Here is a 49,363-nt window from a genome sequence, read left to right as displayed (position 1 = left end):
AGTCATTTTTTCTGCGCAAAATTTAGATCACTTATTTAATATAATTGGTATTACTTATCCTACCTCTCAAGGAGAAAAGTTTATATTAAAGGTTAGTTACTAGCATAAAAAAGGTGCTCTCCTGAGAGACCACCTTAATAAGTTTGAAGTTAAATAAGCGCTTAGGTTAGCTTAATTTTCCACAACATTGTTTGTACTTCTTACCAGAGCCACATGGGCAAGGCTCATTACGCCCTACTTTTTTCTCTTGGTTATCAGCAGCGCTTGCAGACTCCACTTCTTTACCATCACTATTAACTTCAGCATGTTTGAATTCAACTTGTGCCTTTGCTTCAGCTTCACGGCGTTGTTGCTCAATGGCCTCTGCCTCTTCTCTACTTTGAACATGTACTTTAGACAAAATCGTCACAACATCTGTTTTAAGTGTTTCTAGCATTTCAATGAATAACTCGTAAGATTCACGTTTATATTCTTGTTTCGGATCTTTTTGAGCATAACCACGTAAATGAATACCTTGACGTAAATGATCCATGGCTGCTAAATGTTCTTTCCAAAGTGTGTCGATACATTGCAACATCACTGATTTTTCAAAACCAGCAATCACTTTTTCACCAACTTGCATTCTTTTATCTTGGTAAACTTTACGTGCATGTTCAACGATACGTTCACGTATCACTTCTTCTTGTAAATTAGCATCATCAACTAACCATTGTTGTACAGGTAGTTCAATTAAGAAATCTTGTTTTAGGCGGTTTTCTAAACCAACTAGATCCCATTGCTCTGTTAACGAGTGAACTGGTACATATTGATCAATACAAGTATTGAATACGTCATCCCAGAACTGATCAATGTTCTCAGTGATCGTTTCACTGTCCATCACACCATTTCGTTGCTCGTAAATGATCTTACGTTGTTCATTGGCAACATCATCGAAATCCAATAGCGATTTACGCATATCAAAGTTACGACCTTCAACTTTACGTTGTGCATTCTCAATGGCACGAGAAACCCAAGGATGCTCTATTGATTCACCATTTTCCATGCCTAACTTTTTCATCATGTTAGACACTTTGTCAGAAGCAAATATACGCATTAGAGGGTCTTGCATTGACAGGTAGAAACGACTTTCACCAGCATCACCTTGACGACCTGCACGACCACGTAATTGGTTATCTATACGTCGAGACTCATGGCGCTCTGTACCTATAATGTATAAACCGCCCGCCGCTAATACTTCAGCTTGCTCAGCTTTCCACACTTCTGTTTCTGCCGCTATTTGCTGTTCAGTTAAATTACCCAGCTTCTCTAAACGGTTTTGTAAATTACCACCTAAGACAATATCCGTACCACGACCCGCCATATTAGTCGCAATCGTCACCGATCCTAATGCACCCGCTTGTGCAATAATATCCGCTTCTTTTTCATGGAACTTAGCATTCAATACGCTATGTTTGATTTTCGCTTTTTTCATTAAATGAGACAGTATCTCAGAACTTTCAATCGACACAGTTCCCACTAACACAGGTTGGCGACGCTCTAGTCGTGACTTAATGTCTTCAATAATCGCGTTGTATTTTTCTTCTTCAGTTAGGTAAATCAAATCACCGCAATCTTTACGGGCCATTGGGCGATTTGTTGGGATTACGATAGTTTCCAAACCATAAATAGATTGGAATTCAAATGCTTCAGTATCAGCAGTACCCGTCATACCGCCTAGTTTGTCATATAAACGGAAGTAATTCTGGAAGGTAATTGACGCTAAAGTCTGATTCTCATTTTGAATTTTTACACCTTCTTTCGCTTCTACAGCTTGATGTAAACCTTCTGACCAACGACGACCAGGCATGGTACGCCCTGTGTGCTCATCAACAATAACCACTTCGCCTTTTTCATTAACGATATACTCAACATCTTTTTCAAATAAAGTATGTGCGCGAAGTGCGGCATTAACATGATGTAATAAGCTAATGCTAGACGCAGAGTACAAAGAAGTATTTTCTTCTAATAATCCACGCTCTTGTAAAATCTGTTCAACTTTCTCTTGGCCACGCTCAGTTAATAAAGCTTGTTTGCTTTTTTCATCAACGGTGAAATCGCCGTCACCAACATATTCATCAGTATCTTCTTTATCTTGTTTAGTTAATAAAGGAATGATGCTATTTAGCTTCGTATACAGTGTTGGGTCACCATCGGTAGGGCCAGAAATAATCAGTGGCGTTCTTGCTTCATCAATTAAGATTGAGTCAACCTCATCAACAATAGCAAAATTAAGATCACGCATTACACGTTGCGATGCTTCAAATGCCATGTTGTCACGCAAGTAATCAAAACCAAATTCATTGTTTGTACCGTAGGTGATGTCCGCTGCGTAAGCCGCTCGCTTTTCTTCACCTGACATACCCGAGAGGTTAATGCCAACTGATAAGCCTAAAAATTCGAATAATTTCGCGTTCCACTCGGCATCACGTCGTGCTAAGTAATCATTCACGGTAATGACATGGACCCCTTTACCGGTTAATGCATTTAAGTATGCAGGTAATGTTGCTGTTAATGTTTTACCTTCACCTGTGCGCATCTCTGCAATTTTATTTTCATTTAAAACCATGCCACCAATTAATTGCACATCAAAGTGACGCATACCAAAAACACGTTCTGAAGCACTACGTACAACAGCAAATGCTTCAACTAATACATCATCAACGGTTTCACCTTTAGCAATACGGTCTTTAAAGTAGACTGTTTTTGCTTTCAATTCTTCATCGGAAAGTGCTTTTATTTCAGGTTCAAGTTTATTGATTTCAACAACAACTTTACGAAGTTTTTTTAAGTAACGGTCGTTTCGACTGCCTATAATTTTTGTTATTACCGATGTGATCATTTGCTTTTCTCATTGTAAAATTGAATAAAAAATTGTGATTTATATTGCGATTTTTTCTTTTTAGCTCGCACTTCTATTTATATAGTTAATTGGATTAACTTGAGTACCGTTTTTTAGTACTTCGTAATGAACATGGGGTCCCGTAGAGCGCCCTGTTGTGCCCATTACAGCAATTTGTTGTCCTTTCTCTACCACTTCACCAACAGAGGCTATAAGTGATAATGCATGCGCGTAACGTGTCATTAAACCATTACCATGATTAACCACAATGACATAACCATAACCAGGACGAGCTTCAGATGTAATAACAACACCAGCAGCAGTCGCTAAAATTGGCATTCCTTTATGCCCTGCGATATCAACACCTTTATGAAAGCGTGACTTTCCAGTAAAAGGGTCTGTACGCACGCCGTATGGAGAAGATAATCGCGACCCTTCCATTGGTACTGGACGACCGGAAATATATAACTCATTTATTAAGTGGAGACTGTTATAAGTAATTTCAAGCTGTTCTAGTATATTTTCCGTTGTATTAAATTGAGACGCTAATGTTGAAATTTTATTATCAATAAGTGTGAAGCTTGAATTTACTAGGTCTGTGGAAGGTTGGTGGTCAAAGCTGTTATGATTTGCAGTGGCATCGTGAGTGACTTTTACTTGCTGAGTTTGAGGCACACGATTATCTGGTTGTACTTCCACTTGAGAAGCAGTATTCGACACGGCCACTTTAGCAGTCACTTCTTTCTCAGAAGATGTTATTTGTGCAGCGTTGTCACCTTTTGATTGAGGGTCAGCCTCTTCAGGTGTGTCTAGCGTATTTTCTTCTACTTGCGGCTTAACTTGCTGTTCATTATCCGATACAGAAGGATTTTCTGGTGCTTGATCAGGTGGTAAATCAAATTTAAACTCTTCTCTTGGAAAGGCAGATTTTTCTATTAACTGCTCACCCAAACTATTCAAATGAATATTTTGAATTTCTAGCTGACCAATTTTTTCAGCTAACACATTTAATTGCTGGCTTTTATAGGACTCAATAGAGTCTAAATATTGTTGTTTAACAGCTTCTCTTTGCTTTAAAGAAGTGATTTTTTCTTTAATAAGCTGTTGATGATAATAATATTGCAGTGACCAAGCACCAGTTATTAATACAGCAATTGCAATAACACATGCTAGAATTAAGTTAGATCTAGAGATAGAAAATTTATGTTTAGATTCTTTCCATCTATAAATAACCGTTATACTCATAAACCTACTTCACTATAACTAACAGGCTGCTATGACTACTCATAAAAAACAACCCAAACCCATTGCTTCATTGTTAGAAAAAAACAATTACCAACAAAGCACATCACTAATATCTAAAATGGATATAATACTACAAAGGGTTTTAAAACAACACAATATCAAGGGTTCTCGAATAGGAAATATTGAAAATGGGAGGGTGATTATAGAAAGTCCAACTGCAGCATGGTCTCAACGCTTAAATTTCATACGAAATGACTTATTAAGCGAACTGCGACAGCACCACTCTTCACTCACTAGCATTAAGTTTATAGTGAATCCAAAGCTCGCAAAACTAAGTCCTGATAAAATTAAAAAAAGTAAGCCGGTAAAAATTAGAGCTGAAAGAATGAGTAAAGATGTGGCGGCGTCCTTTTTAGCACTTGCCGATAACGCTGACCCAGAATTAAAAAAAGCGCTACAGTCCTTAGCGAAATATTCAAGCGATAAAAACTAAAAAACCACCTTGCTTTCACAAAGTGGTTTTTAATCAGTCATTAAGGCCCTTTAATTATGCAGGGATAAATGCTGGCTCAATGTATTGTACTGGAGACTCAGCAACAGGCTCTTCAAATGTTACGATTTCATACGCTTCTTGATCAGCTAACAATGCACACAGTAATTGGTTATTTAATGCGTGACCGGTCTTGTAAGCTTTTAAATGGCCAAGAATAGTAAAACCTGATAAGTATAAATCACCAATAGCATCAAGTACTTTATGCTTAACAAATTCATCATCGTAACGTAACCCTTCAGGGTTTAATACTCGAAACTCATCTAGGCCAATCGCATTATCTAAACTTGCACCTAATGCTAAATTATTAGACTGAAGGTATTCAACACTCTTCATAAAACCAAAAGTACGCGCACGGCTAATCTCTTTAACAAATAAATCGCCAGAGAATTGCATTTCAATGTGCTGGTTTTGACCTTCAAACACTGGGTGATCAAAATCAATTTTAAAGTCTAAGCTAAAACCATTATTTGATGGTTGCAGTTCAGCCCACTTACCGTCTTCTTTGTCTTCAACTCGAATGGCTTTTTTAACACGAATGAATTTTTTAGCAACGTTTTGCTCTTCAATTCCAGCAGATTGAAGCAGGAATATGAAAGGGCTTGAACTACCATCCATAATTGGAATCTCAGGTGCATCAACATCAATGATGATGTTATCAATACCTAGACCTGCTAAAGCAGCAGAAAGATGCTCAACGGTAGATATTTTTTCACCTTGTTCATTCACTAAACATGTACATAACAATGTTTCTTGTACTGCTTCAGCGTGTGCTTTAAAACTTACCACAGGATTAAGGTCGATTCGACGATAAACAATACCCGTGTTTGCAGGTGCAGGGTGAAACTCTATAGTTACTTTATTCCCTGAATGTAAACCAACGCCCGTTGATTTAACACTTTTTTTCAATGTTCTTTGCTTAATCATATGAATGACCTCTACTACGATAATATCTCGCCGTATTATAGCAGTTTGTGGATTGAATCACAAACTACTATAATTTAAGCTATAATTTTGATTCGCTTAAGACCTATCCTATTGACTTTAATAGTATAAAAGGATATCACCTAATTAAAGGCTAGATATATTTAGTTATCCGCTTGACGTCTTAAGAATGCAGGAATATCTAAATAGCTTTCAGCGTTTGTTTTCTTCTCTTCAGCAGCAGGCTCTACTTTTTTAACTTTTTCAACAGGCTCTGGCGCTGTTTCAGTTTCTTCTGAGCTAACTGCAATTGCAGCTTCTGCAACTGCCTTTTCTGTTGTTTCAGCAACCGCTTTTTTACCCGCTAAGGTAGGGTTTTTGATTACGTTTAGCTCAGATTTACGCTCGCCAATACCAGTTACAATAACTGTTACGTGTAGTTCACCTGTTTCAAGCTCAGGGTCAACTGTCACACCGATAATATTTTGAGAGTCTTCTGAAGCAAATTGTTTCAATGCATCACCAACTGTATGGTATTCATCAAAGCTAAAGTCAATACCAGCAACAATATGTACCAATACGCCGCGCGCATCAGAAAGATCAACATCTTCAAGCAACGGACATGAAATAGCTTGTTCTACCGCCTCTTCAGCACGGTTTTCACCAGCTGCAACACCAATACCCATTACCGCAGTTGTGCCTGCTTCTGTCATAACCGTTCTAACATCAGCAAAGTCAATGTTAATCGTACTTTCTTCGTTGTTAATAATTGAAGAGAAGCCAGATACCGCATCATAAAGTACACCATTTGCTGCACTCAATGCATCTAAGAAAGAGATGCCGCGAGGTAAAGATTTTTGTAGTTTATCATTCGGTATGATCAATAAAGAATCGATATTTTCAGATAAACGAGCAATACCCTGCGTTGCGTAATTCATACGCTTGCGCCCTTCAAATAAAGAAGGTTTTGAAACAACACCAATCGTCAGCGCCCCTTCTTCTTTTGCAATTTCAGCAACAACAGGACATGCACCAGTCCCCGTACCACCGCCCATACCAGCTGCGATAAATACAACATCGGCACCCGTTACGATTTCGCGAATACGTTCTTTATCTTCAAGAGCAGATTTATAACCAATTTCTGGGTTTGCTCCTGCACCTAAACCATTAGTAATATTCGTGCCTAATTGCAAACGAATATCAGCTCTTGATGAGCGTAATGCTTGAGCATCAGTATTCATTGCAATGAACTCGGCGCCACCTAGGCCTTTCTCAATCATATAGTTGATTGCGTTACCACCACCGCCACCAATACCAATAACTTTAATTATCGCTTGGGCTGAATGTTCTTCGTCATCGATTATTTCAAACATTTGATTTTCTTCCACTCTATTAACTTCTTGTGACATCGTTTGTTACCACCCGTTCCATGAAACTGATAACTAATATTCTTTTTTTATCCAGTTTTTTATTTTAGCAAATAAGCTTGCCAGACGATTTTCAACTTCAACTTCATCTGTCGTAAACTCATTGTTTTTATAACGTAATAAACCCACTGCTGTTGAATAAGCTGGAGAACTTACATCTTCAACTAAACCTTGTAAGTTTTCCGGTTTTCCAATTCTTACTTGAGCATGTCCAAAAACACTTTCAGCAACAGCTGAGAGTCCTTGAATTTGAGCTGCACCACCAGTTATCACTAAGCCAGCAGATAATTGATGCAGTATATGCTCTCCGCCTTCTAAGCTCTCTATTCTTTTTTTAACTAATGTTAACAACTCAGTATAACGCGGTTCAATAACATCAACTAATATAGAACGCTGAAGACTACGAGCAGCTCTTCCACCAACACTCGGAAGTTCTATTATTTCATCTTCTTGTACTAATTTTTTATTTAAGCAACCATAATTTACTTTAACAGCTTCAGCAGAAGCTGGCGGTGAACTAAATGCAATCGCAATATCGTTAGTCACAGAGCTACCAGCATAATCCAACACTAAACTATAATGTAATGAGCCAGCAATAAAGATTGATACATCCATCGTACCACTGCCCATATCAATCATACATACGCCAAGCTCTTTTTCATCTTCGCTTAGAATTGCTTCACTAGACGCTACGCTTGAAACAGTAAGTTGGTCAATACTTAAACCACAACGTTCAACGGCTTTTTCTAAATTTTTAACTAGATCACTGTGAGAAGTGATTAAGTGAACATCCGCTTTTAATTTAACACCTGATAATCCAATTGGATTTTTAATTCTACTTTGTGAATCAATAGCATATTCTTGAGGAACCACATGCAATAATCGCTGCTCATCACGTAGTTTGACTGATTGCGCATTATGTAAAACACTTTCAACATCAAAATCACTGACTTCATGAGCACCGATTACCCAAGTACCATCTTTATTCATCGACTCAATATGTGCACCAGAAACAGATAAATTAACTGATGATACAGTACAGTCAGCCATATCTTCAGCTTGTTTTAATGCAGTTGTAATTGAGTTAACAATTAAATCTAAGTTGGTAATGGAGCCTTTATCAACGCCTCTTGAAGGTGCAGTACCAACGCCGACTATGTTTACTGTTCCACTTGTTAATAGCTCACCGATTAAGACGACAACTTTACTGCTACCGATATCTAAACCAACTGTGTAATTGCTTTCCATTCGTTTTTCACCATTTCTCTGAAATAAGAGAGAATAATTTAATTACTTAAATATTAATCATATTAAATAACAAATCAATTTTATCACATTTAAATAAGTACTTTATTAATACTTAGCCCATCAAGACGCATCTTTTTTTGCTTTCTTCCAACCAATTGCTAACCCAGTATCGTAACGAAGATCGACATAATCAATCGTACTAAGTTCATATTTTTGTGCAATTCGCGGAAAAGCATTTAAAAATAGCTGAATTCGTTCTAATTTTTGTTCTTTACCGAGACGTAAACTAATACCATTTTTTAATACAAGTTGGGTTGCGTTACGTTTATCACTGTTTAACTCAGCAATACGGTACTGAGTAGGCTCTAATAACTGCTCTAATTGTAAGTAGGTATCTAATACACCCTCAGCACGATTATCTTCGCCGGATAAACGAATATAGTCTTCTTTATCCTCTGGTGTCACTTGAATAATTTCACCAAAACGATTAAGCGATGATGTTTCATTCCAAATCGCAACCACTGTTTGCTCAACAATATGGATTTTTAAAGTGTCAGGCCAATTTTTACGTATTGACGCAGAGTATACCCAAGGCCTGTCTTCTAATTGTTTTTGGATATCGGCAATTTCTAAGGTAAAGAAATTTAATTTATCCTTTTGTTTATTCAAAACCGACCTAACTACATCTTCAGTAACGTGTAATTTGTCTCCGGTTAACACCAATGCCGTTAATGGCAGTGAATTTTGATCCGTTAACCAATGTTTTAATTTAAAAAAACTACTTTGTAATGCATAAATTAAAATGACAAAAATAAAGAAGCCAATCCATTTGCTTGTGTTAACTTTTTTTAATTTTTGCCACATAAATTATAAAGTTTGCTCTAAAATATCTAACACTAGTTGATCAAAACTGATGCCCGCTTCTTTAGCTGCCTTGGGCACCAAACTTGTTTCTGTCATTCCTGGCACAGTGTTTACTTCTAATAGGAACCAGTTATTGTTTTTATCGCGCATAAAGTCAACTCGTCCCCAACCAACACAACCAATTGCTTTAAACGCTTCTTCAGCTAACTGGTTAAGTGTAGTCAGTTCATCTTCTGCTAAACCACAAGGACAAAGGTATTGAGTTTCTGTCGACTGATATTTTGCTTGATAATCATAAAACACATTGTTTGTTTTCATACTAATGGCAGGTAATGCTTTGCCATTTAATATCGACACGGTAAATTCATCGCCAGTGATCCATGATTCCAACAATACTTTGTGATCGAACTTAAATGCTTCATTCAATGCATCAACTAACTGCTCTGGTGTATCTGCTTTTGCCATTCCAATGCTAGAGCCTTCATGTACAGGCTTTACCATCACACAACCCGATAAGCGATTGAGTATATCGCTTACCGTAGTCGGATCAAAGTTATCTTTGATAATAATTTGATAATTGGCTGTAGGCAGTTGACAACTTTGCCAAATTTGCTTTGTTTTAGCTTTATCCATGCCGATTGCCGAGCTCGATACGTCACTGCCAGTGAAAGGAATATTTAAGGTATTTAAGAAGCCTTGAATAGTCCCATCTTCACCACCACGCCCATGTAAAACAATAAAGGCACGGTCAAAACCCAAAGATTTAATTTTTGAAATATCATCTATTTTAGGATCGATAGGATGTGCATCGACACCTTTTCTGATTAACGCGTCTAATACCGCTTTCCCTGACTTAAGAGAGACTTCACGTTCCGCACTATTACCACCAAGCAAAACTGCTACTTTACCAAAGTTTATTGCCATTATTTTTTGCTCGCCTGTTTCATTTTTTCAATATCTAATTTTAATTCAGCTAGTGTTTTTACCACAGCACCAATATTGCCCGCTCCTTGTGTCAGTACAAGGTCATCATCTTGAATAACATTAGCTAAGATGCCAGGTAACGCTTCAGGTGAAGGAACAAAAATAGGCTCTCTATCGCTTTGCTGACGAATGGTTCGACATAAAGAACGGCTATCAGCGCCTGCTATCGGTACTTCGCCAGCAGCATAAACTTCAAGTAATAATAATTGATCAACTTGTGATAACACATGAGCAAAGTCTTCATAAAGATCACGTGTGCGCGTATAACGATGCGGTTGATAAGCCATTACTAAGCGCTTTTCAGGCCAGCCTTCACGTGCAGCATTGATCGTTGCCTGTACTTCCGTTGGGTGATGGCCATAGTCATCGGCTAACATTGCCTTACCATTGCCTGTTTCAAACTCACCGTATTGCTCAAATCGACGACCAATACCTTCAAAACTTTCTAAAGCAGCTAAGATTGCGCTATCTGCAATATCATCTTCCATTGCCACAGCAATAGAGGCAGCAGCATTAAGTGCATTATGCTTACCAGGCAGATTTAAATGAATAATTAAATCAGGTTTATTGGCTCTATGCACAATAAACTCACTGCGACTCACTGTTTGTTTAAAGCTTGAAATACGCACATCTGCTTGCTCATGAAAACCGTAAGTAATACATTGGCGAGCAAAACGTGGAATTAAGCTTTCTACAACTTCATCATCTAAACAGACAACAGCAGTTCCGTAAAACGGTAAGTTATGAATAAATTGAACAAAGGTATCTTTTAATACTTCAAAGTCCCCTTGATAAGTATCCATGTGATCCGCTTCAATATTAGTGACAACAGACACCATTGGTTGTAGATGTAAGAAAGACGCATCACTCTCATCTGCTTCAGCGATTAAGTAGCGGCTTTGACCTAATTTAGCATTGGTACCAGCACTATTTAATAATCCACCAATAACAAAAGTAGGATCTAAATCAGCTTCTCTATAAATACTTGCAATTAAGCTGGTTGTCGTTGTTTTACCGTGTGTACCGGCCACTGCGACGCCGTGTCTATAACGCATCAATTCTGCTAACATTTCAGCACGACGTACCACAGGAATTCTTGCTTGCTGCGCAGCTAATAACTCAGGGTTTTCTGCACTAATCGCAGTAGAAACAACCACCACTGAAGCGCCATAAATATTTTCTTGGGTATGGCCAATAAAAACTTCCGCACCGATTGAACGAAGGTGTTTAACCACTCTGTTTTCGGCAATATCAGAGCCAGTTACTTTATAACCCTCATTGGCTAAAACCTCTGCAATACCACTCATACCGGCACCACCAATACCAACGAAATGAATCTGTTTTACACGACGCATTTCAGGGATCATTGTACGGATTTCAGCTAATTTAATTTTTGTCATCGGAATTCACTTATGCGTTATTTTTTTACTAAAGAATTACAAACTTCAGCGACTTTATCTGTTGCATCGGTTATTGCTACATTTTTACAGTTATGACTCATTTCACTGAGCAACTGCCTATTTTCACTTAATGTCCGCAAAGATTCACTTAATTTATCTACATTCAACTCATTTTGAGCAATTAACAAGGCAGCCTTAGCATCCACTAAACTCTGCGCATTTTTTGTTTGATGATCATCAACTGCATGCGGTAACGGCACAAAAATGGCTGGTAAGCCAACAGCAGCGACTTCCGCAACTGTTAATGCGCCTGCCCGACAAATAATAACATCTGCCCAATCATAAGCTGCTGCCATATCTTTAATAAAATCATGGACTTGATAATCAACATTTGTCTCTTTGTAAAGCCCTAATACTTGCTCAGAGTTACCTTTACCAGTTTGATGACAAATAGACACTTGAGTTTGATCAAAGTTCATTAACGCCTGTGGTATTGTCTCATTCAACACTTTTGCACCAAGACTACCGCCAATCACCAATATTTTCAAAGGCATAGCAATATCAGAAATCACCTTTTCATGCAATTCCAAAAGCTCTTTTCTAATAGGGTTACCCACTAAAACAGCCTTTTCGCCTGAAAAAGCACCGCTAAAGCCCATTAATACCTTTTTAGAAAAGCGTGAGAGTAATCGATTAGTCATTCCTGCTGCTGCATTCTGTTCATGTAATATCACAGGGACACCTAGCGTCCAAGCTGCGATACCACCAGGGCCACTTGCAAAGCCACCCATCCCTAACACTAAATCAACTTTTCTTTCTTTGATCACTTTACGTGCTTGAAAAATAGACTTTAAGATTTGAAAAGGCGCTTTCAGTAACCGCTTTAAACCATTACCTCGTACACCAACAACATCAATAAAATTAATTTCATAACCGTGTTCAGGGACTAAATTAGCTTCCATTCGTGAAGCAGTACCTAGCCAACTCACTTGCCATCCTTGCTGTCTTAATTTATCTGCTACAGCAATACCAGGAAAGACATGACCACCAGTCCCTCCGGCCATTACTAGCAAGGTTTTATTATTGTTCATTATTAGTCTCTCTTACTAAAGTTGGCTGTAAAGCTGCTTTAACTTTCTTTACTTTGTTCTTTTTACTTACCACTTTTTTGGGCTTTTTCCGTGTTTCGTAATCAATACGTAAAACTAAACCAACAGCAATAGCAATTGTTATTAAACTCGAACCGCCATAACTAATCAGCGGTAAGGTTAATCCTTTTGTTGGTGCAATTCCTGATGCGGCACCAATATTAACTGCGGTTTGAAAAGCAAACCAAATAGCGACACCGATAGCAACATAGCCGCCAAAAAGGTTGTTATTCTCTAAAGCACGCTTACCAATACTAAAGGCTTTATAGACTAAGATAAATTCTAAAATAATAACTAGACTTACCCCGATAAACCCTAACTCTTCCGCTAAAATAGCCATGATAAAGTCGGTATGCGCTTCTGGTAAATATTCTAATTTCTGGACAGAGTTACCTAACCCTTCCCCAAACCAACCACCACGGCCAAATGCCATCAGTGATTGTGTTAATTGATAACTACGCCCAAATGGGTCTGCCCATGGGTCTAAGAAACCAAAGACACGTGCCATTCGATATGGAGAGGTCACGATAAGTAAAATAATCATTGCCAGTAGGGAAATAGCAATACTCACGAATGAAATCATACGAGCATTAGCAATAAACAACATACCCATCATGATCACAACAATTACCACTGTTGAACCTAAATCGGGTTGTAACATCAGTAATAATGCTAATAAGGTCAATACCGCTAATGGTTTTATGAAGCCTTTAATCGTGTCAACCACCTCTTTATGACGACGTATTAAGTAGCTGGATACGAATAAAACAATGGCAAGTTTAGTAAATTCCGATGGTTGAATATTAAGAGGGCCTAACCTTAACCAACGAAGTGAACCATTTACCTCTGTACCAATTACAAGTACCGCTATTAAAGAGAATGTTGAAGCAAACAGTAATAATGGGGTGTATTGATGCCAACGATCAATGGGGATAGAAACAACAAATGCGAGAATAAATAAACACAAAATAAGGTAAATAAAATGACGTTTTAAAAACTGAAATGGATCATCAGATAATGCGATGCCTTCAGGCATAGAAGAGGAAGCAACAATCACTAACCCTATTCCCATTAGGGTAAACACTAGCGCCAAAAGTGAACGATCGTAAGGGCTACTTTGTGGGTTAAGAGAGCGTAGAAAAACCCCTAGCTTTTTCCCGAATTTGCTATCAATCACTTTTTTCATGTTAAACCTTAGTTTCTAGTGAATTCACTACATCAACAAAGTGATCGCCGCGGGCCATAAAATTCTTATACATATCTAAGCTCGCGCAAGCAGGTGTTAAGATAGCTAAATCACCTTCATGAGCATATTCATGAATATGTTTAACTGCTTGTTGTAAATTATCTACTACAACAGCTTTATTAGATTGGGCAGCAATCGCATCGGCATCTTGACCAAAACAGACAATTTGCCCTGCTACTTCTGAAAGTGCATCACTAAGTTCTGAGAAATCAGCACCTTTACCATCGCCACCTAAAATAACATGAACCTGCCCTGAAATTGTCTCAGATAAACCCAATAAGGCCGCTTGTGTTGCACCGACATTAGTAGCTTTAGAGTCGTTTATCCAACGTACACCTTGCACTTCCTTAACAAATTCACAGCGGTGTTTTAATCCTTTATATGTCTGCAGCGTTTTCAACATCGACGACATTGGCAACGCAACTTGCGAACCTAAAGCAAGGGCCGCTAAGGCATTCATCCAGTTATGCTTACCACTTAATTTTAATTGTGAGCAAGCAAGCAATGGTTGTCCTTCAAAACTTAAATAAGTTTGTTTATTTTGCTCAGTAAGACCGTATTGTTGCTGATCAAAGCCAAAACTAATTTGAGGCATCATTTGAGTAAACGTTAAGGAATCATCACGATTAATCAACGACATCTTAGTTTGTTGGTAAATCTTATGCTTTGCATCGGTATAAGCTTGATAACTTGGATAACGGTCCAAATGATCTTCACTGACATTTAAAATAGTTGCTACCGTTGCATTAAGTGATTCTGTGGTTTCTAATTGAAAACTAGATAACTCTAGAATATAGAGCGTTCGAGATGGGTCTAGCAAATCTAAAGCAGGCACGCCGATATTACCGCCTACTCCCACATTCACACCTGCTTCACTTGCCATTTCACCTAACAAGCTAGTCACCGTACTCTTACCATTAGAACCGGTAATAGTAACTAATTTAGTATCGGTGTATTGAGATGTATTTAACTCACGAGCAAATAGCTCTATATCCCCAATAACCTCAACTCCCTGCAACTTTGCTTGGGCAATTGCAGGTGTCGATAAAGCAATACCTGGACTCACCACCAAGGTATCAAATTGTAGCAAACGCTCAGCGACCAATGGGCCAATAATCAATTCAGTTTGTGAAGAAAGCTGTTCTTTACCTGGCGGCTCAGCTCGCGTATCAAAAACCGTAACATCAACCCCTTTTTTAGTGAAAAAGGTGACACAGGATAACCCTGTGACACCTAACCCAATAACAGCAATTTGCTTTGAATGCATGTTAACGCACCTTCAGTGTAACTAAGCCAATAAGTACTAATACAATAGTGATGATCCAAAATCGAACGATAACACGTGGTTCCGGCCAACCTTTTTTCTCATAGTGATGGTGAATAGGCGCCATTCTAAAGATACGTTGTTTACGCATTTTATAAGACCCTACTTGTAAGATAACTGACACGGTTTCAAGCACGAAGATACCACCCATGATCACTAACAAAAACTCTTGGCGTACTAGTACCGCAATCACACCTAAAATCGCGCCTAATGCCAGTGAACCCACATCGCCCATAAAGACCTGTGCAGGATAAGTATTAAACCATAAAAAGCCTAAGCCAGCCCCAGCAATGGTGCCACAAATAATAACTAACTCACTAGCCTGTGGAATATAAGGAATGAACAGATAATGTGAATAGTTAACATGACTTGTTAAGTAAGCAATTAAAGCAAAAGCAGAGGCAACCATTACCGTCGGCATAATCGCTAAGCCATCAAGACCATCGGTTAAATTCACCGCATTACTACTACCAACGAGTGTAAAATAAACAAGTGGAATAAACAGTAAACCAAGGTATGGCATATATTCTTTAAAGAAAGGAACCACTAACGTTAATTGTGCATCGCCTGATGCAGTCAAATACAAAACAACACCAATCGTTAATGCCGTCACTGATTGCCAAAAATATTTCCAACGGGCAATCAAACCATCCGGGTGTTTACGCACAACTTTTAAATAGTCATCCATAAAACCAATTGCACCAAAAGAAACTGTCGTAAATAACACAACCCATACATAAAGGTTGTCTAGTCTTGCCCATAAAACAGTACTCAACACAATTGCAGCCAGTATCAAAATACCGCCCATTGTTGGCGTCCCAGCTTTACTGAAATGAGACTCAGGGCCGTCATCACGAACCACTTGTCCAATTTGTTGACTTTGCAAATATCGTATTAGTTTAGGCCCAGCCCATAACGAAAATGCAAGCGCTGTTAATACAGCAAAAACCATTCTTACAGATAAGTAAGTCAATACATTAAAAAATGTAAAATGACTCGAAAGTAACTCTGCTAACCAGACTATCATTTTTAAAATCCTATTTTATAACGCAGTTAAACTGCCAAAGATGGGTAGTTTAAACACTGTATTTTTGTTTAATGAAAGTAACAATATCTTCCATTTTGGCACTACGTGAGCCCTTCACAAGAACCACAACATTGTTTTTTTGTGTCCGTAGAAAAGCATCTATCGCCACTTCAAGTTGGCCTTTCTCTGAAAAGTGTTCTGCATCAGCATTTTTAGAGGCGGCATTATACTCATGTGTTGCTAATTGACTCAAACTTCCAACCGTAAATAATTTATCTATTTCTTTATCTTTTGCATACGCTCCAATGGTTTTATGTTCTTGTTTTGCATATTCGCCTAATTCACCCATATCACCACAAACCAGTACTCGCGTTGAATGTGCATATTGTGATAATAAATCGATACCAGCCCTTACTGAGGCAGAGTTAGCGTTATAAGTATCGTCTATCACGGTTAATGTGTCAGAAATAACCGTCGAATTTACTCGACCAGCAACTTGTTGTAACGTTTCTAAACCTTGTTTGATGTCGTTTAATGAACAACCTAATGCAAAGGCCATTGAACTCGCAGCTAACGCATTACTGACATTGTGTTGACCGGGTATATTTAACTGTATTTGAGTTGATTGATCAGTAGCTGCTAACAGACCTTTTTTGATCGTTAACTTAAAACTGGCTTGGCCTAATGGGTTATTTACAATCTCAGTTGCAAAACAATCAACTTGTGGTGCATTGTTGATAGTCGAGTCAATTTGAGAGAAGGTAATAAATGGCTGTTTTTTATTGCTTAGCTTAGTAATAAAATCTTGTGCAAAATTAGCATCTAAATTAACCACAGCAATACCTGATTTATCTAGGCTATCCCAAATCTCAGATTTCGCTTTCGCAACCCCTTCTAATGAACCAAAACCTTCAAGATGCGCAGGCATTACATTATTTACCAAAGCCACATTAGGTTTTGCAAGCGTCGATGTATAGGCTATTTCGCCAATGTGGTTCGCACCAAGTTCTACTACTGCAAATGCATGCTGCTTTTGTAGACGCAGCAATGTTAAAGGTAAACCGATGTCGTTATTGAAGTTACCTGCTGTTGATAGAACCGTGTCTGCATCGCCACAGTATGCGGTTAAAATCGCAGTTAATAATTCTTTACAAGTGGTTTTACCGTTACTTCCTGTGATTGCAGCACATTTTAAGCCAGTTACTTGTTGTTTCACATAACTGCCTAATAAACCTAGTGCAATACGTGTATCTTCTACTTCAACAACAATCGAGTCTGCTGGTAGTGATATTTCACTACTTGCTTCAACTAGAACAACACTTGCGCCTTTATCTATAGCACTTTGTAATAATTGATGGGCATCGAAACTCGGCCCTTTTAACGCGATGAACAAATCCGATGGCTGAATAGTACGCGTATCGGTACTGACATTTTCAATAACGGTATTGGCACAGTTATTTAATGTTTGAAAGCCTTTCTTTAACACGCCATTAGTGGCCAAGCACAACTGCTCTACAGTGATTGCGATCATATTTACCTACTTTTATTGTTCCTGTGCGATCAATTCAGACAAGCATTCACGATCACTATAATGTACTTTTTTATCACCAAAAATTTGATAATCTTCATGGCCTTTTCCAGCAACAAGTATGATATCGCCATTGTTGGCGGTGGCGAGTAAATGCATAAGAGCTTGCTTACGATCATGTATAACTGTTGCAGTATCTGCTTGGGTTAACCCTTTTTTAATATCGTCGACAATGGCTTTAGCATCTTCTGTACGAGGGTTATCATCAACAATAATCACATGATCTGCACCCTGCTCGGCCGCTTTTGCCATTTCAGCTCGTTTACCTTTATCGCGATCACCGCCGCAACCAAAAACAGCAATAATCCGCCCTTGTTGCTCGTCTTTATGTTTTTGAAGTGCATTTAATGCATTAGATAAGGCATCAGGAGTATGGGCATAATCAACAACAAAGGTTAAATTTTGCTTTTCAAAAAAGTATTGCTCCATTCTTCCCGGTACAACCGTTAATTGTGCAAGCACGGTTTGAATTTGCGCGATTGAGTAACCATCTGCCAATAATGCACAACTTACAGCAGCAATATTAGACACATTAAAATCACCATAGAATGGCGCTTGAATCTGACCTTCACCCCAACTAGAGTTAAAATCAAATACAATGCCTTGCGCTAAATAAGCCACGTGTTCAATTTTAAAGTACTGTTTATTATTAGTAGCTTGCACACCATAAGCGATAGCATTGGGATACTGGCTTAACCATTCACGACCAACTGGATCATCAGCATTAATAATGCGATGTTTTAGAGGAAAGTTTTCAAACAATATTTTTTTAGCATCGGCATAAGCCTGCATAGTGCCGTGATAATCTAAATGGTCACGAGTCAAATTAGTAAAAATAGCAGTAGAAAAGGGAATCGCAGCAACGCGCCCTTGAATCAAACCATGCGATGACACTTCCATGATAGTGTATTGCGCACCTTGTTGCTGGTAGCTACTTAACTCTCTACAAACAGAAATAGCATCCAAGGTGGTATTAAGGCTGGCTTTTAATTGACCATATAGTCCATTGCCAATCGTGCCCATTTGCGCACTTTGTTGTTTTAACAACATATAACTATTAGCTAGCAAACTAGCGATGGTTGTTTTACCGTTTGTACCGGTAATAGCGGTCACTGGATGGCAATTATTACTTGGGAAATAAAAACGCATAGCGATATCACTAAGGTAGTGATGTAATTTATATACTTTGACAATAACCGTATTCTGTTGATGCTCTATTACACCATGCTGCTCTTGTTCAGTGGTTTCTGAAAGTACAGCAACAGCACCTGCAACAATAGCGTTTTGAATAAACTGGCGACCATCACTTAACGCCCCCTGCAAAGCGACAAATAGGTCGCCCGAGGTAACATTTCGGCTATCTAAGGTCATGCCCGAAATGGCAATATTTAAAGACGCAATGGTAGATTGCGCCTGAGGATCAAGTAACAGCTTGTATGAAGGTTTAGAAAGTAACCAAAGAAGTGTACAAGTAGCTATACTTTGATCTGCTCCTCGATCTATCATTTTGCCTCCAAATAGGTGTAACTTTGCTCTCCACCATCTGGTAATACATGTGTTAACAATAAAGTACTTTTCATCACCGCAGAGAAAACAGGTGCAGCAACATCACCCGCATAATAACGATCACCTTGCGGTTCATTAATCATCACAGCAATAGCGAATCTAGGTCTTGAAGCTGGCGCTAATCCTGCAAATACCGCGACATAATCGTCACCATAACCACCTGCAACGGCTTTTCGAGAGGTTCCGGTTTTACCAGCAATGCGATATCCCTCTACTTTTGCTTTACGTGCAGTACCGCCTTGCTCTGTTACCCCTTCCATCATCGCCACAACTTCACGTGCAATATTACTCGGAATAACCTGTTCGCCAGGTTGTTGAGTACCTTTAATAATAGAAAGAGGATATTGAACACCGCCACTGCCTAAAATAGCATAAGCTTTAGCTAGTTGAAGCGTGGTTGCGGTGATACCATAACCGAAAGACATAGTTGCTAATTCAAAATCAGACCAACGGTGACGGAAAGGTAAACGTCCTACACTTTCACCGATTAAACCAATACCCGTATCATTACCTAAACCAAAATCAGCAAAGGTTTGTTGCAATTGCTCTGGTTTTAAACGCAACGCTAATTTACTTACCCCTACATTACTTGATTTTTTAAGTATCTTAGCAAGACTCATTTTCCCGTAGTTATGGCTATCTCGTACACGTCGCCCACCAACATTCATCCAACCTGGAGAAGTATTCACTATCTCATCAACATCAGTTTTCTTATTAATAAGCGCACTTGCTACTACTAATGGCTTAACTGTAGAGCCTGGCTCAAATGTATCTGTGATTGCTCGGTTACGTAATTTATAAGCTTGGTATTGGTCACGGTCATTTGGATTAAAAGATGGATAGTTAGCCATCGCATAAATTTCACCGGTATTAATATCAATCACCACAATAGAACCTGAAGTTGCATTATTGATTTTAATTGAACGTTTAAGTTCGCTGTAGGCGACAGCTTGGATACGTTGATCAATCGTTAGCTGTAAATTACCCGCTAATTTTTTCTCTTTAAGAATTTCGATATTATCAATGACATTACCTAATCGGTCTTTACGTACTTTTTTGGCACCTGCTTGCCCTTCAAGATATGCATTGTAACTTTTCTCAATGCCTTCAATCCCTTGTGAATCTAAGTCTGTTAACCCAAGAATATTGGCATTGATCTCACCTGTAGGGTAAAAACGATGTGACTCTAACTGACTAGAAATACCTTTTAGTTTAAGCTGTTTGATGTATTGAACGACAGGATCATTAACTTGACGCTTTAGATAAGCAAATCGTGATTTTGGCTTTTGAATTGTTTTCGCCAGATCATCGATATTAATATCTAATACTGATGCTAATGCCGGCCATTTTTTAGACTCGTAGAAATATTTTTTAGTATGTTTTTCAATACCCGTTTTAGGATTAACTACAGCACTTGCTTCCCACTCTTCACGTGTAAATGCAAAGTGTTTTTTTACTTCTTTTGGATCAACCCAAATTGCAAATGCAGGTACACTAATCGCCAATTCTTCGCCATTACGATCTTCAATATTACCACGATGAGCAACTGAAGTTGTTACACGTAGGCTACGCTTATCAGCTTCATTAGTGAGGTAGTCAGGCTCTATCACTTGAATAAAAGCCAAGCGCGCAATTAACGCAACTGCGATCATGAAAATAGCACCGGCAACAAAAACGTAACGACCTGATGAATAGGTCAAGTACACCTTGTTTTTACGGGTTTGTGAGTTTCCTTTCGCCTTTGTTGCTGTCCGTTTTTTATTCATCGAATTTCCACTAATACACTATTTTCTTTAGTTGGTTGCGCCATCGATAATTTATTTCTGGCAACAAAACGTATTCTGCTATGCTCATCGAGCGTGTGCTCTTCAATTAACAAATTTCTCCACTCAATCATTAAGTTATCTTTCTGTTGTGAAAGTAACTCTTTTTGTGTGACTAAACTACGTGTTTCATGCGTCACATAAATGTTATATAAAGCACTGATTAATATTAATATTCCTAGAATAACTAGGACTATATTTTTACGTAAATCATGTAGAATCAGTAACAAAAAGTTATCTTGAGTGTTTGACACTTACTTCACCTCAGGCTGTCTTATCTTAATAGCTACACGTAGCACAGAGCTTCGTGATCGAGGGTTTAATTTAATTTCATTAGCAGTAGGTTTTAATGCTTTGCCAACTGATTTAAGGTTCTTACCGTCTTGCATTTGAGCATCAGTTAATGGCAAACCAGCTGGGTATTCAGGACCCTTTTCGTGTTTGCGAATGAAACGTTTTACAATGCGATCTTCTAAAGAGTGGAAACTAATCACTGATAACTGACCACCAATAGCCAAAATATCCAATGCGCCATCTAATACTTTATGAATCTCTTCAAGTTCACTATTTATGTAAATTCTGATGCCTTGGAAACTACGTGTAGCAGGATGTTTTTTCTGGTCGCGTCTAGGACACAGGCGCTCAATTAACTGCGCAAGTTGTAAAGTACGAGTAAAAGGAGTCTCTTCACGATCAGCAACAATGGCACGTGCGATTCGATAAGCGAACTTTTCTTCACCGAAGGTTTTTAACGCCCAGCCGATATCATCAACATCAGCTTTTGCTAACCAATCTGCAGCGCTAATACCTGAAGTAGGATCCATTCTCATATCTAATGGTCCATCACGCATAAAGCTAAAGCCACGTTCAGCATCGTCTAATTGCGGAGAAGACACCCCTAAATCTAATAAAACCCCATCTACTTTTCCAGCTAAGCCCATTTCTTTAATGTAATCAGCGAGCCCAGAAAAAGGACCGTGTACAATATCGAAACGACTATCTTCAAGTTTTAATGCTTCAGCAGTTGCGATGGCACGAGGGTCTCGGTCAATGGCAATTAAACGACCATTGGGACCTAATTTAGATAAGATATGACGAGAATGTCCGCCACGCCCAAAAGTACCATCAACATAGATACCATCTGGTTTAATTGCGAGCCCATCTACAGCTTCATCTAGTAATACGGTTATATGCTCACTCATTAAAACGAGAACTCCTTCAGAGAATCACTTAATTCCATGCCTAATGACATATCAGTTTGTAGATCTTGCTGTACTTGTTGATGCCACACTTGCTCATCCCAGATTTCGAATTTGTTCAACTGACCTACCAACATAATTTTTTTATCTAACTTTGCATGCTGACGAAGTGTAGGCGCAATCAAGGTACGCCCGGTTTTATCTAACTCACATTCGCTTGCATGGCCTAATATCAAACGCTGAATTCGACGTTCTTGTGGGTTAGTACTTGATAAACCACGTAATTTTTCTTCGATCAACAACCATTCATGCAAGGGATAAAGTAGTAAACAATTTTGCGATTGAAAATCAATGGTGCACACAAATTGGCCCTGACAATGCTCAGTCAGCCAATCACGATACCGAGTAGGAATCGCAATTCGTCCTTTTGTGTCTAAATTAATTGCATTTGCACCACGTAACATGAGCATTCAATTCCATTGATTTATGAGTTTAAAACCCACTTTTTTTAAAAAAATCCACAAATTGGCACTTTTCCCCACTTTTGACCACTAAGTCTAATAAATTACTGCATATTTGCAAGTAATGGATCTATCTAATTAGTGTTTAAGATCTTGCTTTGATTGGTAAGGTATTTTATTTATTGCGAAATTCGCTTAATAAAAAGGTGAAATTAACCTCAAAAGGCATCCAATTATTGTGTTGCGTGATATACTCCGCTGCTGAAAACAATTTAACTAATAAACTCGGAAGGAAATTCCCTTGCAAGACGAACAATTAAAAGCATTTATCATCAATCAACTTGAAGACATGAAAGCAAAAGAAATCGTAACAATTGATGTTGCAGATATCTCAGATGTAACAGATACACTTATTATTTGTACTGGAACATCTAAACGTCATGTCCGCTCAATCGCAGAGCAAACAGCTTTAGCAGCTAAAAATGCCGGTGAAGTACCACTAGGTGTTGAAGGATTAGAAGGTAGTGACTGGGTACTAATTGATTTAAGTAACGTCGTTGTGCATGTAATGCAAGACGAAACGCGTCAATTCTACCAACTAGAAAAACTATGGACTGAAACAGCATAATGAAAATTCAGCTAATTGCAGTAGGCACTAAAATGCCAGACTGGGTTGAAAAAGGTTACCAAGAATATGCACGTCGTTTCCCAAAAGAGATGCAACTTGAGTTAGTGGAAATTAACGCAGGTAAACGTGGCAAAAATGCGGACATTAAACGTATTTTAAAAAAAGAAGGTGAACTTACCCTAGAGGCCATTCCTAAAGGTAATAAAATTGTTACTTTAGAAGTAACTGGGAAATCTTGGACAACCGAACAATTAGCAAGTGAAATGACTAAGTGGCAGCATGATGGACGTAATATTAGTTTATTAATTGGTGGACCAGAAGGCCTTGCCCCTGAATGTATTAAGCTATCAGAGCAGCGTTGGTCTTTATCTGCACTAACTTTACCTCACCCTTTGGTTAGAATTATTGTTGCAGAAAGTTTGTATCGTGCGTTTACACTTACCATTAATCACCCTTACCATAGAGAATAATGGTGAAAAACAAACGTAATAGCATTCGTAACCACAGTGCAGAATCTGCACTCTTCATGCGCAGAACCATTTTTGTTTTTTTCATGATCTTGTTAGGGGTTGGTATTCTCGTCACTAACCTCTATTACTTACAAATAAAATCTTTCGACACTTACAAAACGCGATCTAATGCCAATAGAATCAGTGTACAAACTGTCCCTCCTAATCGAGGACTCATTTACGACCGTAATGGTGTTATCCTAGCCGAAAACAGGCCTGTTTATAGCCTACAGGTGATCGTTAATAAAACTAATGACCTTCAAAATGATTTAGAAAGATTAACTGATTTACTGAATCTAACTGAAGATGAGCTAACGGACTTCAAAAAAAATAACAACTACTCCCGTTCTTTCAAAGCCGTCACTATTCGTAACCAACTCACTCCTAAAGAAGTCGCGCTATTCACTGTTAATCAGCACCTCTTTAAGGGTTTCTCAATCAAAGCCAGCTTAAAACGCTATTACCCTTACGGTGACTCTTTTACTCATTTATTAGGCTATATTGCTAAAATAAATAGTCGTGATTTAGAAAAAATTAATGAAAAAGGTGAGCGTGCTAGATACCAAGGCACTAACTATATAGGTAAGCTAGGTATTGAAAAATATTATGAAGATATTTTACATGGTGAACCTGGACAGCGCCAAGTCGAAGTAGATAGTTGGGGAAAAGTAATACGTACATTAAGTTTTACTGCACCTACTCCAGGTAAAGACTTAACGCTAAATGTCGATGTTAATTTACAATTAAAAGCGCAAGAATTGCTAGGTGACTCACGTGGTAGCATCATATTAATGAATGCTAAAACAGGGGCTATTTTAAGTTTAGTATCTGCTCCAAGTTACGATCCCAATTTATTCGTGACAGGGATTAGCCAAAAACAATACCAAGCATTACTATCTTCAAAAGATCGCCCTCTCATCAATCGCTCTACACAAGGACGATACCCGCCTGCATCAACCATTAAACCGCAAATGGCATTACTGGCATTGAATGAAAAAGTGATCACAGAAGAAACAAAAATATTCGATCCAGGTTGGTGGATTGTACCTAATTCAAAACGACGCTTCCGTGATTGGAAACGTTGGGGACACGGCTTAGTTGATGTATTCCATGCAATAGAACAAAGTTGTGACACTTTTTTCTATGATGCGGCTTATAAGCTAGGTATCGACCGTATTAATCCATTCATGAAACTGTTTGGTTTTGGTGAATATAGTGGCTTAGATATTGCTGAAGAAACAAAAGCAATTATGCCTTCTCGTGACTGGAAACGTAGTCGCTTTAATCAGCCTTGGTATGATGGAGACACTATTTCCATTGGTATTGGCCAAGGTTACTGGACAGTTACACCTATTCAGTTAACTAAAGCAACCGCTATATTAGCCAGAAAAGGTCAAAATGTTGAGCCACATATACTACGCTCAATGACTTTAGGTGGCAAAACTGAAACACCAGAACATGACAATAAACAAATAGTTAACTTAGAAAAACAACGCTACTGGGAAATCGCCCTAGAAGCTATGCAAGGTGTTACCAGTAAAAAAAGAGGGACTGGGTTTAAAGCATTTGGTGATGCTGAATATACTGTGGCTGGTAAATCAGGAACAGCACAGGTGATTAACATTAAAGATGGCGAAAGATACGATGCCAGTAAAATCGATGAACGTCATCGTGACAATGCAATGTTTGTTGCTCTTGCTCCTTTTGAATCACCAGAGGTAGTTGTTTCTGTCGTATTAGAAAATGCAGGTGGTGGTAGTAGTAACGCAGCACCAATAGCACGTGCCTTACTTGACGAATACTTTAAAAAACCTGAAGAAACCACTTCAAATACAACACCAGGTTCATAATTATGGTTAGTACACAAGCTCAAAAAAGTATCTTTTATCGCCTGCATATTGACCCGTATCTATTGCTTGGCCTATTTGCACTAATGAGTATTAGTTTAACTGTTTTATACTCAGTTGATGGGATAGAGATGGTCTATCGCCAACTGACTCGCCTCGCGATCGCACTTGTCGTGATGATAGGCCTTGCACAGGTACCACCTGAATATTATCAGCGATGGACTCCCGCTATCTTTATTATCAGTGTTTTGCTGTTAGTTGCGGTACTGGCTTTTGGGCACACAGGGAAAGGGGCACAACGTTGGTTAGACCTTGGCTTTACCAAGTTTCAACCTTCCGAAATAATGAAACTGATTATGCCATTAATGGTTGCCTACTATGTTAGCCAACACACCTTACCAACACGGCTAAAGCAAGGGATCATCGCCTTATGTTTAGTGATCATACCGACCTTATTAATTGCTAAACAACCGGATCTTGGTACCTCGATTTTAGTCGCCTCCTCTGGTATTTTTGTGCTGTTTTTATCTGGTATCTCGTGGATTTATATCGGCCTTGCTGTAACCGCTGTTTTAGCCTTCATCCCTATTTTATGGTACTTCTTAATGCTTGATTATCAGCGCGGGCGAGTATTAACGTTACTTAACCCAGAAGCGGATCCCTTAGGCGCTGGGTACCATATCATTCAGTCTAAAATTGCCATTGGCTCTGGTGGTTTATTAGGCAAAGGCTGGATGCTCGGTACACAATCCCAATTGGAGTTTTTACCAGAACGACATACTGATTTTATCTTCTCTGTTTTCTCTGAAGAATTTGGGTTTGTAGGGGTGTTAGTATTATTAAGTATTTACATCTTACTCATTGGACGAGGCCTGTGGATAGCAAACCAAGCACAGGATGCATTCACCAAATTAATTGCTGGTAGTATTATTTTAACTTTCTTTGTTTATGTTTTTGTAAACATTGGCATGGTGAGTGGTTTACTACCCGTTGTAGGCGTGCCTTTACCTATCGTTAGCTTTGGTGGTACATCTATTGTAACCTTGCTTGCTGGATTTGGTATTTTAATGTCTATCCATACCCATAAACGCTTTAATATCAAACGGTAAAAATGAAATGAAAAAAATAGTTAACTTATGCCTCGTCAGTCTTTTTTTAACGGCTTGTAGTAGCAACAATACTGAGACTCCTACAGTAGACGACAGAAATGACGACCCAAATAAAGGCCGTTATCAATACAGTCAAGATCATGCACCTGCTGACATCCCTAATTTAGACGATGTTGAAGATGCAGTGCCTCGTTATGAACCCTACTCTCGCGGTGGCAACAAAGATTACCGTTTACGTGGTGTTGATTATAAAGTGTGGCGAGATATCACTGAATTAACCGAAAAAGGCGGAGCATCATGGTACGGCAATAAGTTCCATGGGCATTTAACTGCAAATGGTGAACGTTATGATATGTTTGAAATGACTGCAGCCCATAAAAACTTACCTTTACCAAGTTATGTTCAAGTAACTAACCTCGAGAATAACAAGAAAGTGATTGTACGCGTTAATGATCGAGGACCTTTCCATGAAGGACGTATTATTGATCTTTCCTACGCCGCTGCAAATAAATTAGGCATCTTAGCAGCGGGTACAGGACAAGTTGAAATCGAATTGATCCATTTCCCAAAAGAAGCAGAGGCAAACGCTTCAGCATCAGAAAAAGAGACAACAACTAGCACAACAAGCGAACACTTTAATATTCAATATTTGGTGACTTCAAGCGCAGATAAAGCGGTGCGACTATCAAAAGAGATCAAAGCAAAATATAAAGTCAGCACTTTCTTCGACCAAAAAGATAACCTTTATTTCTTACGCCTTGGGCCTGTTGGCAGTGAGTCAAAAGCCAAACAATTATTGGAGTCGTTAAAGGCTGATTATCCAAACGCATTTATTATTGATTTAGGCCACTAATACCAATCACACTAATTAACTGATCTATTTTACTTGCTAAAATAACTTATTTCTTCGTTGTAATTTTCGCAAATAGAACAACTATTTAACTCAAATTACGCCTTAAACTAAGTCATTTTTTCTGCGTAAAATTTAGATCACTTATTTAATATAATTGGTATAAGCAAAAAAGCCACTATTTTATCGAAAATAGTGGCTTTCCTATTACCCTATTACTTACCGTTATTTTTATTACACACCGGCAATTTTCATTTTATCAATTAAAATAGAGCCTGTTTTTAAACTACTGCGCGGATCAATATCTGTCCCTATCGCAGTGATCCCCATAAACATATCTTTAAGATTACCAGCAATGGTTATTTCATGAACAGGATAAGCAATCACACCATTCTCAACCCAGAAACCGGCAGCGCCTCTAGAATAATCACCATTCACCATGTTAACGCCTTGACCCATTAACTCAGTCACGAACAAACCTGTACCCATCTCTTTGAGTAATCCGGCTAAATCTAATCCTGTATCTTTAACAAACCAGTTATGAATACCACCAGCATGACCTGTGCTTTCTAAGCCCATTTTACGTGCTGCATAACCCGTTAAAAGGTAGGTTTGTAAGAAACCATTATCGATGATGTTACGTTGAATAGAGCGGCCACCTTCATTATCAAAAGGTGAACTGGCAATGCCCTTTTTAATATGTGGGTCTTCATTAATAGACAGCCATTCCGGAAATACTTGTGTGTCTATAGAGTCTAATAAAAAAGAAGACTTTTTATAAAGGCTTGCACCACTAATCGCACTTACTAAGTGCCCAAATAAACCACTGGCCATTTCAGGACAAAAAAGCACAGGGCTTTCTTGCGTTGCAATTTTACAAGCACCTAATCTTTCTACTGTGCGTTTAACCGCTTGTTCTGCAACCCACTTCGCAGAGAAAAGATCATTCATATCTCGCGCACTGCTGTAGCTATAATCGCGCTGCATTTCTTCATTTTCTTGTGCAATCAACACACAACTTAAACTATGACGGCTACTCGCATAACTTTCTAAAAAGCCGTTACTGTTACCATACACTTGTAAACTAGTATGGCTATTTACACCTGCACCGTCAGAGTTAACAATACGTTGATCTGAATTTAAGGCGATATCTTCACATTGCTTAGCAAGTTCTAATAGCTGGTCAGTACTTTTATTACTGGCATGGTAAAGATCTAAGTCTAATGGATTCGTTTCTAAATATTTTTTATCTAATAAACCTGCATAAGGGTCTTGGCTTGTATATTTTGCAATATCAACCGCCGCCTTAACACTCGCAGCAATTGCATCTTCACTTAAGTCAGCCGTTGATGCACTGCCTTTACGGTGATCAATATAAACGCTAATGCCCATTGCGCCATCATGATTAAACTCAATGTTTTCCACCTCACCTAAACGTGTGTTAACAGAAATACCTGCACTCTTACCTAATGCGACTTCAGCTTCGCTAACACCTAAGTCATTAGCAATATTAAGCGCCGTACTAACGGCATTTTCTAGTAACTGTTTCTGTTCAATCATGTTTTAGCACCACAATGTAAAAATTTAAGATAATAAATAATAACATGGATTAAGGTAAGCATGTCACGATGATGGTATGATGCACTCAAATTATTTAACCCTTAACTTGATAGACTTTAGCAATGAATAAAAAAGTAGAAGAAAATTTTGAAGAAGAAGAGATCAGTAAGTCACAAATAAAACGTGAAGCTGAAGCCTTAAAAGAGATAGGTCGACAATTAGTTGCCTTAAATGCAAAACAATTAGCACAAATTCCAGGAAGCGATACGCTAATGGAAGGTATTAAAGTAGCGCATAAAATTGCAAATAAAAACGAAGCATTACGTAGACAGCTACAATATATCGGCAAAGTACTTCGTACTGAAGATATGGAAAAAATAACGGCTAAGCTGGATATATTAAACGATAATAATCGTAAACGTACCCATGCAATCGCTCACCTAGAATTGCTCACAGAGCAATTAATTGAACTTGGCGATCCAAAAGTCAATGAAGTGTTAGGAACTTACCCGCAACTTGAACGTCAAAAGTTACGCCAGTTAATACGCCAAGCAAATAAAGAGAAAAAATTAGAAAAGCCGGCTAAAACAGCAAAAGAGCTATTTATCTACTTAAAGACTCACTGTTTATAAACTGTTAGTTTGTAAATTATTCATTTATAAGTTCTTAGTTTATAAATGAATAAATAGTTAACTTGATACAAAAAAGCCAGAATAATCATTATTCTGGCTTTTTTGTTGGTACTTATATTTTGCTATTAGTTAGTTCCACCCACCGTTAACTGATCAATCTTCAGTGAAGGTTGACCAACGCCGACCGGTAAGCTTTGCCCTTCTTTCCCACAAACACCAACACCTGGGTCTAAACACATATTATTAGCCACCATAGATATTTTTTGCATCGCATCAAAACCATTACCAATTAACGTCGCTCCTTTAATTGGGGCAGTAATTTTACCATCTTCAATCAAATAAGCTTCAGACGCTGAGAATACAAATTTACCTGAAGTAATATCCACTTGGCCACCACCAAAATTAGGTGCGTAGATACCCTTTTTAACGCTTTCTATTAATTCTTCATGTTGGTATTCACCATTTAGCATAAAGGTATTGGTCATACGTGGCATTGGTAGATGAGCATAAGATTCACGTCGGCCGTTACCTGTTGGACTCACGCCCATCAAACGTGCATTTAATTTATCTTGCATGTAACCTTTTAAGATACCATTTTCGATCAAGACATTGCGCTGTCCTTTGGTTCCTTCATCATCAATATTAACTGAGCCTCGGCGATCTGCAATGCTACCATCATCAATAACCGTACAATGTTTTGAAGCAACTTGTTGACCAATTTTCCCAGAAAAAGCAGATGAGCCTTTACGGTTAAAGTCACCTTCTAAACCATGACCAACCGCTTCATGCAATAATACACCTGGCCAACCTGCTCCAACGATAACAGGCATCGCACCAGCAGGTGCAGCAATAGCGTCAATATTAATCAGGGCTTGGCGGATCGCTTGGCGCGCATAATGAAATGCTTTTGCTTCGCCTTCTTGTGTATCAGTAAAATAATCGAGATCAAAACGACCACCACCACCAGCACTACCACGCTCACGCTTACCATTCTTTTCAACTAATACTGAACAACTAAAACGTACCAGCGGACGAATATCTGAAGCCAATGTGCCATCGTTAGCAGCGACTAGAATTTCTTCATAAACCGCATTTAAAGATACAGTGACTTCACTAACTGAAGGCTCTAAAGCACGTGCAAAAACATCAACCTCTTTTAATAAGGCGATTTTTTTATCGCGACTCATACTTAATAATGGGTCGCTACTACCATAGTAAATAGGCTGTGCACTAGGCACCGCTAATTTTATAGACTTTTCTTGACCTGAATTAGCAATACTTTTAGCAGCATTAGCAGCTTCAGCAATGGTTTTTTTAGAAATATGGTCAGAGTAAGCAAAACCTGTCTTTTCACCTGAAACAGCACGGATCCCAATGCCTTTTTCAATATTATAGCTTGCCTCTTTAACAATACCATCTTCTAATAACCAAGATTCATGTCGACTCGCTTGAAAATAAAAATCTGCGTAATCAATTTGAGCCCCTGAAATTTGGCTGAGCTGTGATTCGAGATCACTTATTTGCATATCTGCAGGAGTGAGAAAATTGTCTACAACTTGCTGAAAAGACATTAAAGATCCTTAATTTTATTAAACTTCTATTTATTTATGAAACGACTAGTAAACTTTTTATGTTGCTGAATTGGCATCTGCTTTCTGATTGTTAACACACTTTCTCTATCAAACTCAGCTTGCGCAAAACCTTGGCCTGTTTTCAACTGAGAAAGCACACTTCCCCATGGGTCAATAATCATGGAGTGTCCAAATGTATAACGTGTTGAAAAGTTATCATCATCGGCAAAATGCTCACCACCTTGATCAGCGGCAATCATAAAGCACTGTGTTTCTATCGCTCTTGCTTGTAACAATGCTTGCCAGTGTGCTTCACCTGTCACTTTGGTAAAGGCTGCTGGCAGTAAAATGATATCTGCTCCAGCCTCCCTTAATTGTTGAAATAAGCCAGGAAAACGAAGATCATAACAGATTGCCAGCCCCACTTTTGCAAAGCCACAATCAACTACTTTAATCTCTTGCCCTGCAACAAAGGTATCAGACTCTCGATACGCCCCTGTATTATCTGCAACATCGGCATCAAAGAGGTGAATTTTATTATAATGCTCAAGTAATTCACCCTGTGTAGAATACACTAAACTAGTGGTATGTACTTTACCTGGCTGCTTACTTTTAATAGGAAAGCTACCACAGACCAAAGTACAATTATACTTTTTCGCTAATTCAGCTAAGCGGGTTTGGTTTGGGCCATCCCCTAATGTTTCAGCAATAGCTAGGTATTGCTCTCTATCACCAAAACATAGCGCATTTTCAGGAAGCAAGACAAGTTGATTCACGCCACTTTCCTGTACAGGTAAAGCTGCTAGTTGAGACTCAATTTGAAGCAGATTATTATTAATATTTTCATTGCTCACAACCTGTATCGCAGTCAATATACAAGGGTCAGAATGACTTAATGATTGATTCATATACTCTCCAATGATTGATATAGCGCCAACAAACTAAAGTGCATTTTACTGCGTTTCTAACGCTTCTAATATTTCACTATTTTGTAACTTCACAGTACCACGTTGTCTATTTTCAATCTCGACTTTAGGATTGAGCACTGAGCCTTTAACAGAAAAATCAACTCTAACAATTGAATCTACCACAGGCTCTAAAATTTCAGTTAGCATTAATAACGCAGCGCCTGTTAATGGATTAATTGCAAACGTTGCTAACACCGGCAAGCTTGAGGTCACTGCGGGACTATAACTGAAACGATAATTAACATTTAAATTAGGTAAATCCACTAAGCCGCTACCAGCAATTTTACCTACCGATCCATCCAGAGCATAATCATCGCTTTTAAAAATACCATTTTTAATCTTGCCGGAAAGTGACATTTTATCAAAACTCAAGCCTTTCGAAAATACATTTCCAAACTCTGAATTTAGGCTACGCCAAATCCCATCCAAGCTTAACAAACTGAGCAAGCGAGCTCCTTTGTCATCAATCTCAGTGATATTGCCATCATTGAGTGATAATTTAAGCGAACCATTTAAAGAATCTAAATTGAATTGCCAAGGCGCACCCACCCAATCAAAAGCGCCTTCAACTTCTCCCTGTTCAAACACCATAGGGCTGCTATAACCTAAACGCTTCACCATACTGGTTTGGCTATTACCCTGCCCTTGCACAATCATATTGGTGCGAGATTGATTCCATACACCGGACATAGTGGTCATTTGGTCGTCACTACCAACCGATAAGTAGTCAATATTATAATGAACAGAACTTGGGTATACATGCATCTTTAAAGGCGATAAATTCATGTCAGCATAGTGACACTCAATACATTCTAAAAACACTTCAGGATATTTTTCCCTTAGGTTACTACTAATCTCATTCAGCCCTGTTTGCTCACCATTCCAAGCTTGTTGAAAACGCGAAAAGTTGAAAGAATCAAAATTAAGTTGATTAATGGCAACATCAAAACGATCCGGTATGCCCTGCCTGTATTCTGCCTTAACCCCTAAATCATCGGCTTGTACATTGATATGCCATTTGTTATTGGATTTATTAAGACTAGCGTTAAGGTTTACTAACGGCTGCTCAAATAATTTGGCATGTTTGACATTTAACTGCACGCTATCAATAGCGAATAAAGTATTGGTACTTTCAGCTTTGGATTTATTAAGTAAATTGTCTTTTATAATACTGACCCAAGGTGATAAGTTAAGTTGATGCTCGTTAATACGAATCACTTGTTTGCTTTTATCAATGTTTAATCCTGCATCTTTGCCTAAGCCTAAATATAAATACTTTAGTTTAGGCTTATCCTTGATATAGATAAGCTCACCATTAGACTTTAACTTATTATTAATGCTTGTGACCCATTGAATACCATTACGGTTGGCACTCGCGCTGACTTTAGTCGCCCACTTTTGAAATGCATTTTTATTAAAAGGAGCGGGTAAATCAACTTTCACTCCTTGCAATTGAGAGTCTAAACTTAGTGCAAACTGATAAGGCTTATCTTTAGGCTGCATGAAGTCTATTTTACCTTGCCATGCTAGCTCACCAGATAATTGTAAAGGCTGTAATGATTTGTATTGTTGACTCAATTTAGTCATATTCCAACGCCCATCTAAGTTGGCTTCAAGTTGGTATTTATCATTCAAATCTTGACTAGAAAATGAAACGTTAATCGGCTGTTTAAATAGTGTACCGGTTAAATGATTGGCCAGTAAATTACCATTGTTAAAACTAAACTCGCCCTGCACTTCTTCTAGAGGTAATAACTGCTCACCTAACACAATATCAATATCATTGCCTTTTAAGGTGAGTTTCCCTTTAGCTTGTGTCGGTGTATCCGCTTTAGAGAATGGGATATTCAAAGATAATGTGCCAGCCAAATTCCCTTTAATTTTAAAAAGATTGACTGCTTTTCCTATTGATTCTTGCAAGGGAGAATCAACTAAATAATCTGCAATTAAAGCAGCTTTATCATTCACCTCTCCTTCAATACTAAGTCGGCCGGTTTTATTTAAATGGTCGATATTCGCAGATAATTTATTAAGCTTTATATCGCCTAGTTGACCATTTTGACTACGCATAGAGATTGAGTCATTTTCAAAGTACACCAATAAATCAATATTATTTAACCCTTGCCACCCGGGGAAAAAGTCGTATTTTGCATCACTGACTGGAATAGATGCTTGGAAAATACCTTGATGCTGGCGGAATGGAAAATCACCGAGATGCCCACTCCACAAAATTTTAGCATCCTTGATCGCCCCTTTTTTTAAGGTGGGCTGTAAATACGTATAAACATTTTTACCTAGCAGTTTCATTGGATAATAATGCTCTGCAGCTGAGGCATCATCTAAAGAAATAATGCTATACAGTGTTAACAAGGGAGATAATGCCTGTTGTGTCTTGGTTGCCTGCAGTGTATTAGGTGGTTGCTTAGGGAAAAGAATAGAAAAAGCACTACTGCTGTCCACTTCATCAGTTTCTATCACTAGATTATCGCTACTTAATTCAAGCCCTTGTGAGTCAACTTGCCATTGCAAATTGATAGCAGCCTGTTTTAGCGGGATCGCACGATTGAACTGACCATTAAAATTCAGAGATTGTTCAGCAATTTGAATATCTGCTTCGCCTTTTTTATTGTTTCCCATTAAAGTGATATCAGCATCATTAATAGCCGGTAAATAGCCGACGGATTGGCTATTTAAATCATTAATTTTTAGACTAAAACTTAACTCATCTTGTTGATCAACCTTTACACCAAACTGAGTGACTTGCCCACCCAACTCTAAGGCGATCACCTTCTGCATATCTGGTTCTGTGAGATCTGAAAATAGTAATCCCAAAGGAACAAGGTCACTGACATTCACACCAGTTAAATCAAAATGTCCAGAGCGCGACTGCACACCTGCGCCTGTGAGTTTAATATCATTATTCGCTATTAAGTTATCTGACAGCGTTAAATCATAACTATCAAACAACCAATGTTTCTGTTGATATGAAAGTTGCAAATACCCATCGCTTAATTGCCAATGATGACCTTGATCTAACATCGACCAAGCCAGCTCAGAATCTTTAAAAGCCAACTGCATTGCCTTAGGCCCATTAAAATCAAAGGTCCCCCACAACTTAAAGGAGACAAGCGCTTTGCTTAACTTAGCTAATGGGTTTATGTTGGGGGTTAAGAAAGGTGATGCATCAACCTTGTCAGCATTAACAAACAAGGTTCCTAATAGTTGCTCGTTACTACTCTTCTCATCCCCTGTTAAATTAATGATAAAACTTAAATTATTATTTTTTTGGAGCGTATTTGCTAACTTAGCCTGGCCAATACCTTGATGTTGTGTCCCTTTATTAACCCAACTTAATGTTTCAATTAACACGGCTTTTTGATGGTTGAGTTGGTCTGTAAAGCGGAGACGACTATCAGCAATTTTGAAGGAACTTAAACGTGATAAAAAAATATTTTTAAGGGAATCCAAGGTGATTTCAGACTGGGTTTGAGGCTCTGGACCAAGCGTGCCATGAAGTATTGCATTGGGGTCTGCAGGCATTGATTTGAGAAGTAAATCCGCGCCTTTAATGGAGATATCATTAAAAACAATACGCTGTTGTTGGATGCTTGCGAAAAAATCGAAATGTAAAAATAAATCATCAATGCTAAGTTGAAAAGGTAATACGTTGGAATCAGTGAAGGTCACCTCATTCAAGGTGATCACTAATCCAGAAAAATCGATACCTGCCGATATCTTTTGCGCATCAACATTCAGCCCATGCTCTTGTGCAATCCATTCAACCAGCACGCCTTTATAATTATCAACATTCGAAATAGTAAAGCGTGCAATAGTCACTAACATAGCAACCATAATCAAAATGATTGCTATCAGTAATGATAAACGCTTTAACCATTTGGCAGTAAAATGTATCAAATATAAAAGCCCATTTAATTACCTGCTAAGAAGATAACAGCCCCATTAAAAATTAATGATTCATAAATTGATTACTTACATCATCACCACGTCAAATTGCTCTGGCCCATATAAAGGCTCAGAATGTATTTCAACACGTTTTTGCATAAATACAATCAACTCACCCAAATTATAAGACTCATCACCTCTTAGTGCTTCAGCAACCGCAACAGAGGCATATACAGCGAAACGCTCTGCTGAGTAGGCTCTATCAACTCTTAATATTTCACGCAAAATCTCATAACAGACTGTTTCAACCGTTTTAACATATCCACGCCCGTTACACGTTTGGCATTCACCACAAAATATATGCTCTAAACTTTCATGGGTACGTTTACGGGTCATTTCAATTAACCCCAACGGAGAAAAGTCATTGATGTGTGTTTTAACACGATCTTTAGATAAAGCCTGCTCTAAACTATTAAAAACGCGACGTTTATGATCAAGTGACTTCATATCAATAAAGTCGAGAATAATAATACCCCCTAAATTACGCAGTCTTAATTGACGAGCAATAGCAAGGGTTGCTTCAATATTGGTATTGAAAATCGTTTCTTCTAAGTTACGATGGCCAACAAAGGCACCGGTATTAATATCAACCGTTGTCATTGCTTCTGTTTGATCAATGATCAAGTAGCCACCTGACTTTAATTCCACTTTACGATTAAGGGCACGGTGTACTTCATTTTCAACGTCAAATAAGTCAAAAATCGGGCTATCACCACCATAATATTCAACTTTGCCTTGTAGCTCAGGAATCAGATCTTCGCTAAAAGTTGAAATTTCTTTATAGCTAAGCTTAGAGTCAATACGTACGCGGTCGATTTCACTGCCCACAAAGTCGCGTAAAATACGAAATGCTAAGCCTAAATCTTGATAAAGCATTTTATTTTTAGATTGAGTACGTTGTTTACGCGTTAGCACTTTACGCCAAACACGCTGTAAAAATGCAGCATCATTACGTAACTCTGATTCAGGTGCCCCTTCAGCTGCGGTACGAATAATAAAACCGCCTAAGTCATCAACACAATCTTGAGTTATTTTCTTGAGGCGAGCTCTTTCTTCGGCACTTTCAATACGCTGAGAAACACCAACGTGCTTACTTTCAGGCATAAAAACAAGATAACGCGACGGTAAGGTAATATCCGTGGTTAAACGCGCTCCTTTGGTCCCAATCGGATCTTTCACCACCTGTACAATAATATGTTGGCCAGGTCTTACTAAAGTAGAAATATCTGCTACTTTAAGCTTTTCTTTTTCATCGCCAGTAAAACATTCAGCATGCAGGTCAATATCTGCGGCATGTAAAAACGCCGCTTTTTCTAAACCGATATCAACAAACGCGGCTTGCATGCCAGGTAGTACGCGCGTTACTTTACCTTTGTAGATATTACCAGCAATGCCTTTGCTTACTTGACGTTCAATATGTAACTCTTGTAACACACCACCTTCGATCAACGCGACACGTGTTTCTGTCGGTGTGATATTCATTAATAATTCAACAGACATTTTAAGACCCTTTTAAGCTATTGATCAGTTGCTTCGTTTCATACAAAGGCAGCCCGACAACAGCGCTATAACTACCTGATATATTCGTTACAAATTGACCGGCAATCCCCTGGATACCATAGCCTGCGGCTTTATCTAATGGTTCACCTGTCTCCCAATAATCACTGATTTCTTGAGTTGTTAACGTTTTGAATGAAACATCAGTACTGACTAATTTAACTTTTTGTTGTGTTGCAGTTACCAACGCAACCGCTGTTAAAACTTGATGTGTATTACCTGACAGCAAACTCATCATTTTCTGAGCATGTTGCTTGTCTTTAGGTTTTTCCATGACTTGACCATCACAAACAATGATCGTATCAGCGCCTAATACAAGGCCTTTATTTTGATTATGAGTTAACCCTGATAAGGCTTTTTCCAAGGCTAAGCGTTGTACATAGTCTTGACTTGCTTCACCTGCTTGTTGGTATTCATCAACCGAGGTTTGAACACGTTGATAATCAATTTGTATTTGTGATAACAAGTCACCACGACGTGGCGAACTCGATGCTAAAAAAATCATTAACTCACCTTAAAACGAATACGCAGGTAACGCATAAATAGAAAGAACCATGGCCAAATCAACATTGAGATAAATACAGACCAAAAATAATGACGATGCAAGATAATCTCTTGCATGCTAGAGGCAATCAAATACAGGACGATTTTTGAGACAAAAATAAAAAGCCCTAACAATAGCGTTGTTTGCACCAAGGTAAAGTTACGAATACGCTGATAATTCATGCTCGTGAAATAAGCAAGCAGTGAAAATAACAGTGCATGCATACCTAATATCGAGCCCAATAAAATATCTAGGGTTAACCCTAAGATAAAGCTGTGTCCTATATTAACGCGATGCGGCAAAGCAATTATCCAATAAAAGACCACCAGCACCATCCAATCAGGACGAAATGCATTAAACATAATTGGCAAAGGGAAAATTGCAGCAACCAAGGATACAAAAAAGGTAAAATAGATGGTTCTATAACTACTTATCAGGGACATCAAATAATTCCGGATCATCCAAGGTTAAATCAGCATCAGCTAAAGGGTTGTCGTTCCATAATAGTAATAAATAACGACTTCTATCTAAATCTGCAACGGGTGTCGCAGACACTGTCGCATACAATTCACCTTCATGATATTCAAACTGGCTAATGGTTGCGACAGGGTAACCGGGTGGAAAACGCCCTCCCAATCCTGAAGTCACTAATACATCACCGACTTCAATATCAGCATTACTCTGAATAAAAGGCACTTTTAATTTATCCCAAGCACCACTACCATGGACCACAGCAACGGCATCATTACGTTGCACTCTGACTGGAATGCCATGGCTTGCGTCTATCAGTAAAACAACACGGCTAGTGGTACTACCGACCTGTGATACCTGACCGACTACGCCTTGTTCATTAATCACTGGCTGACCGAGGTAAACTCCATCAGTTGCGCCCTTATCAATCAATAATTGATGAGTAAAAGGGTCTGATCGTAAGCTCATTACTTCGGTGATCATACGCTTGTTTTTAAATTGTCTTTTTGAGTTTAAAAGCTCACGTAACTGTTGATTTTCACGCTGTAGCTGAGTTAATAATAACCGATCAGCTTTAAGGTGCATGTTCTCTTTTTCAAGTTGCTCATTACGCTCCGCTAAGGTTTGTTTAGTCACCACACTGTCAGACAGTGAATTAAACATTTTTTGCGGCGCATCGGCAACATATTGAATAGGAGAAACAATGGAGTTTAGGTAAATACGAATAGAAGAGAATAGGTTGAACTGGCTATCAGCAACCAATAAACCAACACAACAGGCTACCACAATGGATAGCCTAAGGGTAAGAGAAGGACCGCGAGTAAAAATTGTTTTCATTGATGTTCTTTTTATTGAGAGATAGCGTAAGCAAATTAACTTACGCTAACGAGTATCAATCTCCGTTAAATACATCACCACCATGAGTATCAATCATCTCTAGTGCCATGCCGCCGCCACGTGCAACACAAGTCAGCGGATCTTCAGCAATAATCACAGCAATACCTGACTCTTCTGCTAACAAACGGTCAATTTCACTTAAAAGTGCACCACCGCCTGTTAAGACCATACCTTGCTCTGCAATATCAGCAGCAAGCTCTGGTGGCGTTTTCTCTAACGCAGCCATCACAGCGGTCACGATACCACTTAATGGCTCTTGTAAAGCTTCTAATATTTCGTTACTTGTTAATGTAAAGCTACGAGGAACCCCTTCTGCAACATTAACACCACGTACTTCAATCTCTTTAACTTCATCAATTGGGTAAGCAATAGCAATCGTATGTTTAATGCGTTCAGCAGTAATTTCACCAATAGTACAACCGTAGTTACGACGTACATAATTAATGATGGCTTCATCAAATTTATCACCACCAATACGCACAGAAGCAGAATAAACCACGCCGTTTAACGAGATAACAGCCACTTCTGTTGTACCGCCACCAATATCAATAACCATTGAACCTTTCGCTTCAGATACAGGCATGCCTGCACCAATTGCTGCGGCCATAGGCTCATCGATTAAGAATACATCACGGGCACCAGCACCCATTGCTGATTCACGAATAGCACGACGTTCAACCTGTGTAGAACCACATGGTACACAAACTAAAACACGTGGGCTTGGACGCATCCAGCTATTATTATGCACTTGCTTAATAAAGTGCTGTAACATTTTTTCAGTAATGTAGAAATCAGCAATAACACCATCCTTCATTGGACGGATTGCTTGAATATTCCCAGGTGTTTTCCCTAACATTTGCTTTGCAGCACTACCAACAGCGGCTACACGCTTTCCATTTTTATCCATTCGGATGGCAACCACTGAAGGTTCATCCAATACAATACCTTGGTCTTTAACATAAATAAGGGTATTAGCAGTTCCTAAATCGATTGATAAATCGTTAGAAAACATACCTCGAAACATTTTAAACATGAATATTTCCAAAAGAAGCGAATAAAGTTATCCGCGTACTCTACCAACCTACCAAAAATTCAGCAAGAAAAGAAAAGCAAAAGCGTACTTTAATCTTGATAAATACGCGAAAATAAAAAAATTAATAAGTTACTTGATAAATATTTCATTAAGCCATAATAAAGTTCATCAATTAGCCTGCAAAAATATAATCTTCAGGTTATTTTACTAGCCTTGGTTTAGCTATTGCTAACATATAAACTAGCGTCAGCGGACCGATTCATCCGATTCATCCGATTATCATCACCACTACCATAATCAATTTACCAGGTTCAGATAACTGTGCCGTTAACGCTGCTGTAACGCCCACTGTCGCAAAGCAGAAATCGTTTCGAATATCATCACATCAAAGACTGCTTGCTCGGTTATCATACTTAATAAAACAGCTATTTTACCTATAAAAAAACCTACCGAAGTAGGTTTTTAATATCACTTAACAGACAAGTTATTTTAAAGACTAACTGAAGCTAGTTTTTCAAAATAATCAGGGAATGTTTTTGATGTACACTTAGGATCATTAATCGTTACCGGTGTATCACTCAATGCAACCAAAGAGAAACACATTGCCATACGGTGATCATCATAAGTATCTATCTCAGCATGTTTCAATTGTGCAGGCGGAGTAACCTCAATAAAGTCATGCCCTTCAATCACTTCAGCACCCACTTTACGCAGTTCAGTGGCCATCGCATACAGACGGTCTGTCTCTTTAACACGCCAGTTATAAACATTAGTGATTTTAGTCGTGCCTTCTGCAAATAATGCAGCAACAGCAATCGTCATCGCCGCATCAGGAATATGGTTCATATCCATATCAATGGCTTTTAGCTGCCCTTTGCTGGCTTTAATATAATCATCACCCCATTCAATATTCGCGCCCATTGCTTCTAAGGCATCAGCGAATTGAATATCGCCTTGTACTGATTTTTTACCAATACCCGTTACTTTAATGCTACCACCACCAATCGCCGCAGCCGCTAAAAAGTACGAAGCCGATGATGCATCACCTTCTACTAAGTAGTTACCAGCTGCTTGATAAGTTTGACCACCTTTGATCATAAAGCATTGGTATTCACCGTTAACATTATCTACTTCAACACCAAAGTCTTGCATGATTTGTAGCGTAATTTTAATGTAAGGTTTTGATACTAATTCACCCACGATATTAATCGTTGTATCTTCAGAAGCCATCGGTGCAGACATTAAAAATGCTGTTAAGAATTGGCTTGAAACGCTACCATCAATACTAATATCGCCGCCTGTTAAGCCAGTTCCTTTAATTTTTAATGGTGGGTAGTTTTCATCTTTTAAGTACGTAACGTCAGCGCCAGCTTGTTTAAGTGAGTCCACTAACGAACCAATTGGACGTTCAAACATACGCGGCTCACCAGTCAAAGTATATTCACCTTGACCTAAGCATAACGCGGCACACAAAGGACGCATTGCAGTACCCGCATTTCCTAAGAAAAGCTCGAGTTCACCTAATGCTTGCGTATCAAATGCACGACCTAACCCTTCAACAACACACTGTTTTTTATCAGCAGAAAGCGTGTAATTAACACCCAGCTTTTTTAACGCATTTAACATATGACGAATATCGTCACTGTCTAACAAGTTAGTTAAGGTCGTTGTCCCTTTAGCTAATGCCGCTAACAGCAGTGCACGGTTTGATAAGCTTTTTGAACCAGGTAAGTTGATTTCGCCATCGACTTTTTTAATTGGATTTAATAATAACTGTTCCATTCGTTCTATTTCTCTTCTTGCAAATTTAACACATTAACGAGTGCTTCTTTAAAACGCTGATTTTCAACAAAAGTACCAATACTAATGCGTAAATGTTGCGGTAATCCATAACCTGTTATCGGGCGAACAATCACCCCTTCTAATAGCAATTTTTGATAAACTTCATCGCCTGACTGGCCGACATTCACTGTCACAAAGTTACCCATTGAAGGAATGTACTCAAGATCATGCTTCTCAAAGAAAGCAGTTAAATCTTTCATACCCGCATCATTTAACACAATGCTGTCTTCAAGATATTCTTTATCTTCTAAAATAGTTTCAGCGGCTTTAAGCGCTAAAGCATTACAGTTAAATGGCTGACGAACACGATTTAAAATATCAGCAATCGTTGGATTAGAGATACTGTAACCGACACGTAAACCTGCTAAACCATAAGCTTTAGAGAAAGTACGCGTGACAATTAAGTTCGGGAAGGTTTTAATCCAAGCAATCGCATCACCACGGCGCTCAGCCGATGCATACTCAAAGTAAGCTTCATCTAATACCACTAACACATCACTCGGCACTTTTTCTAAAAAAGCATGTAACTCATCTTGCTCTAAGAAAGTCCCTGTTGGGTTATTAGGATTAGCAATGAAAATCAGTTTCGTTTTACTGGTAATCGCTTCCGCCATTGCCTCTAAATCATGACCATAGTTTTTCGCTTTAACCACAACAGGCGTTGCACCAATCGCTTGCGTAACGATTGGGTAAACAACAAATGCATGCTCTGCAAAAATAACTTCGTGGTTGCTATCAACAAAAGCACGCGCCACTAACTCTAGGAGATCGTTTGAGCCATTGCCTAAGGTGATTTGGTTTAAATCAACTGAATACTTATTAGCTAGCGCTTGCTTAAGATAAAACCCGTTTGCATCAGGATAACGCGTTAAAGATTCAAGCTCTTTTTCCAAGGCTGAAACAACCGAATTACTTAACCCTAATGGGTTTTCATTAGACGCTAATTTAACGATATCTTTAATGCCTAATTCGCGCTCTAACTCACTAGTAGGTTTACCGGCTTGGTAAGGGTGTAGTTTCTGCACGCCTTTATTTGCCAAACTTATAAAATCATCACTCATTTTAGTTCCTTACAATGAATATCTCTTATATTTAAAAGATTAACTTAAGCGTATTTTTTCTCAAACGCTGCCATGAAATCAACTAAGGCTTGTACCCCTTCAATTGGCATTGCGTTGTAAATACTTGCACGCATTCCACCAACTAGCTTATGGCCTTTTAGCGTTAATAATCCCGCCGCTTTAGACTCACTTAAAAAAGTATCATTTAAGCTATCGTCAGCAAGTGTAAAAGGAATATTCATACGGCTACGAACGCTTTTATCAACATTATTGCTGTAAAAAGAAGAAGCATCGATGGCGTTATAAAGTAGCTCAGCTTTAGCAATATTCTTTTTCTCTACTTCCGCAATACCGCCCTGTGCTAATAACCACTTAAACACTAGACCTGCTAAATACCATGAGTAAGTTGGCGGCGTATTATACATTGAGTCAGCATTTGCTTGTATCTCGTAATCAAAGATTGATGGGATAGCTTTACGCGCTTTACCCACTAAGTCATCACGTACGATAACAATCGCTAAGCCAGATGGACCGATATTTTTTTGTGCACCTGCATAGATTAAGCCAAACTTACTGATATCTAACGGACGAGATAAAATAGTCGAGCTCATATCGGCCACTAATGGCACAATACCCGTTGACGGTACATCAAAGATTTCAATACCTTCAATGGTTTCATTTGGACAGTAATGTAAGTAAGCAGCGCCACTGTTAACCGGCCATTCATCACAAGGTTTAATAGTGATTTTACCGTCGGCAGTTGTGGTCATGATATCGGTTTCTTGAATACGAGCGTGTTTCTTCGCTTCAACCACCGCTGATTTAGACCATTGTCCTGTTAGGATATAATCTGCATCTAGCTTATCGCCTAACAAGTTAAGTGGTACAGCGGCAAATTGACCACGTCCACCACCTTGGCAAAACAATACTTTATAGTTATCAGGCACGGCTAATAACTCACGTAAATCAGCTTCTGCTTGTTTTGCAAGTTCAATATACTCAGGACTACGGTGACTCACTTCCATTACCGAAATGCCTGAACCTTGCCAATTACAAAATTCACTCTGAGCTTGTTGCATCACTGCTTCTGGTAACATTGCAGGACCTGCACAAAAATTATATTTTTTAGTCATTTTTAACTCTCTTAAAACAAAATAAGCGGCTATTGCCGCTTATTGAATTATGATTAACCTTTACTCTGGTGCCTCAGTCTCTTGCTGATCATCAGCAGCCACTGTATCAGTGCCTTCCTCTTGCTCACCAGCCTCTGTTGTTACGACTGCGCTTTCGCCTTCTTCATCTTCGTAAACAGGTAGATCTTTGATTTCATCAATGCGTTGTAATGCCACGATTTTTTCATCTTCAGAGGTACGAATTAACGTCACACCTTGAGTATTACGGCCTACCACTGACACTTCAGAAACACGGGTACGTACTAATGTACCTTTGTTTGAAATCAACATGATTTCATCGTTGTCATCAACTTGAACAGCGCCAACAACTTTACCATTACGCTCACTCACCTTAATTGAGATAACACCTTGAGTCGCACGGCTCTTAGATGAGTAATCAGCTAATGGAGTACGTTTACCGTAACCATTTTCAGTAGTTGTTAAGATATGCCCTGTTTCATTTGGTACGATTAACGAAACAACTTTGCCACCTTCGTTTAACTTAATACCACGAACACCTGTTGCTGTTCGGCCCATTGCACGAACCCCTTTGAATTTAATCTCTGGGTTGCCATCTTCATCTAATACTGGGTTACCTTCTTCATCAGTTACCACACTCTCTTCAGCTTCTTTAAAGCGAACTACTTTACCCGCATCAGAGAACAACATGATTTCATTGGTACCATCGGTTAATGCAACACCGATTAGTTCATTGTCATCATTTAAGTTAATCGCAATCAAACCACTTGAACGTGGACGACTGTATGCACTTAATGCAGTTTTCTTAACCGTACCATTTGCTGTCGCCATAAATACAAACTTATCATCTTCATATTCACGCACAGGTAAAATAGCAGTAATACGTTCGCCTTCTTCAAGCGGTAAGATATTCACAATTGGACGTCCACGTGCTTGACGAGATGCCAATGGTAATTGGTATGTTTTCAGCCAGTACAGACGACCACGAGTAGAGAAACACAGAATCGTATCGTGGGTACTTGCCACTAATAATTTCTCAATGAAATCTTCATCTTTCATCTTAGTGGCTGCTTTACCTTTACCACCACGACGCTGTGCTTCGTAATCTGATAATGGTTGATATTTAACGTAACCTTCATGAGAAAGCGTTACTACAACATCTTCTTCAACGATTAAGTCTTCCATACATAAATCAGCTTCAGACTCAGTGATTTCAGTACGACGTTCATCGGCAAAGTTATCACGAATTTCAATTAACTCTTCTTCGATAACTTCCATTAGACGCGCAGGACTTTCAAGAATAAATAACAAGCCAGCAATGAGATCTAATAACTCTTGGTATTCACCTAAGATTTTTTCGTGCTCAAGCCCTGTTAATTTATGTAAACGTAAATCAAGAATCGCTTGTGCTTGAATTTCAGTCATGAAGTATTGGTTATCACGAATACCAAACTCAACCGCTAAACCGTCTGGACGAGCAGCATCAACACCACTTGCGCCTAACATTGAAGCAACTGCACCTAAATCCCAACCACGTGCTTGTAAAGCAAGTTTTGCTTCAGCTGGCGTAGGTGATTTTCTGATTAAATCGATGATCGGTTCGATATTCACTAATGAAATCGCTAAACCTTCAAGAATATGTGCACGATCACGTGCTTTACGTAATTCAAATACAGTTCGACGAGTAACAACTTCACGACGATGCAGAATAAACGCTTCTAGCATCTCTTTTAAGTTAAATAATTTTGGTTGACCATGGTCAAGTGCAACAGCATTGATACCGAATGTTACTTGCATTTGTGTTTGTGCATAAAGGTTGTTTAATACCACCTCACCCACTTCACCACGTTTAACTTCCACCACCATACGCATACCGTCTTTATCTGACTCATCACGTAATGCGCTGATACCTTCAATTTTTTTGTCTTTAACAAATTCTGCTATTTTTTCAATCAAGCGCGCTTTGTTAACTTGGTAAGGTAGTTCATGAACAACGATCGTTTCACGACCAGTTTTTTCATTAATTTCAACTTCTGCTTTCGCACGTACTTTAATTTTACCTCGACCCGTGTTGTATGCATCAATGATCCCTTTACGGCCATTAATAATACCTGCTGTCGGGAAATCAGGCCCTGGAATATGTTCAATCAACTCATTGATTGTAATATCTTCATTCTTAATTAATGCTAAACAACCATTAATTACTTCACCTAGGTTATGTGGTGGGATATTAGTTGCCATACCTACCGCAATACCAGAAGATCCATTGATAAGTAGGTTAGGGATTTTAGTCGGAAGTACTTCAGGAATGAACTCTGTACCATCATAGTTTGGTACGTAATCAACCGTTTCTTTTTCTAAATCAGCTAATAATTCATGTGCTAGTTTCTGCATACGGATTTCTGTGTAACGCATTGCAGCCGCGCTATCACCATCAACAGAACCAAAGTTACCTTGGCCATCAACCAACATGTAACGTAGCGAGAAGTCCTGTGCCATACGAACAATAGTATCGTAAACCGCAGTATCACCATGTGGGTGATATTTACCAATTACATCACCAACAACACGTGCTGATTTTTTGTAAGGTTTATTCCAGTCGTTGCGTAAGATATTCATCGCAAATAAAACACGGCGATGTACAGGTTTTAGGCCGTCACGAACATCAGGTAATGCACGACCTACAATTACGCTCATTGCGTATTCAAGATAAGAATTTTTTAATTCATCTTCGATATTAATCGGGGAAACGTCAGAAGCAAACTCGCTCATAGAAACTTAAATCCTTAATTTTATGGAAATAGACTGAATTTAGTAAGAGGTCGATAGTACCACAAATAGGCTGTAGCAAAAGGCTTTTAATCGCTAAAATCTTCTGAGAATCGTTTTATGGGACAATATGAGGTATTTAGCATTTTATTGTCTATTTTTAGTACAGGTCATTTTTCATTTAAAATCGCTTAGCGTGGCAAAATAAAATTCCCCATCACTTTTATTATCACGTTATAATCTGTTTTTAGGTTTTCAAAAGGGATGAGAAGTAATCCTTTGTTTTACTATTCCTCCTCTAAATCAATATAACAGGATCACTAATAGTATGGTCGACAATACAACACATAATACTGAACAGCATGCTGTATTAGAAAATGAACAGCAAAATGGCAATGTAGACCAGCAAGAAATTGATAAATTTTCTGCAATGGCTGAGCAATGGTGGGATTTAGAGGGTGACTTTAAACCATTACACCTATTAAACCCTACCCGCCTTGATTATATTGAATTAGGCGTTGACGGGTTATTTGCTAAAAAAGTGGTTGATGTCGGTTGTGGCGGCGGTATTTTAGCAGAGAGCATGGCAATTAAAGGTGCAGAAGTCACCGGTATTGATATGGCCCATGCTTCATTACAAATTGCACGTTTACATGCATTAGAAACCGGTACTAAAGTTACTTACGAGAAAACTACTGCAGAGCAATTTGCGATCGACAATGCACAACAGTTTGATGTGGTCACTTGCATGGAGATGCTAGAGCATGTCCCTGACCCAGCTTCAGTTATTCAAGCATGTTGTGATTTAGTAAAACCGGGTGGCACAGTTTACTTTTCAACCATCAATAAAACATGGAAAGCCTACTTAATGATGATTTTAGGTGCAGAGCACGTATTGAAATGGGTTCCTAAAGGCACACATGAATATGAGAAATTCATTCGCCCTTCTGAGTTGTTGAATGCGATTGATGCAACGCAGTTACATTGTGATGATTTATGTGGTGTGGAATATAGTCCGTTATCGAGTGACTTCAAAGTCACGAAAAACGTTGATGTGAATTATATGTTGAAGTGTACAAAAGCCAGTTAGTTCATTTAGCCCTGTTGTCGACTTTTGGGTTATAAGATTTCGGGGCGGTGACTTCAGTTTCGCCCTTTTAGCTTATAATGTTTAAGGCGATGGGTGAATTAGCCGGCATGCTCGTGTTATGAACGGAAGAGCTCTGCGATTCCTTTTTTCAGCCTCCCTTTTTTAACTTTTATTTTTCGTCTACGCTCGTCCAGTCTACTTGATACTTATTAGCCTTTATTTCGCCCTGTCGGCTTATAAGGTTTCGGGGCGGTGGCTTCAGCCTCCCTGTATTAACTTTTTTATTTTTCGTCTACGCTCGTCAAGTCTACTTGATGTTTATTAGCTTTTATTTCGCCCTGTCGGCTTATAAGATTTCGGGGCGGTGGCTTCAGCCTCCCTGTATTAACTTTTTTATTTTTCGTCTACG

The 49,363-nt window shown here is 38.6% G+C and carries 39 protein-coding genes; 8 read left to right on the top strand and 31 right to left on the bottom strand.

What is annotated here, in order from left to right; translation table 11 throughout:
- Positions 1–166 precede the first annotated feature (166 nt).
- Positions 167–2,878: a preprotein translocase subunit SecA gene (secA, locus tag V6256_RS07350; RefSeq protein ID WP_341597429.1), complete on the bottom strand. Its 2,712-nt coding sequence runs from the start codon at positions 2,876–2,878 to the stop codon at positions 167–169.
- A gap of 60 nt (positions 2,879–2,938) precedes the next feature.
- Positions 2,939–4,123, bottom strand: a complete 1,185-nt coding sequence (locus tag V6256_RS07345) for a peptidoglycan DD-metalloendopeptidase family protein (protein WP_341597428.1) — start codon at positions 4,121–4,123, stop codon at positions 2,939–2,941.
- 31 nt (positions 4,124–4,154) lie between these two features.
- Between V6256_RS07345 and V6256_RS07340 the strand changes: the two genes are divergently transcribed.
- Entirely contained in the window at positions 4,155–4,616 is a 462-nt protein-coding gene (locus V6256_RS07340; protein WP_341597427.1) for a DciA family protein, read from the top strand.
- Between the two features lie 54 nt (positions 4,617–4,670).
- On the opposite strand, the gene lpxC is transcribed toward V6256_RS07340, so the two are convergent.
- The 16 genes from lpxC to mraZ all read right to left on the bottom strand — a co-directional run bounded on the left by lpxC (position 4,671) and on the right by mraZ (position 22,905).
- Positions 4,671–5,600, bottom strand: a complete 930-nt coding sequence (gene lpxC, locus V6256_RS07335) for a UDP-3-O-acyl-N-acetylglucosamine deacetylase (RefSeq protein ID WP_341597426.1) — start codon at positions 5,598–5,600, stop codon at positions 4,671–4,673.
- A gap of 161 nt (positions 5,601–5,761) precedes the next feature.
- Positions 5,762–6,970, bottom strand: a complete 1,209-nt coding sequence (ftsZ, locus tag V6256_RS07330) for a cell division protein FtsZ (protein WP_424141051.1) — start codon at positions 6,968–6,970, stop codon at positions 5,762–5,764.
- A gap of 69 nt (positions 6,971–7,039) precedes the next feature.
- A complete protein-coding gene (gene ftsA, locus V6256_RS07325; protein ID WP_341597424.1) occupies positions 7,040–8,272 on the bottom strand; it encodes a cell division protein FtsA in 1,233 nt (410 codons plus the stop codon).
- A 120-nt stretch (positions 8,273–8,392) separates the two neighbouring features.
- Positions 8,393–9,136, bottom strand: a complete 744-nt coding sequence (locus V6256_RS07320) for a cell division protein FtsQ/DivIB (protein WP_341597423.1) — start codon at positions 9,134–9,136, stop codon at positions 8,393–8,395.
- 3 nt (positions 9,137–9,139) lie between these two features.
- On the bottom strand, positions 9,140–10,060 hold the full coding sequence (locus tag V6256_RS07315; protein ID WP_341597422.1) for a D-alanine--D-alanine ligase: 921 nt from the start codon (positions 10,058–10,060) through the stop codon (positions 9,140–9,142).
- Positions 10,060–11,520, bottom strand: coding sequence for a UDP-N-acetylmuramate--L-alanine ligase (murC, locus tag V6256_RS07310; RefSeq protein WP_341597421.1), 1,461 nt, complete (start codon positions 11,518–11,520; stop codon positions 10,060–10,062). Before murC ends, V6256_RS07315 begins: the two co-directional genes overlap by 1 nt.
- A gap of 17 nt (positions 11,521–11,537) precedes the next feature.
- Positions 11,538–12,611: an undecaprenyldiphospho-muramoylpentapeptide beta-N-acetylglucosaminyltransferase gene (gene murG / locus V6256_RS07305; RefSeq protein WP_341597420.1), complete on the bottom strand. Its 1,074-nt coding sequence runs from the start codon at positions 12,609–12,611 to the stop codon at positions 11,538–11,540.
- Entirely contained in the window at positions 12,601–13,854 is a 1,254-nt protein-coding gene (gene ftsW, locus V6256_RS07300) for a putative lipid II flippase FtsW (protein ID WP_341597419.1), read from the bottom strand. The genes murG and ftsW overlap by 11 nt, the downstream gene beginning before the upstream one ends.
- 1 nt (position 13,855) lies before the next feature.
- Positions 13,856–15,181: a UDP-N-acetylmuramoyl-L-alanine--D-glutamate ligase gene (gene murD / locus V6256_RS07295; RefSeq protein WP_341597418.1), complete on the bottom strand. Its 1,326-nt coding sequence runs from the start codon at positions 15,179–15,181 to the stop codon at positions 13,856–13,858.
- Position 15,182: 1 nt separating this feature from the next.
- Positions 15,183–16,265 carry a phospho-N-acetylmuramoyl-pentapeptide-transferase gene (gene mraY, locus V6256_RS07290; protein WP_341597417.1) on the bottom strand — a complete coding sequence of 361 codons (1,083 nt, stop codon included), beginning with the start codon at positions 16,263–16,265 and terminating at the stop codon, positions 15,183–15,185.
- Positions 16,266–16,314: 49 nt separating this feature from the next.
- A complete protein-coding gene (locus V6256_RS07285; protein WP_341597416.1) occupies positions 16,315–17,796 on the bottom strand; it encodes a UDP-N-acetylmuramoyl-tripeptide--D-alanyl-D-alanine ligase in 1,482 nt (493 codons plus the stop codon).
- 12 nt (positions 17,797–17,808) lie between these two features.
- Positions 17,809–19,359, bottom strand: coding sequence for a UDP-N-acetylmuramoyl-L-alanyl-D-glutamate--2,6-diaminopimelate ligase (gene murE / locus V6256_RS07280; protein ID WP_341597415.1), 1,551 nt, complete (start codon positions 19,357–19,359; stop codon positions 17,809–17,811).
- Positions 19,356–21,185 (bottom strand): peptidoglycan D,D-transpeptidase FtsI family protein, encoded by a 1,830-nt coding sequence (locus V6256_RS07275; protein WP_341597414.1) that lies wholly within the window; start codon positions 21,183–21,185, stop codon positions 19,356–19,358. The genes murE and V6256_RS07275 overlap by 4 nt, the downstream gene beginning before the upstream one ends.
- Positions 21,182–21,496, bottom strand: coding sequence for a cell division protein FtsL (gene ftsL / locus V6256_RS07270; protein WP_341597413.1), 315 nt, complete (start codon positions 21,494–21,496; stop codon positions 21,182–21,184). Before ftsL ends, V6256_RS07275 begins: the two co-directional genes overlap by 4 nt.
- Positions 21,497–22,444, bottom strand: a complete 948-nt coding sequence (gene rsmH, locus V6256_RS07265) for a 16S rRNA (cytosine(1402)-N(4))-methyltransferase RsmH (protein WP_341597412.1) — start codon at positions 22,442–22,444, stop codon at positions 21,497–21,499.
- The gene (gene mraZ / locus V6256_RS07260) at positions 22,444–22,905 is read right to left on the bottom strand and encodes a division/cell wall cluster transcriptional repressor MraZ (RefSeq protein ID WP_341597430.1); all 462 of its coding nucleotides are present in this window, start codon (positions 22,903–22,905) and stop codon (positions 22,444–22,446) included. The genes rsmH and mraZ overlap by 1 nt, the downstream gene beginning before the upstream one ends.
- A 298-nt stretch (positions 22,906–23,203) precedes the next feature.
- Here mraZ and rsfS point away from each other — a divergent pair, with 298 nt between their 5' ends.
- The 5 genes from rsfS to V6256_RS07235 are packed head-to-tail and all read left to right on the top strand — an operon-like array spanning position 23,204 to position 27,848.
- Positions 23,204–23,530: a ribosome silencing factor gene (gene rsfS, locus V6256_RS07255; protein ID WP_341597411.1), complete on the top strand. Its 327-nt coding sequence runs from the start codon at positions 23,204–23,206 to the stop codon at positions 23,528–23,530.
- Positions 23,530–24,000: a 23S rRNA (pseudouridine(1915)-N(3))-methyltransferase RlmH gene (rlmH, locus tag V6256_RS07250; RefSeq protein ID WP_341597410.1), complete on the top strand. Its 471-nt coding sequence runs from the start codon at positions 23,530–23,532 to the stop codon at positions 23,998–24,000. Before rsfS ends, rlmH begins: the two co-directional genes overlap by 1 nt.
- Positions 24,000–25,889 carry a penicillin-binding protein 2 gene (mrdA, locus tag V6256_RS07245; protein WP_341597409.1) on the top strand — a complete coding sequence of 630 codons (1,890 nt, stop codon included), beginning with the start codon at positions 24,000–24,002 and terminating at the stop codon, positions 25,887–25,889. The genes rlmH and mrdA overlap by 1 nt, the downstream gene beginning before the upstream one ends.
- 2 nt (positions 25,890–25,891) lie before the next feature.
- Positions 25,892–26,995 (top strand): rod shape-determining protein RodA, encoded by a 1,104-nt coding sequence (gene rodA, locus V6256_RS07240; RefSeq protein WP_341597408.1) that lies wholly within the window; start codon positions 25,892–25,894, stop codon positions 26,993–26,995.
- Between the two features lie 7 nt (positions 26,996–27,002).
- Positions 27,003–27,848 carry a septal ring lytic transglycosylase RlpA family protein gene (locus tag V6256_RS07235; protein WP_341597407.1) on the top strand — a complete coding sequence of 282 codons (846 nt, stop codon included), beginning with the start codon at positions 27,003–27,005 and terminating at the stop codon, positions 27,846–27,848.
- Positions 27,849–28,079: 231 nt separating this feature from the next.
- Here the strand turns inward: V6256_RS07235 and pmbA are convergent, their stop codons facing one another.
- Positions 28,080–29,405 (bottom strand): metalloprotease PmbA, encoded by a 1,326-nt coding sequence (gene pmbA / locus V6256_RS07230; protein WP_341597406.1) that lies wholly within the window; start codon positions 29,403–29,405, stop codon positions 28,080–28,082.
- Positions 29,406–29,527: 122 nt separating this feature from the next.
- Between pmbA and yjgA the strand changes: the two genes are divergently transcribed.
- Positions 29,528–30,037, top strand: coding sequence for a ribosome biogenesis factor YjgA (yjgA, locus tag V6256_RS07225; protein ID WP_341597405.1), 510 nt, complete (start codon positions 29,528–29,530; stop codon positions 30,035–30,037).
- A gap of 125 nt (positions 30,038–30,162) precedes the next feature.
- On the opposite strand, the gene tldD is transcribed toward yjgA, so the two are convergent.
- From tldD to gyrA, 12 genes are all read right to left on the bottom strand, one after another.
- Entirely contained in the window at positions 30,163–31,608 is a 1,446-nt protein-coding gene (gene tldD, locus V6256_RS07220; RefSeq protein ID WP_341597404.1) for a metalloprotease TldD, read from the bottom strand.
- A 26-nt stretch (positions 31,609–31,634) separates the two neighbouring features.
- Positions 31,635–32,516: a carbon-nitrogen hydrolase family protein gene (locus V6256_RS07215; protein ID WP_341597403.1), complete on the bottom strand. Its 882-nt coding sequence runs from the start codon at positions 32,514–32,516 to the stop codon at positions 31,635–31,637.
- 45 nt (positions 32,517–32,561) lie between these two features.
- On the bottom strand, positions 32,562–36,491 hold the full coding sequence (locus tag V6256_RS07210) for a YhdP family protein (protein ID WP_341597402.1): 3,930 nt from the start codon (positions 36,489–36,491) through the stop codon (positions 32,562–32,564).
- Positions 36,492–36,566: 75 nt separating this feature from the next.
- Positions 36,567–38,039 (bottom strand): ribonuclease G, encoded by a 1,473-nt coding sequence (rng, locus tag V6256_RS07205; protein WP_341597401.1) that lies wholly within the window; start codon positions 38,037–38,039, stop codon positions 36,567–36,569.
- A 1-nt stretch (position 38,040) separates the two neighbouring features.
- Positions 38,041–38,601: a Maf family protein gene (locus V6256_RS07200; protein WP_341597400.1), complete on the bottom strand. Its 561-nt coding sequence runs from the start codon at positions 38,599–38,601 to the stop codon at positions 38,041–38,043.
- Positions 38,601–39,083 (bottom strand): rod shape-determining protein MreD, encoded by a 483-nt coding sequence (gene mreD, locus V6256_RS07195; RefSeq protein ID WP_341597399.1) that lies wholly within the window; start codon positions 39,081–39,083, stop codon positions 38,601–38,603. Before mreD ends, V6256_RS07200 begins: the two co-directional genes overlap by 1 nt.
- Positions 39,067–39,948, bottom strand: coding sequence for a rod shape-determining protein MreC (mreC, locus tag V6256_RS07190; protein ID WP_341597398.1), 882 nt, complete (start codon positions 39,946–39,948; stop codon positions 39,067–39,069). The genes mreD and mreC overlap by 17 nt, the downstream gene beginning before the upstream one ends.
- Positions 39,949–40,003: 55 nt before the next feature.
- Complete coding sequence (locus V6256_RS07185; protein WP_341597397.1) at positions 40,004–41,041, bottom strand: rod shape-determining protein; 1,038 nt, start codon at positions 41,039–41,041, stop codon at positions 40,004–40,006.
- Between the two features lie 489 nt (positions 41,042–41,530).
- Complete coding sequence (gene aroA, locus V6256_RS07180) at positions 41,531–42,823, bottom strand: 3-phosphoshikimate 1-carboxyvinyltransferase (protein WP_341597396.1); 1,293 nt, start codon at positions 42,821–42,823, stop codon at positions 41,531–41,533.
- Between the two features lie 5 nt (positions 42,824–42,828).
- A complete protein-coding gene (gene hisC / locus V6256_RS07175) occupies positions 42,829–43,944 on the bottom strand; it encodes a histidinol-phosphate transaminase (protein WP_341597395.1) in 1,116 nt (371 codons plus the stop codon).
- A 44-nt stretch (positions 43,945–43,988) separates the two neighbouring features.
- Positions 43,989–45,077, bottom strand: coding sequence for a 3-phosphoserine/phosphohydroxythreonine transaminase (serC, locus tag V6256_RS07170; RefSeq protein WP_341597394.1), 1,089 nt, complete (start codon positions 45,075–45,077; stop codon positions 43,989–43,991).
- 60 nt (positions 45,078–45,137) lie between these two features.
- On the bottom strand, positions 45,138–47,867 hold the full coding sequence (gyrA, locus tag V6256_RS07165) for a DNA topoisomerase (ATP-hydrolyzing) subunit A (protein WP_341597393.1): 2,730 nt from the start codon (positions 47,865–47,867) through the stop codon (positions 45,138–45,140).
- Between the two features lie 325 nt (positions 47,868–48,192).
- Between gyrA and ubiG the strand changes: the two genes are divergently transcribed.
- Entirely contained in the window at positions 48,193–48,954 is a 762-nt protein-coding gene (ubiG, locus tag V6256_RS07160; RefSeq protein ID WP_341597392.1) for a bifunctional 2-polyprenyl-6-hydroxyphenol methylase/3-demethylubiquinol 3-O-methyltransferase UbiG, read from the top strand.
- Positions 48,955–49,363: the final 409 nt, after the last annotated feature.

Source organism: Psychromonas aquatilis (assembly GCF_038155185.1).
Lineage (GTDB): Bacteria > Pseudomonadota > Gammaproteobacteria > Enterobacterales > Psychromonadaceae > Psychromonas > Psychromonas aquatilis.
Note: the sequence above shows the minus strand (reverse complement) of the source record. Positions and strands in the feature narration are given on the sequence as shown.

Bases quoted from the DNA above. Each gene is read 5' to 3' on its own strand.
- secA (WP_341597429.1), bottom strand. From the start codon at position 2,878: ATGATCACATCGGTAATAACAAAAATTATAGGCAGTCGAAACGACCGT.
- V6256_RS07345 (WP_341597428.1), bottom strand. From the start codon at position 4,123: ATGAGTATAACGGTTATTTATAGATGGAAAGAATCTAAACATAAATTT.
- V6256_RS07340 (WP_341597427.1), top strand. From the start codon at position 4,155: ATGACTACTCATAAAAAACAACCCAAACCCATTGCTTCATTGTTAGAA.
- lpxC (WP_341597426.1), bottom strand. From the start codon at position 5,600: ATGATTAAGCAAAGAACATTGAAAAAAAGTGTTAAATCAACGGGCGTT.
- ftsZ (WP_424141051.1), bottom strand. From the start codon at position 6,970: ATGTTTGAAATAATCGATGACGAAGAACATTCAGCCCAAGCGATAATT.
- ftsA (WP_341597424.1), bottom strand. From the start codon at position 8,272: ATGGAAAGCAATTACACAGTTGGTTTAGATATCGGTAGCAGTAAAGTT.
- V6256_RS07320 (WP_341597423.1), bottom strand. From the start codon at position 9,136: ATGTGGCAAAAATTAAAAAAAGTTAACACAAGCAAATGGATTGGCTTC.
- V6256_RS07315 (WP_341597422.1), bottom strand. From the start codon at position 10,060: ATGGCAATAAACTTTGGTAAAGTAGCAGTTTTGCTTGGTGGTAATAGT.
- murC (WP_341597421.1), bottom strand. From the start codon at position 11,520: ATGACAAAAATTAAATTAGCTGAAATCCGTACAATGATCCCTGAAATG.
- murG (WP_341597420.1), bottom strand. From the start codon at position 12,611: ATGAACAATAATAAAACCTTGCTAGTAATGGCCGGAGGGACTGGTGGT.
- ftsW (WP_341597419.1), bottom strand. From the start codon at position 13,854: ATGAAAAAAGTGATTGATAGCAAATTCGGGAAAAAGCTAGGGGTTTTT.
- murD (WP_341597418.1), bottom strand. From the start codon at position 15,181: ATGCATTCAAAGCAAATTGCTGTTATTGGGTTAGGTGTCACAGGGTTA.
- mraY (WP_341597417.1), bottom strand. From the start codon at position 16,265: ATGATAGTCTGGTTAGCAGAGTTACTTTCGAGTCATTTTACATTTTTT.
- V6256_RS07285 (WP_341597416.1), bottom strand. From the start codon at position 17,796: ATGATCGCAATCACTGTAGAGCAGTTGTGCTTGGCCACTAATGGCGTG.
- murE (WP_341597415.1), bottom strand. From the start codon at position 19,359: ATGATAGATCGAGGAGCAGATCAAAGTATAGCTACTTGTACACTTCTT.
- V6256_RS07275 (WP_341597414.1), bottom strand. From the start codon at position 21,185: ATGAATAAAAAACGGACAGCAACAAAGGCGAAAGGAAACTCACAAACC.
- rsmH (WP_341597412.1), bottom strand. From the start codon at position 22,444: ATGAGTGAGCATATAACCGTATTACTAGATGAAGCTGTAGATGGGCTC.
- mraZ (WP_341597430.1), bottom strand. From the start codon at position 22,905: ATGTTACGTGGTGCAAATGCAATTAATTTAGACACAAAAGGACGAATT.
- rlmH (WP_341597410.1), top strand. From the start codon at position 23,530: ATGAAAATTCAGCTAATTGCAGTAGGCACTAAAATGCCAGACTGGGTT.
- mrdA (WP_341597409.1), top strand. From the start codon at position 24,000: ATGGTGAAAAACAAACGTAATAGCATTCGTAACCACAGTGCAGAATCT.
- rodA (WP_341597408.1), top strand. From the start codon at position 25,892: ATGGTTAGTACACAAGCTCAAAAAAGTATCTTTTATCGCCTGCATATT.
- V6256_RS07235 (WP_341597407.1), top strand. From the start codon at position 27,003: ATGAAAAAAATAGTTAACTTATGCCTCGTCAGTCTTTTTTTAACGGCT.
- pmbA (WP_341597406.1), bottom strand. From the start codon at position 29,405: ATGATTGAACAGAAACAGTTACTAGAAAATGCCGTTAGTACGGCGCTT.
- yjgA (WP_341597405.1), top strand. From the start codon at position 29,528: ATGAATAAAAAAGTAGAAGAAAATTTTGAAGAAGAAGAGATCAGTAAG.
- tldD (WP_341597404.1), bottom strand. From the start codon at position 31,608: ATGTCTTTTCAGCAAGTTGTAGACAATTTTCTCACTCCTGCAGATATG.
- V6256_RS07215 (WP_341597403.1), bottom strand. From the start codon at position 32,516: ATGAATCAATCATTAAGTCATTCTGACCCTTGTATATTGACTGCGATA.
- rng (WP_341597401.1), bottom strand. From the start codon at position 38,039: ATGTCTGTTGAATTATTAATGAATATCACACCGACAGAAACACGTGTC.
- V6256_RS07200 (WP_341597400.1), bottom strand. From the start codon at position 38,601: ATGATTTTTTTAGCATCGAGTTCGCCACGTCGTGGTGACTTGTTATCA.
- mreD (WP_341597399.1), bottom strand. From the start codon at position 39,083: ATGTCCCTGATAAGTAGTTATAGAACCATCTATTTTACCTTTTTTGTA.
- mreC (WP_341597398.1), bottom strand. From the start codon at position 39,948: ATGAAAACAATTTTTACTCGCGGTCCTTCTCTTACCCTTAGGCTATCC.
- V6256_RS07185 (WP_341597397.1), bottom strand. From the start codon at position 41,041: ATGTTTAAAATGTTTCGAGGTATGTTTTCTAACGATTTATCAATCGAT.
- aroA (WP_341597396.1), bottom strand. From the start codon at position 42,823: ATGGAACAGTTATTATTAAATCCAATTAAAAAAGTCGATGGCGAAATC.
- hisC (WP_341597395.1), bottom strand. From the start codon at position 43,944: ATGAGTGATGATTTTATAAGTTTGGCAAATAAAGGCGTGCAGAAACTA.
- serC (WP_341597394.1), bottom strand. From the start codon at position 45,077: ATGACTAAAAAATATAATTTTTGTGCAGGTCCTGCAATGTTACCAGAA.
- gyrA (WP_341597393.1), bottom strand. From the start codon at position 47,867: ATGAGCGAGTTTGCTTCTGACGTTTCCCCGATTAATATCGAAGATGAA.
- ubiG (WP_341597392.1), top strand. From the start codon at position 48,193: ATGGTCGACAATACAACACATAATACTGAACAGCATGCTGTATTAGAA.